Here is a 57,671-nt window from a genome sequence, read left to right on the forward strand (position 1 = left end):
GCGAGGCCGGCGACCGCCAACGCGCCTGCGCCCGTCGCGCGCACCACCGCGACGGCCGAGCCTGTGCGATCGATTCCCGCGCCCACTGAGCAGTCTCGCCCGACTGACGCCGCACCCGGCTCTGGGCTGACGATCGACGACATCGTCCGTCAGGCGGGCGGGGCGTCGACGTCGCCCGGGCGCAACGACCCCCTGCCCTGAGCCATCGGCCCCATGCAACGGTTCGGCGCGGCGAGGTGGCTCGCGATCACGGGAGTGCTCGCGCTCGTCGTCGTGGTGGCGGTGCTCGCATGGGCGGCGTACCAGCACGCCAATCCTGACGCGGCACGCGGCGAGGCCCAGCCGGTGCCGACATTCTCGCTGGGAGTTCAGACCCAGACGCCGACACCGACGCCGACTGCGAGCGCCGTGGACCTCACGCAGGCTCGCATGCTCGCGATCGGCTCCGAGGTCTGGTGGCGCGCGACCACCGGCTCGTGCGGTGGCCCCGCACCCGTCGTCGAGCGCTCGTACGACCAGGGCGCGACGTGGACCGACGCGACGCCCGCCTACCTCGGCGTCGCTCAGGTGCAGACGCTCGAGGCCTTCTCGGGCCGCGACGCCGAGCTGGTCGGAGCCACGGCCGGCTGCGAGCCTCAGGCGCTGCGCACCTATACCCGCGGCGAGTTCTGGGACTCCTACCCCGACGTGCTCGCCGCCTCGCGCTACGTCGACCCTCGCGACGCCGGGTCAGTGCAACTGCCGTCGGGTCCCGTTGCCGCGCCGTGCCCGGCCGCGTTCGGGCTCCACGCGTTCGGCGACGTGGTCGCACTGGTGTGCGACGGGCGTGCGTGGTCATGGTCGGGCGAGCAGTGGGCTCTGCTTGCCCCCGAGCGGGCGCTGGCGGTGGCGGTCGACGGTTCCGACATCCTCGTGGCGCATCAGGCGGACGACTGCGCCGGCATCGCGATCATGCGCGTGGCTGCCGATATGTCCGGTGTCGCGTCGGCGGTGGGCTGTGCGGAGGGAACGGGTGCCGCAGGCCCCGTCGCGATCGCGGCCCGGGGCGATGGCGTCGTGGCGTGGATCGGCGATGCCCTCGTCGGCATCCCTTGACGTGACCACCCTCAGGGACGGACATATCCCCCGTCCGGCATAGCTCCGGCCGGGTCGCTGTGTCCGGTTGTCGAGCGGCATCGTCGGACCCGGTCGAACCTCAAGATCACCTCGGTTTCTCCTCAAGTCGCGTAATGGACTTGAACCGTTTCGAACGGCACCCCTAGGTTCGAGAACGTCGCGTTTTCGCCGCGACGCCGGGCACCCGAAGTTCACCGGCGGTCTCGCGAAGCACGACATTTCTGAGGGCAGAGCCCGTGCGCCGTGGGGGCGCATCGGGTTTGGGGCTGCCTTCTTTAGCGATGCCTCTGGGGGGCACCGATATGAACAACGACGCTTCATCGCGCCGCGAAATGCGCCAGCACGCCCGCAACCGCCGCCGTACGCGGCGCTCGGCCGCTGCGATCGCCGCCACCGTGCTGTCGACGGGCCTTGTGCTCGGCGGCCTCGCACCCGCGCTGGCCGTGCCGTCGGTGGCGCCGGCGACGTCCGTCGACACGGCCGCCGCGGCGAGCGCCGCACAGGCGATCACTCCGCTCGCGGCGCCCTCGATCCCATCCACCGGCGCAGCCGTCACGGTCAACCTCCGCGCCCTGCGCACTGCGTCGAGCGGACAGACGACGACGTCGGCCACCGCGGGCATCAAGCTCGAGCTGCGCAACGAGACCACGGTCGACAGCGGCGCGACGTACGGCAGCACGGTCGTCGCGACCTGCACGACCGACGCCGACGGGGACTGCAGCTTCGTGCTCACCAACGTGCCCACCTCGAACGGCTCGCGCTACTGGGTGGTACCCACGGCGGCCGCTGGCCCCGACGCCTTCCTCAGCCAGTACCTGGTCACCGGCGACAACACCGACGCGACGAACGACAGCAACCGCTTCGCCGCGACGCCGTACGCGTTCCGCACACCGGTGATCACCCGGTCGCAGACGCCGTACCAGGTGCCCACCTCCGGCACCGGTGACATGCCGAGCAGCTCGCGCGTCGGCAACCCCGGCCTGCCGCTGTCGCGCACCGTGTCGACATCCAACCGCTGGAACCACTACGGCACCGACATGGTCGCCACGGTCGACAACCCGCGCTTCGCGCCGACCTGCACACCCGGCCTCAAAGTCGCGCTGATCGTCGACACGTCCACCTCGATGACCTACAACAGCAACGAGGGCCTGAACGGCGCTCGTACCGCCTCCAAGGCCTTCGCGACGGCGTTCGCGAACAAGGGCGTGTCGCTGGGCATCTACCAGTTCGGCAACGACGCGGCGACGGTGATGGCACCGACCGTCGTGACGAGCGCCAACCTCTCGAGCATCACGTCCAAGATCAACGGCATCTCGGTGTCGGGCACGCAGTACACCAACTGGGATCGCGGCATCGAGCAGGTCGCCGGCGCCGACTACGACATCGCCGTGATGCTGACCGACGGCAACCCGACCCGCTACCGCAGCAACTCGGGCAACGGCTCGTGGACCGACCTACGCGGCATCGAAGAGGCCATCCTCTCGGCCAACCTCGTTAAGGCGCAGGGCACGCAGATGATCACGTTCGGCGTCGGCGACTACCTCAACCCGAACACGCCGTACAACCTCGCGTCGGTCACCGGCCCCGTGCAGTGGGCCGCGAACGGCGGCATCCCGATCGGCCAGGCCGACTTCGCGATCCCGACCAGCTGGGACGTCGTCGCGACCCAGCTCGGCAACCTGGCCTCGTCGCTGACGTGCGAGGCGACGGTGCAGGTGCGCAAGCAGGAGCGCGCGGGCAACGGAACACTGACGGATGCCGCGAACTGGACGTTCACTCCCACGAAGACCGGTGCGGGCACGATGACGCCGGCGGGCGCGCAGACGACGGCGACGGGCGGCTACCTGCCGCAGCCGTGGCGCATCGCCTTCACGGGTGCGTCCCAGACCGCGAACGTCTCGATCACCGAGACGGCCAAGCCCGGCTGGTCGGTGGAGAGCGTGTCGTGCCTGAAGAACGGCGCCCCGATCTCGGGCATCCCGAACGCCGCCACGTTCTCGTTGGCCGGCCTCGCCGTCGGCGACGCCGTGGTCTGCACCGTCATCAACGGCCAGGCGGCCACCGTGCAGGCGAACAAGACCTGGGTCGTGAAGGACTCGGCGGGCACCACCGTCGGGACGTACTACCAGCGCGGCAATGCGGGCGACCCGGCGGTGCCGGTCGGCCTCGCCGCGACGCCGGGACTCGGCGCGACGCCGTCGCCGAAGTGGGGCACCGCGTACAGCGGGTTCTCGATCGGTCAGCAGCTCGCGCTGCGCGAGACCTCGACGATCGACGCCCAGCTGCTGCCGGGCTGTGTGCTGACGTCGCAGCAGCTGACGGCGGGCAACGGCCTGTCGACTGGACTGCCGTTGGATCTGGCGAAGGGCGACTACAGCGCGACCCTCGTGGGCGGCGCGAACGTCTTCGAGTTCACGAACACCGTCACCTGCACGCAGACGCTCGATCTCGTGAAGGTCGTCGCGGCGCCCGGCACCGCGAAGACGTCGGCGTGGACGCTCGAGGCGAAGGCTCCGTCCGGCGCGCTCACCGGGCCCAAGGGGACGTACAGCGCCTCGACGCCCGTGACCGCCAGCGTCTCGCCCGCTGCCGCCTACACCCTTTCGGAGTCGGGTGGACCCGACACGTACGTCCCGGCATCCGCCGGCTGGCAGTGCGTGCTCACCGGAACGACGACCGCCGTCGCGGTGACGAACGCCAAGGTCACCGTGCCGCTCGGCCAGAAGGTGACGTGCACGATCACGAACACCACTGCCACACTGACGCTGCTGAAGAAGACGGCCGACGGCTCGGGTCTGGTGCCCGCCGACTTCACACTGACCGGCACGCCGGCGTCGGGTTTCACTCTGGCCGTGCTGCAGACGCCCGGCGCGACCGCGGCGAACGCGGGCAACGCGTTCGAGGTGCGTCCCGCGCACACGTACACGCTGGCAGAGACCGACGACTCGGGCACGATCGCCTACCGCAACCTCGGGCTGCAGAAGCTGAAGCCGGGAACCGACCCCGCCGTCGACGCGAACTGGGAGACCGTCGCGTCCACCGAGGTGCAGGTCGCCGCCGGCGAGCAGGCGACCTACCGATTCGTCAACGACAAGGTGCCCGCGGTCGTGCTGCCGCTCACCGGCGGCACCGCGTCGGACGCCTTCCTGCTCCTGGGTGGGGCCATCGTCTCGGCGGTCGTCGCCGTGGCCGCGTGGCGAGCCGCCCGCCGAATGAAGCGAGGCACCGCCTGACCACAGCGTGACCCGACGACCCGAACCCATCCATCCATCCGAAGCACCATTTGACCAACTTCTGGGGAAGTAGATCAACATGAACACGTCCATTTCGAAGCGAGTGACCGCCGCCATCGGCGCACTCGCACTGGGGATCCTTGGGGCCGTCGCCGTGACGGCTCCCGCATCGGCGACCACGCCCAACGGCATCGGTGAGATCACCGGCCAGTCGGGCTCGCTGACCATTCACAAGTACGAGCGCACGGCCGACAGCCCGCTCGACCCCGGCACCGGCGAGAAGATCCCGGGCTTCACCGGCATCGGTCTCGACGGCGTCGAGTTCACCATCCAGAAGGTGAACACGCCGGCGCTCACCACGACGGCAGGCTGGGATGCCGTCGAGGCGATCGCCGACGCGGCCGACCCGGTCGCCGCCGCCACCACCGCCGGCCTCACGTCCGTCACCACCGTGACGACGGCGAACGGCGGCGTCGCCACGGCGAACCTGCCGTACGCGCTGTACCTCGTCACCGAGACGAAGTCGCCCTCGACCGTGACCGACGCGGCCGAGCCCTTCCTCGTGACGATCCCGTTCCCGACCGGTCCCGACGCCGAGAACCCGAACGAGTGGATCTACGACGTCCACGTCTATCCGAAGAACGCCGTGACCGACCTGCAGAAGACGGTCGTCGCACCCACCGCCGCTGAGCTCGCCTACGGCGACCTCGTGCGCTGGCAGATCGTCGCCGACGTGCCCGTGCTCGCCGACGGCGAGGAGCTCTCGGAGTTCGTCGTGCGCGACCAGGTCGACCCGGCGCAGCTCGCGTTCGTCACCGACGCGCAGGCCACGGCCTTCGGCGTCGCGCCCAGCGCGGTCACCGCGACCACCGCCGCCGACGCCCCGGTTGCGCTCGTCGCAGCCGACTACACGATCGCCCCGGCCGGCGCCAACGAGTACGCCGTCACCTTCACCGAGGCCGGCCTCACCAAGCTCGCCGGCGCGCAGGGCGGCACCGTCACGTTCACCGTGCTCACGCAGGTCAAGGCGATCCCCGCCAACGGCGTGATCGAGAACGACGCGATCAGCGTGGTCAACGACAGCGAGCTGACGACGTCGACCACGACGACCGCGGGCCAGCTGCGCGTGCTCAAGTACGCCAAGACCGACGCGAACCCCGAGGTGCTGCTCAAGGGCGCGAAGTTCAAGCTCTTCCTCGACGAGGCCGGCACCAAGCCGGTGACGGTCGCGGGTGCGAGCGAGTGGACCACTGCCGACGGCGGCCTTCTCACCATCCCGGCGCTGCGCCCGGGCACGTACTGGCTGGTCGAGACCGCGGCCCCCGCGGGCTACGTGCTCGATGGTACGGCGCGTCAGGTGCAGGTCGCGGCCGGGCAGGCCACCACGACGGTAAACATCGTCAAGGTCGAGAACGAGCAGGTTCCCGCGTGGGAGCTGCCGCTCACCGGTGGTGACGGCGCCCTGTGGTTCGGCGTCGGCGGCGCGGCTCTCGTGGCCATCACTGTCGGGGCGGCGGCGCTCATCGCCCGTCGCGCGAAGGCGAACGCCTGACCCGATTCACCGCCGTCCCCCGACGGCCGTGAACCGGACGGTGGCGGGCCCCCTCCCCTTTGCGCCCGCCACCGTCCACCTCACCCGAAAGAACCGAGTGACCCTCCTCACCGAGCACCCGACGCGACCGGAAGCGCCTCTGCGCGACCGGTCGCGTCGGCGTGCGAGCCGCCGCTTCCCGTGGTCGGCTGCCGCCCTCGCCCTCGGTTTTCTGCTCGGCATCGCCGTGCTCCTCTACCCGGCAACCGCGGCATGGTTCACGCAATACCAGCAGTCGCAGCGCATCGACGCCTACTCCGAGACGGTGCGAGATCTCACGGTCGAGTCGCGTCATGCCGCGATCCAGGATGCCGCCGCCTACAACGACGCGCTCGTCGACGGCACGTCTGTGGTCGCCGCCGGAGAGAACAAACCCCTCGCCGAGACGAGCGCCGACAATGGATACGAGCAGCTCCTCCACGCCGACGACACCGGCCTGATGGCCCGCATCAAGATCCCCTCGATCGACGTCGACCTGCCGATCTACCACGGCACCACCGACGACACCCTCGCGAAGGGCATCGGCCACCTCGAGGGCACCGCCCTCCCGATCGGCGGCCCGAGCACGCACTCGGTGCTGACCGGTCACCGCGGCCTCGCCGATGCCGAGCTCTTCACCAACCTCGACAAGGTCGCCGTCGGCGACACCTTCACGATCGAGGTCTTCGGCGAGGTGCTGACCTACCGGGTGACCGACACGAAGGTCGTCGAGCCCGAGCGGACCGAGACCCTCTACGCGCAGCGCGGCGCCGACCTCGTCACCCTCGTCACCTGCACGCCACTCGGCATCAACACCCACCGCATCCTCGTGACCGGCGAACGCATCCTCCCCACTCCCGTTCGGGACAGGGATGCCGTCGGCCAGCGCCCCGACCTCCCCGGGTTCCCCTGGTGGGCGTTGGGTCTTGGTGGAGCGATCCTGGTCGCGGGTGCGTACGTCGCGTTTTCAGCCCGTCGGCGCGCCGCCCGCTGACGCCGCCGGCCGCTTCCCCACGCCCCCGTCTTTCCGCCCTTCCCGCCCTCCCGGTCGTTGAGCGAGCGAGGAACGAGCGAGTCGAAACGCAGAGCCGAAACGCCGGCGATTCGTGTCTGGTCACAATCGCGGACGCGCAAATATCACACCGCGCTAACCAGTGCAAATCGACAAGCGGAGCATGCGCATTGTAGTCCAGCGACACCGACGGTCACCCTCCCGCCTTGAGCGAATCCTGAGCCAGAGCGCCACGCAGCGAAACATGGACATGAGCAGGATGAGAGCGCTCTAATAATGGAGTCGGCGTTTTCCCCTCCCCATGGACGCGAATGCCGATTCCAACTATTCGGCCGAAACAAACACCTGATACCCTGCCCGTGGTGGCCGGGTAATCCACCACAAAGCGAGAAGACATAGTGACGTCGAATCCCCACATCGACGCGCCAACGGAGACGCCGCCCAATCCCCAGGCACGGGCAGCCGTTTCTTCGGTGAGCCTCGACGCCGCTGTTCCCCCGGTCGCTGAGCGAGCGAGGAACGAGCGAGACGAAGCGCGCCCCGTCGCCAACCTTCCCGCGGTCGCTGAGCCTGTCGAAGCCCGCCGCACTCCGTGGCGCCGCGCCTACTCACGGCGGCTGTGGTTCAGCGACCTGTTCATCCTCGTCTGGGTGGCCTTCGGAACGCAGCTTCTCTGGTTCGGCTGGGGCAACGCCCAGGTCTCGATCCGTCAGGATTCTCGCTTCAACGAGTTCTCATACTGGGCCTTCTCCGCCTTGCTCGTCATCGTTTGGATGTGGGCTCTCGCGCTCATCGACTCGCGCGATCACCGCGTGATCGGCGCGGGCAACACCGAATACGTGCGCGTGGCCCGCGCAAGCTTCGTGCTCTTCGGTGCGATCGCGATCCTCGCCTTCCTCTTCCGCGTCGATGTCGCACGCGGCTATCTACTCATCGCGCTCCCGCTCGGCATCTTCACGCTCCTCTTCGAGCGCTGGCTCTGGCGCCAGTGGCTCATCGCTCACCGGTCGCTGGGTGAATACTCCGCCAAGGTCCTTCTTGTCGGCTCTGCCGAATCGGTCGCCGCGATCGCTCGAGAGCTCCACAGGTCACCCTCGGCCGGATATCGGGTCGTCGGCGCCTGCGTTCCGACCGGCAAGATCGCCGATGTCATTTCGGGCACTGACATCCCGATCATGGGCAACGTCGACAACGTGGAGCGCGCCATCGCTGCGACGGGGGCCGATACGGTCGCGGTGACGAGCACCGATGACTTGCCTCCAACGAAGGTGAAGCAGATCTCCTGGGCCCTCGAGGCGGGGCATCAGCACCTCGTGCTGGCACCGAGCATCGTCGACATCGCCGGCCCACGTATCCACACTCGGCCGGTTGCGGGTCTGCCGTTGATCCACGTCGAGACGCCGAAGTTCAGCCGAGGTCAGCGCATTGCGAAGCGAACGATGGATCTCGCGGTGACTCTTACCGGCCTGATCCTCATCAGTCCGCTGCTCCTCGGGCTTGCGCTTGCCGTGCGGCGATCAGGGCCTGGGCCGGTTCTGTTCCGCCAGACGCGGATTGGCCTGCGCGGCGAAGAGTTCACGATGCTCAAGTTCCGCTCGATGGTCGAGAACGCCGAGGACCTGCTCGAACAGCTCGCCACGCAGGAGCGCGACTCAGGTAACGAGGTGATGTTCAAGATGAGGAACGACCCGCGCGTAACGCCCGTCGGCCGCCTCATGCGCAAGTTCAGCCTTGATGAGCTGCCGCAGTTGTTCAACGTCGTCGGCGGATCGATGTCGCTCGTCGGCCCACGACCGCCGCTACCCCTGGAAGTCGCACAGTACGCCGACCACGTGCACCGCCGTTTCCTCGTGAAGCCGGGCATCACAGGCCTCTGGCAGGTGAGCGGCCGCTCCAGCCTCTCTTGGGCAGACACCGTTCGACTCGACCTGTCGTACGTCGAGAACTGGTCCCTCGTTGGCGACTTCGCGATCCTCGCAAAGACGGCCAAGGCCGCACTGGCTCCGGGAGAAACAGCATCATGACGACGACTCAGCCGACGCCCACAAACGACGCTGCGTGGGCCGACGTGCCGGCGCTGGAGCTAGCAGTGACGCCGTTGACGTCCGAGGAGGTGCTGGCCAGAATCTCATCCGCTGTCGAGGATGAGCGGCGAATCCTTCTTGCAGGGCACAACCTCCACAGCGCCTACCTGTTTCATGCCGATCCAGAGTTCAGAGACTTCTATCAGAAGGCGGATATCGCCGTTCTCGACGGCTGGCCGGTATTGGCACTTCTGAATAGGGAACGCCGACGACGCGGCCAGACGCCGCTGCCATCGGACTATCGGATCGGATCGACCGACTGGATACCGGCAGCGATCGAGTTGCCTGAGGTGAGTCGCGTGTGCGTGGTGGGCGCAAGTGAAGCCGCGAACAGCAAGTTCATCGAACGCGCGCAACAGTTGGCACCGGCGACCGTGTTCCTGGGCATTCCTGGCAATCCGTGGGCGCCGGAGCATCTGGACGACGTCGCCACGAAGGTGGACGAGTTCTCGCCTCAACTCACCGTCATCGGCATGGGCATGCCTCTTCAGGAGTCGATCGCAGTCGAGCTGATGTCGCGCGGACTTGGGGGCGTCGTCGCCACCGTGGGTGGCGCAATCGACCAACTGGCTGGCGAGCAGTCGCACGCGCCTCGGTGGACGGGCCGCTTGCGTGTCGAGTGGCTCTGGCGCCTAGCGAGCAGCCCCAGGCGGCTTGGCCACCGTTACCTCGTTGAGCCGTTCAAGCTCATTCGGCTGCTCCGCGCGAAGCGAGGAGTCCTGTGAAAGTCTCTGCTGTCATTCCTACGATCGGTCGCCCCGAGCTCGTGCGCGCAGTCAAGTCCGTGCTGAGTCAGACGGTGCCTGTAGAGCCGATCGTGGTGTTGGATCGCCCGGAGAAGGCGGATGATGTTGCGCACCAGCTCGCTGGATTCCCTCACAAGCTCGTCCTAACTGAAGGCTCACGGGGTGGCGGTGCAGCACGGAACATCGGCGTGTCAAACGCCGACTCCGAGCTGATCGCATTCCTCGACGACGATGACGAGTGGGTTCCTTCGAAGACGGAGAAGCAGCTCGCGCTGTTGCGGGTGAGTCCTGCTGCCGTGATCACTAGCCGGGCGCTCCTCGTGGGAAGCTCGGAGCGCGTCGTACCCGAACGACCCTTCAGCCAGGCCGGGACTATGTCGAGCTATCTGCTGGACCGTTCGACGATCACCCTCCGACGCCACTTCATCCAGAGCTCGACCCTCCTTCTGAGCCGGACCATCGCCCACGACGTGCCCTGGAGTGAGTCCCTCGCTCGTCACCAAGATTGGGGACTCCTCATCGATCTCGACCGCCGGGGTACGCAGATCATTACTCACGAAGAGGCGCTCGTTCGCGTGTATCAGGGGTCGGTGGACTCGATCTCGCGCTCGAAGAACTGGCGAGCGAGTCGCGACTGGCTTGACGATTATGCAGCCGACGCAAGCACTCGATCCCGCGGCGACTTCATGTGTTCGATCGTGCTGCGCTCCGCGTTGGCAGCCGGTGACTGGAGCGAGTCGCTGAGCTTGCTGCGACGGGCGCTGGCCATGCGACCGCACCCCGCAGCACTTGTTGTTGGCCTGTCTGAGTTGGCGCGGGTTCCACAGTCAAAGGCTCGGTCGTGAGGACTCGGCGATGACCCGTGCTTCGGGCCCTCATCGCGTCAGAGTCTGGGCAAAGTCGATACACATCTCCACCGTTCTTCATGCATGGAGCCCATCCTGAGCCTCGCTAATGCCGCCGCCCGCGGCGGAGCGGTCACTCTCGCCGGTCAACTGGTGCGCTTTGTGATCCAGCTGACTTCCGTGGCCTTCCTCGCCCGGCTTATCGACCCAACCGACTACGGCCTCTACACGATGGTCTTCGCGATCGTCGGCGTCGCGACCGTGGTAGGTGACTTCGGCCTGTCCCTCGCAGCGATCCAATCGCAAACGATCACTCCGCAGCAGCGCACAAATCTCTTTTGGACGAACACGGTCATCGGCGTTGCGCTCGGGCTGATCGTGGTGTGTGGCGCACCCGCGCTCGCCGCTTTCTACGGCGAGCCCGCAGTCATGCCGATTGCACAAGTGATGGCAATCACGTTCGTCCTCAATGCACTCACTGCCCAGTTCCGCGCCGAAGTGTCGGTCAAGCTGCGCTTCGCGTGGCTGGCAGCAGTGGACGTCGCCGCGGTCGCGATCGCACTCGTTGTGGCAATCTGGATTGCGCTTCTTGGCTTTGGCTACTGGGCTCTCGTCGCGCAGCAACTGACGATCGCCGCTGTAACCCTCATCGGGCTGGTAGCGGCGGCTCGCTGGCTTCCCGGGCTGCCTCGTCGAGGTGCTCAGATGCGCGCTCTGTATGTATACGGCGCCAATACGCTTGGGGTGCAACTCTTCTCCTACCTGACGTCGAACATCGACAGCATCCTGATCGGTCGGGTGTGGGGGCCGGCCCCGCTCGGTGTCTACGACCGCGCGTACCAACTGTTCCGATTGCCGCTTCAGCAGATCGCCGCGCCCATGACAAAGGTGGCGATGCCGGTCCTCTCCAGGCTGCAGACGGACACGCGGTACGAGAAGTACGTTCAGAGGGCACAGCTGGTCCTCGGCTATACGTTCGGTGGGACCTTCTGGCTACTAGCTGCGTTGTCCGATCCGACAATCGACATCCTGCTCGGCCCGGGGTGGGACCAAGCGAAACCGATCTTCACCGTGCTGGCAGTCGGCGGCGTGTTTCAAGGGATCGGTTTCGTCTATTACTGGGTGTTCTTGTCGCGAGCGCTCACCGGCTTGCAGCTTCGATGGACCCTCATCGGTCGATCGGCGATGGTCGCTTGTATGGCCGTCGGAGTGATCTGGGGGCCGCTGGGCGTAGCCATCGGAGCGACGATCGGTCAAGTGATCAACTGGACGCTTCAAACGATCTTCCCGATGGGCAAGACCGGCCTCCGAAGAGGGCCTCTCATTGCTATCGCAATCCGCCCGATCGCTCTCTTCGCTCCGATCTCCGTCGTGTGCGTGCTCCTGTCGTACACCGTGATGACGATGTGGAATCCGTGGGCAGAGCTCGCGGTGCTGGTCCCGCTTCTCGGTGCCTATTTCGCGCTAGCGACGCTTGTCCCCCGTGTCCGCACCGACTACTCACAGCTCTTCGACGTGGCCCGCAGGCTCCGTCGCCGGTAAGGGGTTCTATGTCCGTCACCGTCGTCCATTTCAATCCGCGCGTGCGTCGCCCCGGCCTTCTCGGCCGAGTGACGCCCGGTCGCCCACTGAACAACTTCGGGGATCTCATCGGTCCCGTTCTCGTGGAACGAATCATGAGCGACGCCGGGCTGATGCAACCATTTCAACCTCGAAGACTCGTCGCGGTGGGATCGATCATGAAGCTCACACGGCCCGGCGATACGGTGTGGGGCGCGGGAGTGAACGGCAAGTCAATGGACGTCGGCGCCGCCCCGGATCTCGATGTGCGCGCTGTGCGCGGACCGGCAACGCGCGCCCTACTGGAGGCCGCAGGGATGTCCGTTCCCGAGATCTACGGCGATCCCGCCCTGCTCTGGCCGCTTTACTGGCCTCGTTCGTCTTACCTCGACGGTTCCGATGGTGTGAAATCGGAGGTCAGCATCGTTCCGAACTTCCACGATCGCGCACACCTCACCGGGGACAACGTTATTGACCCCATCGGCCGTCCCCATGACATCATCGGGCGAATCGCACGCAGCGCGTTCGTCTGCGGCTCCTCACTCCACGGGATCGTGCTTGCCGAGGCATTCGGAATCCCCGCGCGACTGATCCTCTCTCAGTCTGAGCCTGCATTCAAGTATGACGACTACTACGCCGGTACCGGGCGTCCCGACTACTCCGCCGCGTCGACCGTGGACGAAGCGTTGGCCATGGGTGGGGAACGGCCGCCCGTCTTCGATGCCGACAAGCTCCTTGCAGCGTTCCCCCGCGATCTCTACCGACAGAAGGCGAACGACGCATGAGTGCTTCCGCTGAGATGCAAAGTCATGGAAGCGCCGGGCGAGTGCCCTTGAGTTCCGCAACGGGTCGTGGTGCAGACATCGACCGGCTGTTGACCGTTCTGGAGTCCGTGGCGGCGCCGGGCCCGACGATCAAATTCATCGATCAGGTCGTAAGTGAGGCACCGTCGGACATCGAGTTCCGCTACTTCTCGTGGCGGATCGCGTTGTTCGGGAAGTACGACGTGTTCCATGTCCATTGGCCAGAGTTCCTCATCAGAGGGAGCCGCCGCTGGGTGTCACTCGCCCGCCGTACACTTTTCCGCGCTCTGCTGCTACGGCTCCGCGTTACCGGGACCCGAATCGTCCGTACGATGCACAATCTCGAACCGCACACGAAGGGCGACGCCACCGAAGCTCGCCTGCTCGACCGGCTGGACTCGATGACGTCGGCATGGGTCAGGATCAACGTTGTCACCGCTTTTCCGCCGGGAGGCGACCACTACACGGTCTTACATGGGAGCTACCGGCATCAGTTCGCGACTCTGGAAAAGCCTCCTCAGATCAACGGTCGCTTGCTCTATATCGGGAGAATCGAGCCCTACAAGGGAGTTGAAGACCTGGCGCGGGCCTTTGCGGCGGATCCGGAGATGGCCGCGCATCTGCGCATCGTAGGCAAGGCGAGCGAAGGTCTACGAGACTCGATTGGAGCGGTTGCGGCCGAGGACCCGCGGATCGAGTGCGACTTCGAGTTCGTTAGTGACGAGCGGCTTGTGGCTGAGATCTGCGAGGCGGAGCTGGTCGTGTTGCCGTACCGCGAAATGCACAACTCCGGTATCGCTCTGGTTGCGCTTTCACTCAACCGACCGGTTCTGGTTCCCGACTCGCCCTCGAACGAAGCGCTCGCCAAGGAGGTCGGCTCTGGATGGGTGCTCCGCTTCACAGGTGAGATCAGCAGCGACGTGATCCGGGGCGCTCTGACGGCTGCGAGAGAAGCACGGACCGCCGTTCCGGCGCTCGAGAAGCGCGACTGGGCGCAGGTCGCGCACGGTTACGCTGCCGCATTCCGAGGTGAGCTGGAGGGAACCGAATGAGAGTCTTCGTCAACCCGAGCGGGCAACGGGAGAACCTCGGCGACTCCGTGTTGCGGCGAGCGTACCTGAACGAGCTGCGTGCCTGTGGAGAGCTTCATGTGCTGGCGGGTGAGCACCCTTCGTACGTCTCGGGGTTGGGGCTGAGGCCCGAGGACCGCATCTACGAGTCGAAACGCGAATGGCTGATTGAAGCGCTCCGACACTCGCGCCGTGAGAAGTCCGTCTTCGCGGTCAACGCCGGCGAGGTCGTCACCGGCAGGAACTACGTCGCGACCTTCGCCTGGCAGATGGCGCTCGCACAGTCCGTTCGACAGGGCGATGGTGCGACCATAGCGATGGGTATCGCGAATCGCGAACACCCCGCGCTCACGCGCTCCCTCCTTCGGCAATTCGCCCGAAGCGCGGACCTTGTCACGTGGCGGGACGCAGAGGCCGCGAGTGCCTTCGGCGTCGGCGCCGTCCAGCCAGACTGGGCGACAGTGCTCGGCCGAAGCAACGTAGAACTGGCCGGAGATTCCGCCGCACGCCACAGGGTCGTGATCACGCTTCGCGGCGACCGGGAACAGCCCGACGCGACCTGGTTCGCGGCGGTCGAGCAGGCTGTACGAGACATGGGTTCCCCCGAAGTCGTCGCAGTCGTGCAGGTCATGCGTGACACCGAGCGAGCCCGGGAACTTGCGAAACGATTCGGTGGGACAACCCTCGAGTGGCCGCAAGAACGCAGCCACGCCGACCACGAGGAGGTGCTTCGCGACCTCTACCGCACGTCCCGCGCGGTAATCAGCGACCGAATCCACGCCCTGATCATCGGAATGACCGAAGGTGCAGCGCCGATCGGGTTCACCCCGCACAGTGCGCAGAAGGTATCCAAGACTTTCGGAGTTATTGCTGCGAGCACTCCTGCATGGTCGTCCAAGACAACGGACATGACTCCGTCCGACCACGCCGCACGGATCGTCGAGACCACCGAGCAGCATGACGTGCTGTTGGCAGAGATCAGTGGTGCGCGATCCCGCCTCGAGGCCGCGAGCGCTCGGCTCCGTCACGTCGTGGTGGGGACAGTGCACAGCACCGCGTGAACCGGCGTTCGTCACGCGGAGTCTGGCAAGTCGTGAAGTACGTTTCGTCTACGCCCTCGCCGCTCATCGTCACCACGATGCGAGTAGCGATGGGCGACGTTGCGCGCGTCGTGTGCATTGCGGCCGGGGTGTACCGCCTGTGCATCAACGGCCAGTTCTGCAGGACGGTCACCGATGCGCACCTTGCGAGCGACCCCAACGCAAGGCTAAGTGCTATCACTCCGACGTCGATGGATGAGCTGCAGGTGATCGCCTAAGGGCGCTCAGAGACAGCCCTGTCACGCCTTCCCTCATCGGGAACGCGTGGCGGGGCTGTTTCGCTGTGCTTGGGCTCGTCAGGATTCTCCCCGACCCGGCTGAGCCGCTTGCGCAGCTTCTCGGAGGGCTTCTCCACCCAGGCGCGTATGCCCCAGGACAGGAGTACCGCGGCGGCGATCGCGAGGAACGCGCCGAGCACCCAGAGGTCCTGCGGCAGCCAGTAAACGGCAGCCTCTAGCGTCCAACGGTGCATGAGGTATAGCGAGTACGAGATCACCCCGACCCACGCGACGGGCTTCCAGTTCAGGAAGCGGCCGATCCAGTTCTTCGGGGCGAGGATGACGGGGATGAAAATGCCGAACGCGGCGAGGCTCTGGATCGTGAACCCGATTACGAATTGACCGGGGAGGCGGCTGCTCAGGTAGAAGACGGCGGCCGACGCGAGGACGATCGCGGGGGCCGCCCACGCCTGCTTCGGCAGTTTAACTTCGCCGTAGATCGGGTTGAACCCGATGGCGAGGATGGAGCCCCACAGCAGCGCGTCCGCACGCGTGTCGGTGGCGTAGTAGAGGCGGAGGTTGTCCGCACCATTCACCCATAGGAACGCACGCCATCCAAGGATCAGGACGCAAAGAGCGACGAGCAGCGCAACCTGGTGCGCACGGCGGGGGAGCCACGTCCGCATGGCGATGTACATCAGCGGGAAGATCAGATAGAAGTGCTCTTCCACCGCGAGGGACCAGAAGATTCCGAGTCCAGCCGGCACGCCCTCGTGGCCCTCAAAGATGATCCAGTAGTTGGTGAAGAACAGCGCGGTCGACGCAGTTCCGCCCGGGCTCATCGTGTTCGGCAGGAACCCGATGAGGGAGAGGACGATGACGACTGCGATCACGATGTACATCGGTGGGAAGATCCGCAGCACGCGGCGGAGGTAGAACCCGCCGAGCGAGATCCGGTCGAACCGGTCCGCCTCCGCGCGGAGCAGCGTCGTGATGAGGTAGCCGCTGAGGAAGAAGAACAGCGACACGCCCATGCCGCCAGCGATCTGGCCGGGGAAGCCTGCGTGCGCCCAGATCACGACCGCGATCGCGATCGCGCGGAGCCCGTTCAGGGATGGGATGTGCCCGATCTTGGGCGTGGTGACTCCGGCTGAGGGCATAGCAAATACCGTACCGATCCGGTGTTTCTAACGCGTAACCGAGCTTGTCCCCCCTTCGGAGGACACGCAGAGATCAGCCAATGATGTCGCGCGGCGGGTTGTCGTCGATGACGACGCGCATTCGGTCGATGATCCCCAGATGCTGGTCAAGGACACTAGCGAGCGTCGCGGCGTGCTCGATCTGGATCAGGGTTTACGCGGGCGTCAGTTCCCAAGCCGCTTGCGCCTGCATGACAGTTTCGTGTGTGGCTCGGAGGTGAGCTTCTAGGGCGTCGAGGTCATCCCGGGTCGGTTCGAGCTTGAACGTGAGCAGGATCGCGTTACCATCGCTGCCGTCTGTCCCAGCGAGTCCATCGATCATCGCTTCCTGTAGCTCCCACGAGTCCGCCATGCGACGCATGCCATCGGTCTGGTGCCCACCATAAGAACGCAGTACCCCTGAACCTCGGCTCGTGTCTTCGGAAGCGGGCCGGGAGGCAACAACATCACCATCGGGGAGGCCCCTGCCGTCCTCGCGCACGTCCTCGACGGCATCGGCTGCTCGCTCGCGAGCGCCTACGATATCCAGACGATCGCGTCGTCCGGATCCACAGATTGGATGTGGTCCGATCTCGATGTCGGACCTGACCGGCGCCTTGCTGGTCGTCGGCAACAACGACCCCATCGACCACCGGTCATGCGACTTCGGAGCGGTCGGCGTTCCAATCCGATCCGTGTGTCTCTCCGGGCCGTTCGCGCCCCGGCCGATCCGGACTTTGACGATGTCGCCACGTCGGGCGCCGAACATCACCAGCGTCCTCGGGGCAGTATCCCGGACGTCGCATCATCATCCGGTTCGTCGCGGCAACCCCGGGCACCGTGACGCACTCGACGTCGCTACGACTGGACGGCAATGTGGACTGGACACCGCGCCAGCACGCGACACCCACCCTTACCAGGCATGGCACCAACTGGTACGAGAGGGGCGCAAGGCGGATGCTCTGAGCCCGCCTCTGATCAAGCCCTGGCCCTCGCCCGCACCGATCCTCTCGCACGGTGCGGGCGGGGCGTCTTCTCCTCCAGCACCGCCCCGGTCGTCATGATCGCCAGCAGGATCGGCAACGCCACGTACGGGTTGTTCAGTCCGCTCACCGAGAAGCTGTTCGTGATCGCGATGAGCAGCATGGACGCTGCGATGGCGAATTGCACCTTGGCCCGGCGCATCATCAGCCACGTCACGCCGAACGCGATCAGCAGACCGACGATCCCGGCGTCGTAGACCACACGCATTAGGAAGGCGTGGAGAATCACCGCGTAGCAGGAACCGTCACCCTCGCTTGAGAACAGCAACTGATAGTAGGAGAGCTGGAAGCACGCGCCACCGCTGAGCGGGGTTATGGGCACGGTCCCGAATAGCCATGTGAATGCATCCCAGTTCGCGGTCTCAGCGAAGAAGATGTCCGCAAATCGCTGACGGTCGACGCTGCGCCCGGTGACGGTGCGCTGCTCGAAGACCAAGACGGCCGCGAAGACCACCACTGGGAGTGCAAGTGCCATGAGGTACTTCAGGAACAGGTTGGCCCGCTTCGCCTGAGACACAGCGAACAGCGCCAGGACGACGAACGCGATCGCACCACTGCGGGAGCCGGCGAGCATCGCGATTGCCCCCATGAGAACCACCGCCCACAGCTTCCACCTCCCGAGGAACCGGTAGAGCACGACGACGAGGCCGCAGAACAGTGCGATCTCGAAGTTGTTCTCAAGGAGTAGGCCGGGCCGCTCGCCGGGGCCGTAGAGCGCGAACGTGAGCGCGGACTTGAAGAACGCTAGTCCGAGCAGCACCCACATAGTGTTCACGAGCCCGCGCACCGGCCCCCATTCGCGGCCGACCGCGATCGCAAACGCAACGAGGTAGAGAATCCACCGGTACGCCTGAAAGAAGTCCTCAAGCGGTGCGCCAATGTATAGCGCCGGGATAATCCGAGTCAGCAGGTAAGCGGCGAGGAACCCGAGCGTGAACGTCGTCTCGATCCGGCCCCGGGAGAAGCACGCCATGACGAACAGGATCACCCACACGTCGAGCAGGACGGTGGTCGGCAGTGGACCCAACCGGCCGACAAATGGGACGCTGAGAGCGGCGGCGGTGACGAGCATCAAGTAGAGCGCGTTCCGCAACAGTGGGGGAACGACCTGCCGACCCATCAACGCTTCCAGATCGCTGTGACAACCCCAGCCGGGAGCGAGAACGGCAGCAGCGCTGGGACCGTGAAGAGAGCCGCGACAGAGAGCATCGTGCGGACGAGCACCGCTACAAGACGTGCGGGTCCTTCCCGTGCGTCTGGAGTCGGCTCAATCATCGACGCTCAGGCTACCGCACCAGCCGGTTCCGAACGCCACGGCCTCTCCACCATCAGGCCACGATTGTGACTGGTGCTGCCAAGCTCTCCGAGAAGCTCGAGATCCAGCCTGTGTGGGTCACGGGCCACTCGTCGTAGGTGTCGACATCACCGATCGCTGCGGGCGGACGCCGGTAACAAGTGGGGGCTCAAGCGCCTGTTCATAGGCACACTACGAAAGTTCATCGACACCGCGCCGTCGACGTTCCAGGGCAACACGCAGAACAGGATCTACGCGAACAACACCGCCACGGTATCGGCGTGGGCCTCCTGAGAGTTCACGGAGACGTGAGTGGCACTAGGACCCGTGAGAGGCGTCCTGGCAACCACACGGCAACGGGCCGGCCGCCGAGTAATCCTCGATCAGCACAGGACACTCGGCGGCGCGGGGACGCATCCGAAGTACAGTGCGCAGTGTCGACGGGCGGCGCGGTGGAACCAGCGCGGGATGTTCGCATGCGGCGCATATGCGAACATCGGTGCTCGTCATTGGCACTGTGTTGAAAAACGCCGAAGGCAGTTCCGCCTCCGGCGACGGTGCACCGTCGATCATCTGTAGCTCCCCGAAGCCCCGGCCGCTACCGCGTCGATGCGGATGCAGACCAATGGAGAATCTACTCCACCTATCGAACGCAGACAGTTGCGCGATTGGCCGACGCGATCGGACACGACGTGCGCATCGCCCGCCGCTTCCTCGGTGCCGGCATCGGGCGGCGGCTGCCTCCCCAAAGACATCCGCGCCTTCTCCGTCCGCGCCGAAGAACTCCGCCACGGTGAATCCGTCGCGATCCTCCGCGAAGTCGACGCGATCAACCTCCGCCGCCGCGACCGCGCGGTCGGCCTCGTCCTCAATGCGTTCGGCGGCTCGGTCTTCAAGAAGAACGTCACCCTGCTCGGCGCCACCTTCAAGCTCTACAGCGACGACATCCGCCGGCACCCCCAGCTCCAACTATGTCGCCCACGGCGACGAAGCCCTCCGCGAAGCCGACGCAATCGTGCTCTTGGAATCTTCGGGACCGCTCGACTGTCGTCCGCACCGGCAACCGTTGTGTGCGTTGGCACCGCCCATTCCTTCTCACAACAGGGTGCGGCCAAGCCAACAGATTCGGCGAGTGAGTTCGGCGATCAGTTCCGCCGAACCAGGCCAGATCTGATCGGACCCCATACGCGGCACACCCCTCACGGCACCGCGGAACCATAGGCAAGAAGCCTAAGCTTGATGGGCACCCCACCTCGCCCATTCGTCCCGGAGCCTCGCCCCCACCGTGATCCGAGTCATCGTCACCATCACCCTCGCGCTCGTCGCGCTCGCCGCCACCGCGGCCGTCACGCTCTACGCGCTTCTCGTCATCGACTCGCGGGAATCCGTGCGCCACTACTACGGCGACACCGCGGCACCCCAAACTCCTGAACACGGGGCTTAACCGAGACGAAACGCGACAGTAACCCCCCGCCGGGCGGATCGCCGTAGCGTGGCACCTAGATGGGGCACTGCCGCCCGGAGCCGGAAGGGAACGGCCCCGGGCGTTCTCTTTGGGCTTGGGGAGCACAATGTACAGAGGCAGACGAGTCACAATCATGGCGGCCGCGATCACCCTCGGCCTCGGCGGAGGTGCACTCGCCGCCGTCGCGGCATCGGCCGAGAGCAACGCCGTCCTGGGCGAGGCGCGTGTCGTCATCGAATTCACCTCGCCCGACGTGGCCGACATCTCGGTGTACACGCGCAACCTGTCGTCCGTCCCCGCGTGGGGCAGCGCACGCGTCATCGGTCCCGACGGCAACCTGTACACGTGGGGGCCGAGCCGCTACGAGCCGGGCGAGGTGCGCACCTACGACGCGACCGTCACCGGACACACCTGCGCCGACTTCCACGATGCGTCCGCCATCGCCTACGGCTACGCCAGCCCTGACGACGCCGAGCCGTCGTGGACCACCGGACTCGTCACTTACCCGAGCCCGCTGATCACCGTCATCGGCTGCGCCGTCACGCCCACGCCGACCCCGACCCCGACCCCGACCCCCACTCCGACGCCCACGCCCACCCAGACGGCGACGCCGACACCCACCCCGACGGCAACGGCGACGCCGACTCCCACACCGACCCAGACGGCGACGCCTGTGCCGTCGGCAGCCACGACCCCTGCGTCAGCCGCTGCCGACGACGCCCTTGCAGCCACCGGGGCTGCCGTCGGCTGGACCCTCGCCGCCACCATCGCCGCCGCCGCGGCGATCCTCGTCGGAATCACGCTCCGCCGGCGCAGGAGAACCTGAGCGCGTCGAACCTGATGGCAGCGGTCGAGAAGTCGCGCATCGAATGGATGGACGTCCTCCGCGGGACGTCGATCATCCTCGTGGTGTTCAACCACGCCGTGCTCTTCGCGAGCTCCTCCCCTCTCGGCGCACCCGAGGTCGCGTGGGTGCTGAACACGGCATTCTCCCCCGTGCGCATGCCGCTGATGGTGTTCCTCTCGGGACTGCTCGTCAGCGCCTCGCTCGCCCGCGGCCCGCGTGCCTACGTCACCGGCAAGGTGCGCCGCGTGCTGTACCCGTACCTCGTGTGGTCGGTCATCGCGCTCGCGCTGCTGTACACGTTCGGCCTCCGTGAAGGGATCGTCGGCGGCGTCACCGCGCACGTCGTCACCGCCTGGGACCTGCTGCTGCCGCTGTACGACCCGGTCGAGCACCTGTGGTTCCTGTACGACCTGTTCCTCTTCTATATGGTCGCGCTCGTCACACCCCGCGTGCCGCCGCTGTGGATCGCTGCCGGCGCGCTGGTGGCCGCCGCCCTCGTGCCCGACTTCAGCGCCCGGCGCTTCTTCCTCCTGCTGGTGTTCTTCATGATCGGCGTGTGGTTCTCGCAGCACGTCGGCGCCCTCGAGCGCACCCTCGCGCGCCGCTGGGTCGTCTGGGCCTGCGCGGTACTCGCCCTCGCCACCGTCGCCGCCGCGGCCGTGGGCGTCGGTCTGCGGTACACCGCCCTGTCGGCGCCGTTCGCCGCCGGCGGCATCGGCATCGCGATCGTGATCGCGCGCCGCATCGGATCGGCACGGATGCTGCGACCCCTGCGCGCCGTCGGGCGCGACTCGCTGGTGTATTACATCGTGCACTGGTGGCCGACGAGCGCCGGCGTCGCCCTCGGCGCCCTCACCGGCAACGCCTGGCTCGCCCTCGCCGTCGGCTTCGCATTCGGGCTCGGCGCGGGCGTCGTCATGGTGCGACTGCTGCGCGTGCTGCCCGCCCTCGACCTGCTGTTCGCGTGGCCCGCCCGCCGGGTGAGCACCGCTTCGTCCTCCGGATCGCTGTCCACCTCCGACGGAAGGCCCTCACGATGAACACCGACCCGATCAGCCGCCGGTCCTTCGTCCGGCTGCTCGCCGTCGCCGCACCCGCGGCGGCCACCGCCATGTGCGCACCCGCCCAGACCGCGGCGTCGCCGTCGGCGACGGCATCCGTCCCCTCCGCATCTTCCGTTCCGACCGCTGCACCCGCGGCCATCGTGGGCACTGCCCGCCCCGCGGTGATTCGCTCGTTCGGACCCAACGGCACCCACTGGCCCGCCCACACGCCCTGGATCGGCGACGCCGTGACGACGGTCGAGGTCGACTGCACCTGGGCGGCCATCCGCACGGCGCTGCTGGCGGTCACCGCATCGAAGGCTGCCGCGGGTGTGCACATCAAGGTGCGTCCGGGCACCCTTCCCGGCTTGGGCGCGTCGTCGGGATCGAAGGCGGTGCTGCAGGGCCTGGGCAGCGCCCAGTGGAGCAAGAACGTGCTCGTCTCGCCGCGCGACGGCTGGGGCTCGGTCGTCATCACCGAGCCGGCACGCCTGCGCGAGGTCTACGGCGTCACCTTCGCCCGCATCAACGGCGTCGACGTGCTGCTGACCAACTGCACGCGCAGCGCCTGGGCGCAGTCGACCATGTCGGACGGCCTCAGCATGGCCTCGTCGTACGGGGCGACCACACGCGAGTGCGGCGCCTACGAGATCGTCATGAGCAACGCGAAGTCCGACATCTCGGACCCGCTCGGCTACGCCGCCGGCGCCGACTGCGTGCTCATCGACAGCGTGTGGGACGGATGCTACTCGGCACCGGTGTTCCGCCCCACGGGCGCCACCGACCACGTCGACACGATCCAGATGTACGGGTCGGGCTGGTACCGCGGGCTCACCGTGCGCGACACGACCTTCTTCGGCTCGCTCAACTGCGCCCTGCAGATCGGTGGCATGCGCAGCGACGACCCGAACAAGGGCACGCCGTTCCTCGTACTGGACCACAGCATCATCACGTCGCAGGCCACCGCGATCAAGGCCCGCTACCCCACGCCCGCCGATGCCGACACTCCGCAGCTCGCGCAGGCCATCAACGGGATCGGCGAGGACTTCCAGCTGTACGCCAAGGACTCGTACATCTTCGGATCGATGTACCGCAGCAAGTGGGGCGGGGTCTCGAACACGAAGGTCTCGTACGCGGAGGCGACCACCCGCAACCCTGTCGCGTCGGGCCGCTGGACCTACGACAGCTCGATGAACTCGTGGGGTGCCAGCCAGTTCGACGCCCTGGTGCCCACCCCCACCGACGCGTACCTGAAGTCGATCTGGAAATGACCGACCTCGCTCACCGCGCGTCGCGCGGCATCGTCGTGACCATGGGCGGGATGTGGGGCAAGACCCTCATCCAGATGGCCGCGATCGCGCTGCTCGGCCGCCTGTTGAGCCCCGGGGACTTCGGTCTGGTCGCGATGGTCACAGCGATCTCGGGAATCATCGACCTCGTCCGCGACTTCGGCCTCACCGGTGCGATCATCCAGGCGCGCGAGATCTCGGAGCGCGCCTGGCGGAGCCTCTTCTGGCTCGCACTGGGCCTGGGCGTGGTGCTGGGCGGCATCCTCGCGGCGTGCGCGCCACTCATCGCGAACCTCTACGGCGAGCCCCAGCTCGTGCTCATCACGCTGGTGATCGCGCCGAGCCTCATCGTCAACGGGCTCACCATGCCGCTGCAGGCCCGCGCGACCCGCGAGCTGAAGTTCGCGCTGCTGGCCCGCATCGACGTGGTCTCGATGGTGGGCGGCGTCGCGGCAGCGATCACCGCGGGCCTGCTCGGGTGGGGATACTGGGCGCTCATCGTCATGGTCGGCACCGGGCTGGTCGTTCGGCTCGTGATGCTGTGGCTCGCGATGCACCCCCGGCCCGGCTGGCCGCGCATCCACCGCGACGTGCTGCCCCTCGTCACGCGCGGCGGGAGCATCTTCGGCGCCGAGCTGCTCAACTACGTCGAGCGCAACGCCGACACCGTGATCATCGGCCAGCAGCTCGGGCCCGCCGTGCTCGGCCAGTACTCGCGCGCGTATGCGCTCTTCCTCATGCCCCTGCAGCAGCTGAACGGGCCGATCGGGCGGGTCGCCCTGCCCGTGCTCAGCAAGCTGCAGGATGACGGCGACCGTTACCGCCGCTACATCCGCGGCGCGCTCCTCGTGATCGGCTATCTCACGCTGCCCACCTACGCGATCCTCGCGACGGTGTCGGAGCCCCTCTTCGCCATCCTGCTCGGCCCTGGCTGGGAGCAGGCCGCCGTGCTGTTCAGCATCCTCGCCATCGCGGGCATCGCGCAGGGCATCGGCAAGGTGCGCGGCTGGCTGTTCATCACCATGGGCCGCTCGCACCAGCAGCTGCTCTACGACCTCGTCGCGCGGCCGCTCGTGGTCGTCGGATTCTTCGTCGGGATCTGGTGGGGCGGGATCTACGGGCTCGCCCTGACCTACGGCATCCTGTCGGCACTGCTCCTGATCCCCGGCTTCGCGTTCGCCATCCGCGGCACCTTCGTGCGCGGCAGCGACATCGTCTACCCCGTGCTGCGGCCACTGCTGTTCGCGCTGCTCGCCTTCGGCTCGGCGTTCGCCGCGACGCGGGCCGTCGACCTCATCCCGATCTTCGAGATCATCGTCGGGGGCGCCGCGGGCGCGCTCGTGCTGGCGCCCCTGCTGCTGGTCCCCGCCTACCGGCGCGACGTGGCCCAGATCCTGGGCTTCGTGAAGCAGATGCGCAAGCCGAAGGACCGTCCCGAAGCGCCGGAAGCCTCGGCCGAGGCGTACGAGGATGTGCTGCTGGAAGACGCCGCGACTCCCGGCGATGTGCTCGACGCCGAGATCGCGAAGAAGCAGCTCGAGCAGAATCGCTGACGCCGGCCCGGCGTTGCCGCTTCCTCCGGTCTGCGGTCGTTGAGCGAGCGAGGAATGGGCGAGTGGAGACGCGCCTCACGCTTCCGCAGACCGAGGGCGCGTTTCGACTGCGGGCGCCAGAGCGCCCTCCGCTCAACGACCGGGGGCAAGGCGTTTCGACTGCGGGCGCTAGAGCGCCCTCCGCTCAACGACCGGGGAGCAAGGCGTTTCGACTGCGGGCGCCAGAGCGCCCCTCCGCTCAACGACCGGTCACCTTCGCCCGGTCGTTGAGGGAGCGAGGAACGAGCGAGTCGAAACGCGCCTCACCCTCCCGCACGCTCGGCGCGTTTCGACTGCGGGCGCTAGAGCGCCCTCCGCTCAACGACCGGGGGGCGGGGGCGGGGCGTTTCGACTGCGGGCGCCAGAGCGCCCTCCGCTCAACGACCGGGGGGCGGCGGCGAGCCGCGCTTGCTCCAGCCGGTCACAGCGTCGATGCCTCCGGCCATGAACGCCTCGCGCTTTGCGTGGCTCCACCCCTGAATTCGCTTCTCCCAGGCGAAGGCGTCGGCGATGCGCGCGTACTCCCCCGACCACGCGAGCTCCACCGGGAGCCGCCGTCGCGTGTACGCCGACCCCATGCCGGCGTTGTGCGTCTCGAGGCGCCGGGTCAGGTCGACGGTGCTGCCGACGTAGAACGTGCCGTCGGCGCACCGCAGGATGTAGACGTAAGCCATGAGGTCATCCTGCTCGCGGCGCGCGCGCCGTGCGTCGGGGCGGGGTGCTGCGTGGAGAGTGCGCCCGCCGGAGTCCATGTGGAGGAGTCGAGCAGGCCCCGACATCCCGCACGCCCAACGCGTTTCGACTGCGGGCGCCAGAGCGCCCTCCGCTCAACGACCGGTCACCTCCACCCGGTCGTTGAGCGAGCGAGGAACGAGCGAGTCGAAACGCGCCTCACCCCTCCGAACACCGGGAGCGCGTTTCGACTGCGGGCGCCAGAGCGCCCTCCGCTCAACGACCGGGGGGGCGAGGCCCCGGTCGTTGAGCGAGCGAGGAACGAGCGAGTCGAAACGCGCCTCACCTACGAGCGACGCGGACGCGTTTCGACTGCGGGCGCCAGAGCGCCCTCCGCTCAACGACCGGGGGGCGAGGCCCCGGTCGTTGAGCGAGCGAGGAACGAGCGAGTCGAAACGCGCCTCACCTACGAGCGACGCGGACGCGTTTCGACTGCGGGCGCTAGAGCGCCCTCCGCTCAACGACCGGTGTCTTAGTTGAGCAGGGTCAGCGAGATCGTCGGGCTGTACCCGGTGTTACCCGCGGCATCCACCGCCCGCGCATGCACGGGATAGGTCCCGTTCGGGTAGCTGCGCGACGACAGCGAGCCGCTCCACGAGCCGTCGGACTGCTTCGTCAACGTGCCGAGCTTGGTCGCACCCGACCACAGCGTCACCCCGGTGACCGCCACATTGTCGGTGGCGACCACCCGCACCGTGACGGTGCCCGAGACGGTCGACCCTGCCGCGGGCGCGGTGATCGTCGCGTTGGGCGCCTGCGTGTCCGGCGTGGGCGTTGGCGTCGGGGTCGGCGTGGGCGTCGGGGTCGGTGTCGGTGTCGGTGTCGGTGTGGGCGTCGGGGTCGGGGTCGGCGTCGGCGTTGGCGTCGGGGTCGGCGTCGGCGTCGTGCCCGTGGGCACCGTCGACGCCAGCCAGCCGGAGTACCGCCCGGAGATCGGGCTGAGCGGGTCGCCGGCGAAGCGCTTGTCGCGCGTGGTCGCGGCCGCCTGCGCCTGCGCCTCGAGGATCTGGAACACCTCCCGCGGCGTGCGGCCGTCGCACGAGCCCTCGGCGAAGCACGCCAGCACGACGCCCGACATCACCGCCGCCGACATGCTCGTGCCCGACGCGATGTAACCGTACCGGTTGCCCTTCTTCGTCGTGTACGGGCACGTGCCGGGAGCCGCGATCGTGTGCGCGCGATCGGCCGCACTCACCGCCCAGTTGCTCTTCGGGTTGATCGTGTCGTCGACCGGAGCCGACGACTCGGTGCACAGCTTCGCGCCGCGCGAGCCCGGCTTGCCGTCGTAGTCGGCGACGTTCGTGACGGTGATCACCTCGTCGAAGTTGCCCGGCGAGTACTGCGCCAGGTCGCGCGTCGAGTTGCCCGCCGCCGCGACCACGACCACGCCGTCGTCGACAAGCGCGCAGATCGCCTGATGGATGACGTCGCCGTTGGTGTACCCGCAGTTGCCGTCGTCTGCCTGCCCGAACTGCATGCTCATGTTCATCACGGCGATGTCGTAGCGCTCGTGGTTGTCCATCACCCACTCGAGGCCGCACATGAGGGTCGCGAGCGTCCCCTGCATCTTGCTGTCGAGCACGCGCACCGACGTGATGGGCGCGCCCGGCGCGATGCCGACCAGCCCCACGCTGTTGTTGATCGCCGCCGCGGCACCGGCGACACCCGTGCCATGCCCGTTCGCGTCGGTGCCGTCGCCGCTGCCGAAGCAGTTGATCTGGCGGGCGACGTTGAGGTCCGAGTGCACGCTCACACCCGAGTCGATGATGGCGAGCCCGGGGCCGTCCCACGCGCCCGCCGACGTGACGCTCGTCGGCGGCAGATCGGCCTCCACCGTTCCCACCGCCGGCGTCACCGTCTGCGCGGCGCCGGTCACCACCTTGTTCGACGAGATCCCCCGCACCGTCGACGACACCCGCAGCAGCGCGACCTCCTCGGCGGTGAGATATCCCGTGAAGCCCTTCACGACGCTGTCGTAGACGGCGTCGGGCTCTGCCGCGATGCCCGAGAGCGCGGCATCCAGCCCGTCCATCGATCTGAAGCTGACGGTGTACACGCCCGCTGCCTCGCCGGCGGCGAACGATGCCGACGCCACGCCGCCGCCGATGAGCGACGCCACGACGGCGGTCCCCACCGCCAGCCCCGCGAACCGCATCGCCCGTGCCGAGTGCTTCCTCCCGCGCGCCGAAGACCTGGCGCTACTGCTGAGCTTCCCCACTGCTCGTCCCCACTTTCTGGCCGGATGGCCTCTCGCCGATGACGCGCGCCGGAACCCCTCCGACGATCGAGAACGCCGGAACGTCCTTCGTCACCACTGCCCCTGCGGCGACGACGGCGCCTTCGCCGATCGTCACACCCGCCAGCACCACGACGTTCGCGCCGAGCCACGAGCCCGCACCGATCACGACATCGCTCTCGATCTTCGGCTGATCCATGATCGGCACCGGGCCGCGCTCGACGCCGTAGTTCGACGCCGTCACCATCACGTGCGGGGCGAACAGGCACTTCTCGCCGATCTCGATGCGGCCGGTCTGGTTGCCCGCCCAGATCAGGCTGAACTCCCCGATGTGCGTACCGGCGCCGATCGAGATGCGCTCCCCGTTGCGGAACGAGACGTTCGGCGCCATCGACACCCCCGGCCCCATCCGGATCAGCGGCACCTGCCGCACGAACGAGTAGCCGTGGAAGTGCGCCAGGCGCAGGCCGTGCGCCAGCGTGCGCGGGTCGAACACCGACGCGAGCGCGCTCCGGAGCCGGCTCATCACGACACCCCCGCGGTGGGATCCATGCCGGCCGAAGCGCCGTTCGGGGCGCCGTTCGGCGCGCCGGCGGCGACCGGCGCCGGCGCCAGCAGCTCGCGGTAGACCGCCATCAGCGCGGGCAGGTCGACCGACGAGCGCGCGGTGACGCTGACCACGAGCTCGCGACGGTACGAGCACGCCAGGCACGCCACCTCGTCGCGCGGATCGCCCGCCGGCCAGCCGGTCACCGTCTCGACGGGGGCGGTGCCGAAGAACCGGTCGTCGCGCCCCCACGTCACAGAGGTGGCATAGCCCACCCAGTCCTCGGCACCCTCGACCGCCGAGCCGCCGGAATCCACCGCGGCCTGCACCTGAGCACGCACGCTGGGCACGATGTGCTCGAGTGGGGCGGATGCCGCCACCACCACCTTGACGACGCTGATGTCGTTGCGCACCACGCCGTCGCCCGCTCCGCGCCGCGAGATCGGCACGAGGATCGACAGAGTCTCGGCGTCGGGTCGCTGGCGCGCCATCGCGACGAGTGTCGCCGCCGTGACCAGGTCGTTCACCGTGCCGCCGAGCTTGTACGCGCGGCGGGTGGCCGCCGCGAGGTCGACCGCCTCGTAGGCGGAGCGGCGTCCTTCGCGCACGTCGGCGAGCAGCCCCGTCCGCGCGATGCGCGCGTTCTTGACCGGGCGCAGCAGGCGCCCGCCCCACCGGCGCAGCCGCATGCGGAACGACTTGCGCCAGTACGCCCGCCACGCCTGCCGCACACCGGGGTGCCGCGAGCGCCACTGCGCGAACGCGAGCGCGAGCACCTCGACGCCGTTGCGAGGCGGGATGCCGAGTTCGAGGTACTGCTGCTCCCCCGGCTCGGGCGGCTCGGCCATCGCCGCGGTGCCGGCGATCACATCACCGATCCGCAGACCGTACATCGCATCGCCGACCACATGGTGGTAGCGCATGACGATCGCCACGCGCCCGGAGTCCAGCTCGACGAACTCGAAGTCCCACAGCGGGCGCGACGGATCCATGGTCGGGCTCAGCCGCCCCGTGAACCGCTCCACGCGGGCCGGGTCGTCGGGCTCGACGCGGTCGGCGAACCGCACGTGATAGTCGAGGTCGAGACTCGTCACCGGCACCCACGCCGGCGTCGTGAGACGCAGCGGGGTCGGCACCAGGCGCTGCCGCATCGCCGGCGCGAACCAGCTCAGCCGCTCGGCCCGCCGGCGGATCGCGGCGCGGTCCAGTGCGCCGTCGGGTCCGCGCAGCGGAGCGCCGTCGACGATCATCGTGCCCGCCGCGTGCATCGCCGCGAACGTGACCGCATTCGACACGTACTTCTCGTCGAGCGAGCTGATCAGCTCGGCCCGGCGGGGGAGATCGGTGTGCGCGCTCATGAGTCGTCGCCTCCTCTGCGTGTCGCGACCCCGAGCGAGATCGGGGTCGGCGGGTCGCCGTCGACGAACACGCGCCCGTCGAGCGCGAAGCGCACGGCGATGAAGAAGCCCCCGAGGAATCCGCGGAACAGTGCGAGGTCGGCATCCCGTCGCCGGGGTTCACGCCGATTGCGCACCGCGCGCGACAGCGTGCGCTTGGTCGCCACGGCGAACAGCCGCACCCCGACGATCGCGCGCAGGCGCACCCACTTCGCCGTGAGCGCTCCGAGCCCCAGCCCGTACCCGTGGTGCAGCACGGTGTAGGCGTCGTCCGCGCGGGTGTGCACGTGGTGCACGACGCAGGAGGGGTCGTAGACGATGTGCGCGCCGTCATCGAGGATGCGGCAGAACATGTCGAGGTCCTCCGCGCCGGCGAGCCGGCGCCCCGCGCCCAGCACGGGATCGAAGCCACCCAGCGCGACGAGCCGCTCGCGCCGGAACGCCATGATCGCGCCGTGTCCGGCGTCGATGCCCTCGATCGTGCGGGTGAAGCGCCGGGGCGGCGGAGACGGCTGCGTGCCGACGAGCGTGTGGTCCAGCATCCGTCCCGTCACCGCTCCGACGACGGGTGCCTCGAAGCCCTCGAGGATCGGTGCCATCCAGCCGTCGACGGCGGCGCAGTCGTCGTCGGTGAACACGATGATCGGGCGCCGGCTCGTCGCGAGCGCCAGGTTGCGGGCGATCGACAGCCCCTTGATGTCGCTGCGCACGTAGTCGACGCCCGCCGCCTCCGCCACGCTCCAGGTCGCGGCCGTCGTCGACGCCGAATCGACGACGAGGATCTGCACTCCCGGCGGAGTGACCGCCGTGAACGAGGCGAGCGCCGCTGTCAGCATCTCGGGCCGTTCGCGCGTGCAGATCGCCAGGGTCACATCTTCAGGCCGCGGCATGCGACGACCTCCCCATCAGGCGCGCTGCCTCGCGGTACGCCGCGAGGGTCGCCTGGATCGCCGCCGCCCAGCTCAGCTCGTCCGCACACGCCATCGCGGCGCGCGACATCCGGGCGAGCATCTCGGGTCGCGCAGCCAGCAGGTCGAGCTGCTCCGTCAGAGTGTCGACGTCGCCGACGCGGTGCGTCAGCCCGGTCACGCCCTCGTCGATCACCGCGCCCGCGGCGGTCGAGACGAGTGGCACGCACCCGGCCACCTGCGCCTCGTAGGTGACGAGGGCGCTGCCCTCCTCCACTGTCGGGAGCAGCAGCACATCCGCCGCAGCCAGCACGCTCATCGGCTCGGGCGTGACGCCGCGCACCTCGACGCTCGGGTGTGCGAGCAGCGGCGCCAGGAACGCCGCGTAGTCATCGTCGAGGAGGCCGTACACGAGGAAGCGACCGCCGGCGGCCGCCCGCGACGCCGTCCACGCCTGCAGCGCGGTATGCAGGCCCTTGCGGGGAGACCCGCGGCCGAGGAACACCGCGGTGAACGGCCTGCCGCCGTCGCGGCGGGCAGGTGGCGCGGCCACCGTGCAGCCGTAGCGGTGCCGCAGCAGCCGGTCGTTCTGGAATCCGCGCTCAAGGAAGGAGCCCGCGACGGCCTCGCTCGGCACCAGCAGCCCGACCGCGGCCGCGTACTCGCTCTCTTCGATCGCCAGTCGTCTCGCGTCGCCGGTATGGCTGCCCCCGCGCGGGGGCTCGAGGCCGAGCGCCGCGTACTCGCGCGCCACGACCTCGTACGCGTGCGCCGTGTGGGTGTTGGGCACTTCGCGTACACCCGGGATGCCGCGCCGCCGCGCGGCTCGCAGCGTGCGGGCCGACGCGAGCGGCCATGCGTGCACGACGTCGTCCGCGCTCCCGTCGAGCAGCCGGCCGACGAGACCCGCGGTGACGGCGTCGTGGATGCGCATCGCGCGGTCGCGGCCGATCGCGCGATGCGGCACGCGCCGGCCGCGCACGGTGAGGGTCGTACGCACGGATGCCGCACCTTCGATCGGCTTCTCGACCGACGCGGCGACGATGTGGACGTCGACTCCGGCGCGCACCAGTTCGTTCGCCTGGTTCCAAGCGGTGAAGCCGATGCCCGGCGCGCCGAGCGCAAACGGGAAGCTGTACAGGACTGCCAGAACGCCACCTCCCCCAGGATGCGGCCGCCTCCATCGGAGCCGTGCCGGGCTCTCGCTGACCACTCTGTGGGAGCCGTCAAGACGGACACAACCCGGGCTGGCGAATGTCGCCCAGTCTTTACACCCGTGCAACAAACGCACAGGGCGCCGTTAACAATGCGGGGCGACTATGGCAGAGCAAGTCTTGTCGCGACACCACATCTGGGACCCGGTGCGCGACGTGGACGGCCCGATGGCGTGCTGGGGGTTCGGACGGTCTACGTCCGGAAGCACACGGAGAGAGGGTGTCTCATGGAGACTCCGAAGTATCTGCAAGTCCTCTGGAACTACAAGTGGGTGCTGGCTTTCGGTGCGCTCGTCGCCGCCGTGGCCGCGTTCTTCGCCGGTTTCGCGATCGTCGAAGGGCAGGTCGTCTCGCGCGCGCAGCAGACGTGGACGGCCGCCACCACGATGCTGCTCACCAGCGAATCCGACCGGCTCTACCAGTCGCAGGTGCCGGGTGTCCCCATCGAGCAGGGGACGTCCGACCCGCAGGTCATCGACATGGCCTCGACCGCGCTCGTGTACGCGTACATCCTGTCGAGCGACATGATCCAGGACACGGTCGAAGCCGAGATCGGTCCGCTCGACCCCGACACCGAGTCGATCACGGCGCTGCGACGCACGACGCAGCCCACCGGAGACGAACGGTTCCCCGGGCGCTACGACCTGCCCGTGCTGGAGGCCGTCGGCACCGCCGCGACCGACGCGCGCGCCGAGGAGATCTCTCGTGCTGCCGCGACCGCCTTCACGGCCTACGTCGTCGCCCAGCAGGACGCGCAGGAGATCGCACCCGAGCTGCGTGTGCTCATCGAGCCGCTCGGCGCGAGCGACGCCGTCGAGGGCGACTCCTCGAACCCGGCGATCCCCGTCGTCGTCACCTTCGTGGGCGTGTTCCTGGCCTTCGTGGTGCTGGTGTTCATCATCGCCGGACTGCGCTCGCGCTCCGCCCGGCGCAAGGCCGCACGCACGAAGGCGGCCGGCGACGCGGCAGAAGAGCCGGCGAGCCGAACGGATGCCGACCCCGGCGTCGCCGCATCCGACTCCACCGGCATCGCGCTCGATGCCGAGGTCGGCGAGCTCGTGGGCGCCGGCCCGCCCTCGCGCCGATCCGGGCGCGCCGTCAACGAGAACGAGACCGCGTAGGCGTCGGTCGCCCGGGTTCGGAGCCACGACATGTCGTCCGGAAGCGCACCGCCCGTCACACCCCCCGACAAGACCGACGCTCCACCTGTCCAGGGCGCGCCCGGCGACGGCGGACGCCCCCGCTGGGGCACCGTCGCCGGGATCGCGGTCCTGTTCGCCGCGATCGTGATCGCCGGGGTGATCCTGCTCCCGCCCATCGCGGTGGGCGCCGCCCTCCTCGGCATCGCGCTCATCGTGCTGCTGCGCCGCATCCTCTTCACGTGGCCGGCGCTGCTGTTCCTGCTCGCGGCGACCATCATGTTCATCCCGGCCCGCCGCTACGCGCTGCCGATCCCCCTGCCGTTCGCGCTCGAGGCCTACCGCCTCATGATCTTCGTCGCGATCGCCGCGCTCGGGCTCGCGTTCCTGTTCGACCGATCACGGCGCTGGCGCCCCGTCGCCTTCGGCTGGCCCATCGGCATCTTCCTCGCGACCCTGCTGGTGTCGTTCATCGCGAACGGCACGCGGCTGGTGAACGAGGGGCTGGCCACGACCGCGCTGTCGGGCTTCTTCCAGCTCGGCGTCCTGCTGTCGGTGTTCTTCTCGGTGCGCCAGCTGCTGACCAGCGAGCGCATGGTGATGGGCTTCCTCATGGTGCTCACGTGGATGGCCGTGATCGTGGCCTTCCTCGCAGTCTTCGAGCGCGTTGCCCGCACCAATGTCTTCCTGATGCTCGCGAACTTCCTGCCGCTGGTGGTGCTCCGTGACGACGGCGGCGACGCCACGCGGGCAGGGGTGAATCGCGCGTACGGTTCGGCGCAGCATCCGATCGCCCTGGCGGTCATGCTGTGCATGTTCCTGCCGATCCTCATCTACCTGGCCAAGTACGCCATCTGGCCGCGCAACGTGTGGAACCGGCGCATCGCCTACGGGATCGGCACCGTCCTCGTGTTCGGCGGCATCATCGCCGCCATCTCGCGCACCGCCGTCGTGGTGATGGGCGTGATGTTCCTGCTCACCCTGGTGCTGCGACCCAAGGTCGCGCTGCTGCTGGCGGCGTTCGCGGTGCCGGCGCTGCTGCTCGCGATGTTCCTCGTGCCGGCCCAGGTCGAGTCCATGCTGCTGTCGTTCCTCGACGTCGACACGCTCATCGCGTCGCAGTACACATCGGCGGGGATGACGGGCGCAGGGCGTCTCGCCGACCTGGAACCCGCCTTCGTCGAAGTGCGCCAGTACCCCTTCTTCGGGCAGGGCTTCGGCAGTCGCATCGTCGTCGGCGACGACGCGAACTCGTTCATCCTCGACAACCAGGTGCTCAGCGTCCTGATGGAAGGCGGCGCCCTCGGCGTGATCGGCTACGCGGTGTTCATGCTCGCGCCGGTCGTCATGCTCCTCGTCTACGCGCTGCGCTGGGCGGCCGAGCCGCGGCACGCGCTGCTCGCCTTCGCCCTCGCGGTCTCGATCGCCGGCTACAGCGCGGCGCTGTTCTTCTTCGACGCGTTCGGCTTCTTCCAGTCGTTCCTCGTGCACATGATGCTGCTCGCGGTCGCCGCGTGGGTCGTCACCGAGGGATCGCGCACGTCCGCGGCGCCGAAGCCGGCATGGACCCCGGAGGCCGGCCGATGACCGCGCGCCTGAGCATCGTCATCCCCGCGCACGACGAGGGCGCGGTGATCGACCGCATCCTCGGCGTGCTGTGCGCGTGGGAGCGGCGGGACGAGTTCGAGATCGTCGTCGCGGCGAACGGATGCACCGACGACACCGCCGCCCGTGCACGCGCTTACGACGGCGTCCAGGTCGTCGAAACGCCGGAGGCCTCGAAGATCGGGGCGCTGCAGGCCGGTGACGACGCCGCGTCCGTCTTCCCCCGCGCTTACGTCGACGCCGACGTGCGGATCGGCCCCGACGCCCTGCTGGCACTCGCCGACGCCCTCGACGCGCCCGGCATCGAGGTCGCATCTCCTCGCCTGCACGTCGACACCTCCGAAGCGTCGTGGCTCGTGCGTCAGCATTACCGCATCTGGGAACTCAGCGACTACCGTCGCAGCGACCACATCGGCTCGGGGGTGTACGCGCTGACACGAGCCGGCCGCGCCAGGTTCGACGCCTGGCCCGACGTCCTCGCCGACGACCGGTTCGTGCAGCAGCTCTTCGCCCCCGGCGAGCGGGCGATGCTGACGGACCACTCGTTCAGCGTGCGCTCGGCGGCCGACATGGGCGCGCACCTGCGCCGCTCCGTCCGCATCGCCCGTGGCAACCGCGAGCTGCCCGACCGGCTGCAGCACCAGGATGCCGCACGACCGTCAGCGGCATCCCGCGGCGGGCTTGCACGACGGGTCGCGGCACGGCCGGGCCTCTGGGTGCCCTTCGCCGTGTACTGCGTGAGCTGGACGCTGCCCAACGTGCTCGCCCGTCGCGACATCGCCCGCGCGCGCACAAGGACCTGGAACCGAGACGAGACGAGCCGGGTGATGGCATGAGAAGACCAGCCGCGACGACCGCCGCGATCGCACTCCTCCTGGCGGTGCTCACCGCCTGCGCGGGGGCACCCGCACCCGAGCCGGTCGACCTCGACGAGCTCGAGTCGAGTCCCACGCTCTCGCAGGTCGCCACGATCGGCGCGCTGGGAGACTCGATGACCCTGGGCGTGAACGCCTGCGCCGAGCCCGGACGCTGCACCGCCGCGAGCTGGGCCACCGGCGACGAACCCGCCGTCGGCTCCGTCGCCATGCGCATCGGCGCAGCCAACGGCAGCGTTCCCGACACCGTCAACGCCGCGAAGGACGGCGGCACCGTTGCGGACGCGGTCGCGCGCGTCGACGAGGTGATCGCGGCCGGGCCCGAACTCGTGCTGGTGCTGCTGGGCGGCAACGACGTCTGCGCCGCCGACGTCGACGGCATGACGAGCGTCGACGACTTCCGGGCGTCGTACACAGCCCTGCTCGCCGCACTGAGCGAGGGCCTGCCCGACGCGCGCGTGCTCGCGCTGTCGATACCCGACCTCCACCGGCTGTGGGAGGTCGGCCGCGACGACGAGGGGACCCGTCAGATCTGGGACAGCAGTCCGTCCTGCAGCAACCTGCTCGGCGACGCCGCCGCGACCGACGCGGCCGCCACCGAGCGGCGCGAGGCCGTCGCCGCGCGCACCGACGAGCTCAATGCCGTCATCGCCGAGGTGTGCGCTGCCGACAGCGCCTGCGTCTCGGACGGCGGCGCCGTGTTCGCCTATGAGTTCTCGCCCGCCGAGATCTCGGCGATCGACCACTTCCACCCCTCGGTGGCGGGCCAGCAGGTGATCGCCGAGATCGCGTGGAACACCCTCGTCGAGGCCGCATCATGACCACGCTTCTCGTTGCGATCTCAGGCGGCCACCTCACGCAGCTGACCATGCTCGCCCCCCGCGTCGCCGACGGTGACGACGTCGTCTGGCTCACCGACGACACCGCGCAGAGCCGGTCGCTGCTGGAGGGCCAGACGGTCTACCACGTGCCCACCCGGCCGCCGCGCGACTACGCCGGCGTCATGCGCGACACCGGGATCGCGCTGCAGGCGATGCGGGATCATCGCGTCGACCGTGTCATCAGCACAGGCGCCCAGATCGCGCTGTCGGCGCTCGTGCCCGCGTCGGCGCGGCGCGTGCCGTTCACCTACATCGAGAGTGCGACGCGCGTCACCGGGATCTCGGCGACGGGCAAGGTGATGGAGCGGGTGCCGTGGGTCGACCGCTACGTGCAGTACCCGCACGCGGTGAACGCCCGGTGGCGGTACGCGCTGTCGGTGTTCGACGGCTTCCACGTCGAACCGGTCGACGACCCCGCGCCGATCCGCCGTGCCGTGGTCACCGTCGGCGGCAACGGCGACTTCGGCTACCGACGGCTCGTGGACGGCGCCCGAGCCGCTCTCGGCGACCTGGACGGCGACGTCGAGACGCTGTGGCAGGTCGGCGCCACGGACGTGTCGGACCTTCCGATCACGGCGGTCTCGTCGCTGCCCTCGAGCGAGCTCGGCGCGGCGCTGCGGCAGGCCGACGTGATCATCGGGCACGCCGGCACCGGCACCGCGCTGGCCGCGCTCGCCGCCGGCAAGGTGCCGGTGCTCGCACCGCGCTCAGTCGAGCACGGCGAGCACGTCGACGCGCACCAGCAGGATCTCGCGCGGTTCCTGGGCGACCGCGGACTCGCCATCGTGTGCGAGCCCACCTCGCTGCGCGCGTCCACCCTCGACACCGCGCGGCGCTGGCGCGCCGTCAGCTCGCAAGACCTCGCCCCCGTGCCGCTCTGAGCACCGGCATCCGCCGCGACAGCCGTTTGGAGAACCGCCCGTGCAGACCCCGGCCCCCGACGTCACCGTCGTCATCGTGAACTACGAGACCCGAGCCGACACCGTCGCGTGCGTCGGCTCGGTGCTCTCGCACCTCGGCGGTGTCGACGCGCAGGTGGTCGTGGTCGACAACGGGTCGAGCGACGGCAGTGCGGCCGCGCTGCGGGCCGCGCACCCGGGCATCGACGTGGTCGAGGCCGGCGAGAACCTCGGGTTCGCCCGCGCGGTCAACCGCGGAGCCGCCCTCGCTCGCGGGGAGTTCGTGCTGCTGCTCAATCCCGACGCGCTCATGCTCGAGCACTCGCTCCCCCGCCTGATCGGCTTCGCGCGCGAGAATCCGCAGTACCGCATCGTCGGCGGGCGCACGCTGCGCGCCGACCTCACGCTCGAGCCCTCCTCGTGCTGGGGCGCCCCCACGCTCTGGTCGCTCAGCATGTACGCGACGATGCTGTCGACCGTCTTCCGGCGCTCCCGCCTGTTCGACCCCGAGTCGCTGGGCACGTGGCCGCGCGACACGATCCGCGAGGTCCCGATCATCACCGGGTGCCTGCTGCTCATCCGCCGCGACGACTTCGTCGCGCTGGGCGGCATGGACGAGGACTTCTTCCTCTACGGCGAGGACGCCGAGTTCAGCATGCGGGCCGCTGCGCGGGGCATGGCGCGGGTCGTCTATCCGCCGGCGGCGATCATCCACACCGTGGGTGGGTCGTCGGCAGGCAGCTCGAAGGGCTCGATGGTGCTCGCCGGCAAGGTCACGTACCTCGAGAAGACCTGGCCGCCGCGACGCGCGGCCGTCGGTGTGCTGCTGCTCAAGACCGGTGTCGCGGTGCGCGCCGCGCTCGAGACCGTGACACGCCGGGCGAACCGGCCGTGGACGACCGTCTGGCGGCGGCGCGCCGACTGGGCACCGGGCTACCCCCACGCCGAGGCGGCGCTGTTCGGCCGGCCGCTCCCCGAGCCCGCCGCCGCCTGAACCGACCCGGCGCGCTAAGCCGACGCCCGCATCGCGGCGGATCGCTCGGAGGCCGACGCGGCCTCCGGCTCCGAGGCTGCGGCATCCGTCGCACCCTCGCCCAGCACCCACGTCCGCACCTCGGCGACGAAGCGCGAGATGTCGAACTCCGCGGCGCGTTCCCGCGCGGCGGCCGGGTCGATGCGGTCCAGGCCCGCGACCGCCGCGGCGAGCTCGACGGGGTCGTCGGGGTCCACCGTGAAGCCGGTGACGCCGTCGATCACCGACTCGGCGGCGCCGCCCACGCGATTCACGATGACGGGGCATCCTGCCGCCATCGCCTCGACGGGGATGATGCCGAAGTCCTCGACCGGCGGGAACACGAAGGCGAGCGCGCGCTGGAACAGCGCCCGCATGAGCGCGTCCGACACGAACCCCAGCATGTGCACGGGCACCGACGCCGACGCGGCGAGCGCCTTCAGGTGGTCGCGTGCGGGCCCGGTGCCCGCCACGACCACCGGCACACCCAGCCGATCGCCCATCCGGATCACCGCGTCGTGGCGCTTGTACGGCACCAGTCGCGACGCCGCCATGAGGTAACCGCGCTCGGGGAGCGCCTCGAGCACCGCCTGCTCCTCGCCGGTGAGCGCCTCGGCCCAGTCGCCGCCCTCGATGATCTCGCGTGCCTTCACCGGCGGGTGGATCACCCGCGCGTCGCGCTCCCACGCGCGGAGGATCCGTCGGCGCACGAACTCGCTGTTCGCCGCCAGATCGCCGGCGTGCGCCGCCGCTGCGCGGTCCACGCGCTTGAGCACGCTGCGCGCGGCGGCGAGCGCCGCGGAGCTTCCGCGCCCGTCGAGTTCGGGCTCCCACAGATAGCGCGCGGGCGAGTGCACGTACGAGAACTTGGGCACACCGTCACGCCGCGTGCCGAAGTCGCAGTGGTGGGCGAAGACGTAACTGCTCGTGAGCACCCAGTCCGGCAGCGAGCCCACCGTCGCCGCCCGCCACGTCGCCGGCATGAGGGGCAGCCCCATCGCCTTGTGGCGGCGCAGCGGCGTGCGCGCCATCCACGACTCGTGGACCGTGCTGCGGGGGAACCGCTCGCCGTCATCACTCCACAGCGCGAACATCCGTGAGTCGGGCAGCGCCAGCCGGAAGGCGTCCAGCACCTGTTCGGCGCCGCCCGAGCGTTCTATCCACTCCTGGACGATGAGACCTGACATGATTCCTACGACCTCTCGGGTGGTTCAGTAGGCGCCGTCGCGGTGAAGGACGGCTTTGGCGGTCTTCGCGAGGACGACGATGTCGCCGGTGATCGACCAGTTCTCGACGTAGTACAGATCCAGCCGCACGCTGTCCTCCCACGAGAGGTTCGAGCGGCCGTTGACCTGCCAGAGTCCGGTGATCCCCGGGCGGGTGAGAAGGCGGCGGCTCACGGGGCCCTCGTACTGCTCCACCTCACTCGGCAGCGGCGGACGCGGGCCGACCAGGCTCATGTCGCCGCGCAGGACGTTCCACAGCTGCGGCAGCTCGTCGAGCGAGTAGGCACGCAGGAATCGGCCGGCGCGGGTGACCCTCGGGTCGTCCTTCAGCTTGAACAGCACGCCGTTGCCCTCGTCGAGCGCGCGCAGCTGCGCCAGGCGCGCCTCAGCGTCTACCACCATCGAGCGGAACTTGAGCATCGTGAACCGCGCGCCGTGGGCGCCGACCCGCTCCTGCCGGAAGATCACCGGGCCCGGGCTGCCGAGGCGAACGGCCACGGCGATGGCGGCGAACACCGGCGAGAACAGCACGAGCGCGACCGTGACGACCGACACGTCGAACAGCCGTTTGACCGCGTGGCTGTATCCCGAGTACCGCGGCAGGTCGACATGCACCATGGGAAGGCCGTTGATGGGCCGCATATGGATGCGTGGGCCGGCGACGTCGGTGAGCCGCGACATGAGGATCAGCTCGACCTGCGAGTTCTCGAGCTCCCATCCGAGCCGCCGGATCGCGTCGTTGCCGCCGGGCAGGCTCCCCGCCACGATGACCGCACGCGCCCGTCGGCTCTTCGAGACCCGTGCGACCTCGTCGAGCGGCACGAACGGCAGCACCTCCGTCGCTTCCTCGACCGGGCCCGCGTGCGGCGAGCCCGGCGTGCTCACGGCGATCGCGCGATAGCCGATGCGGTAGTGGCTGCGCAGCTGCGACACGACGCGCAGCACGTCGTCCTGCTCGCCGACGACGATGGCGCCCGTCATGCACCGTCCCGCGCGCCGCAGCGCGTGCAGATACGTGCGCCACACGCCGCGCCCCACGATCAGCAGCACGAGCCCCAAGGGCAGCGCGATCGCCAGGTAGCCGCGCGCCGGCTGCAGCTGGAACAGGTAGGCGACGACCGCGAAGGCGCCGAAGGTGAGCAGCGTCGACTGCAGCACGCGCTGGTACTCCACCATGCCGGTGCCCGTGTTGCGCAGCAGCCTGCTGCGTGTCGCGGCGAGCGCGACCAGCCAGACCACGATGAGCGCGATGCTGATGAGCCCGTACGCGACGTCCGCCGTCGAGACGGCACCGGCGCGAACCGGGTCGCCGAACCTCAGGAGCTGCGCGGTGAACACGGCGATCGCGATGGCCGCGGCATCCGTCGCGATCATCCCCCAGGCGAGACGGCGACGCCAGCCCAGCCTGCGCGGCTGCGGAGCGATCTCGGCGACCGTCGAGAACAGCTCGACGGGAGACGCCGGTCGAGCCGTCGAACGAAGATCGAGAAAAGCAGATGACACGGGCGCACCCCCAAAGAACGCAACCGACACGCATAACGAGGCCATCGGCCCCAGTGCCCGTCGATGCGATCCCCGCTCGCGAAGGCCACGCTAGCGGCGCCGCCACGGCGATACCAGCGAGGTCACCACCTGTTTACACAGGCTTCGGGCGCGCGTGACACGCGCGAAACACCGCGGCGTCAGCAGCCGCGGGCGAGGGCGATGATCCGCTCGTGGCGCGCGGTCCACGAGTTCGCCTCGACGAAGGCGACCCGTGCCGCCTCGTCTGCCGGTCCCGCCCCCAGGGCGTCGTCCACCACGTCGACGAAGTCCGAGACCGCAGGCGTCAGCCACACGCGGTCGCTGATGTCGCGCACCGGCGGCAGATCGATCGACAGCACGGGCAGGCCCGCGGCAAGGTACTCATACAGCTTCAGTGGGCTCATCGCCTCGGTCAGCGGCGTCCGCCGGTGCGCGACAAGGGCCAGATCGCAGTTGCGCAGCGTCGCGATCAGCTCCGCGCGGCCGACGCTGCCGTGCACATGCACGTTGGCCAGCGCCCGCAGCGGCGCGATGTACGCCGCGTCGGGCAGCGGACCGAGCAGGACGGTGTGCACGTCAGGCCGGGCACGCGCGAAATCGGCGATCCCCTCCACGTCGAGCCGACTGTCGAGCGTGCCGACGTACACGGCCCGGGATCGCGGCACGCGGGCGAGCCAGTCGGGCTCCGGCGGCGGCACCTGCAGCCATTCCGCGGGCTCGACGCCGTTGGGGACCACCTCGTGGGGCCCGGTCGGCTCGATGCGCTCGAGGATCTGTGCCGAGACGGCGACCACGCCGCGACCCGACGCCGAGATGCGACGGTACGCCTCCCGGAAGGCCGGCCAGTACTCGCTGCGACCCGGCGAGCTCAGCCAGTCGTCGCGCGCGAAGAACGTGGTCTGACGAGTCCACTCGAAGGGCGAGAAGCCGGCGACGAGCGGATTGCAGGTCAGCGCGACCGGTTCGCTGAGCCCGCGCCGCTCCGCCTCGCGACGCAGCGACGCGTCATACTCCGCGTACTCGGCGGCGACCTCCGTCGGATCGAGACGGTCGGCGCGGCGCCGGCGGGCGGGTGAGTGGAGCCAGATCCGATCGGATGCCGGAAACCGGGCGTCCCGGTCGAGCACCCGCGACATCGTCACCCGGGGCAGCCAGCGGAACGGGTTCGCCACCACCATGCGGCCGACGTTCGGGCTGCGCATGAGGCTGGAGACGATGCGATCCGGCGGTCGCATCATGCCGCGACGCACGGCGTCGGCGTAGGTCTCGAAGGAGAAGGTGAAGACGAAGTCGTCGGTGCCTTCGGCTGTGCTTCGGGCGGCCGTGCGGTGGATGCGCGAGTCCGCTTCCGTCACCCGGGCACCAGCTCTCGCACCACGCGTGCCGGCGCGCCGACGGCGACCGTACGCGGCGGGATGTCGCGGGTGACGACCGCGTTCGCGCCGACGACCGCCCCCTCCCCGATCGTGACGCCGGGCATCACCACGACGTTCTGGCCGAGCCACGCGCCGCGGCAGATCCGCACCGGGCGCGCTTCGGTCAGGGGCTGGTCGCGGATCGGAACGTCGACGAGGTCGAAGCCGTGGCTGTGGTCGGAGATGTACACTCCCGCCGCGATGCCCACGGCCTCCTCGATGACGACGCTGAGCACCGCCGAGATCGATGCTCCCCGCATACGCACCCGGTCGTGGAGCTCGATCACGGGCCCGGGCTCGTCGCGCGAGGGGACCATCAGCCATGAGCCCGCGCCGATGAGCACGCCGGCGCCGACGGAGATCCGATCGGGGTTCGCGATGCGCGCGGGCAGCATGATGCGCGAGCCCGCACCGAACGACTGGAAGCCGCCTGCGACGAGCCGGCTGTACGCCGAGTCCCGCAGCCGCTGCGCCCCCAGCAGCACCCCATACCCATTGATCCGCCCCACGCCGCTCAGATTAGCCGCCGCGATCGGCACCACGAGGACGGTGCCGGAGAGTTAACGCGCGTGTAACAGCGGCGTCGCCTGCGTCGGTCAGTCTGTACCACGAGGGTGCCGCAGTGTCGCCGCTGGATCCGTCGGCTGGTACGGCTGTGGGGAGTGGACGGAACTCGCGGGGTGCGAAGGCGTCAGGACCGAGGGGAGTCCGCGATGACCGAGAGTGAAGTGCACGTGCCACGGGGCGTGGCGCCCGCGCGGGAGGGCGGCGCGGCAGAGATCGGGACCGAGTTCGTGCGCAGGCTGCGCCGGTCGTCGATGGATGCCGCGGGCCGCGGCATCCGCTTCTATCGCTCCCCCGTCGATGTCGCCGAGGTGTCATACGTCGACCTCGACGCCGATGCGCGGGCCCGCGCCGTCGAGCTCGCCCGAGCCGGACTCGTGCCCGGCGACGTCGTGATCCTCGCCTTCGAGCCGGGCCTTCCGTTCGTGCGTGCGCTGCTCGCATGCCTCTACGCAGGCGTCGCGGCAGCCCCGGTGCCGATCACCGCGATGCGGAATGCGGATGCCGTGCACCAGCGCCTGCTCGCGATCCTCGACGACGCCGGGGCGAAGGCCGTGCTCACCGAGACAGGGGCCCTGGACGGACTCGGCCTCGCCGGCGAGACGTCGATCGCCGACGCCGCCGTGATCGCCGTCGACGGACCTGCCGCAGCCTCTCCGGAGGACTGGAGCATGCCCGACATCGACGAGTCGGCGCTCGCGATCCTGCAGTACACGTCGGGATCGACCGGGCTGCCCAAGGGCGTCATGGTGTCGCACGCGAACCTCTACGCGAACCAGCAGGCGATCGGCGACATCGTCGGCCTGACGGCGGAATCCGTCACCGTCGGCTGGCTGCCGCACTACCACGACATGGGCCTCATCGGACAGATCCTGCAACCCATCTTCGCCGGCGGCACGCTGCACATGACGTCGCCGTCGCAGTTCCTGCGCCGGCCGGTGCTGTGGCTGCGGCTGATCAGCGAGCACAAGGCGACCCACACCGTCGGGCCGGACTTCGCCTTCGCCCTGTGCAGCCGTCTCGTGACGGACGATCAGCTCGCCGAACTCGATCTGTCATCGCTGCAGACCGTGATCACCGGCGCGGAGCCGGTCCGGATGGACACGCTCGACGCGTTCACCGCGCGGTTCGCCCCGGCGGGGTTCCGCGGCGAGGCGTTCGTGCCGGCATTCGGCATGGCCGAGACGACGCTGCTCATCACCGCGCATCGCGACACCGTGCCGCCGCGGGCGATCGTCGTCAGCGCCGATGCGCTCGAGCGCGACGAGATCGCGCCGGCGAGCCCCGGCGAGCGCACCGCCGAGCTGGTGCCGTGCGGCCGGCCCGGTGCGGGCATGGACATCGCGATCGTCGATCCGACGGCGGCGGTGGAGCTCCGCGACGGAAGGATCGGCGAGATCTGGGTGCGCGGCACGAGTGTGACGCAGGGCTACTGGCGCCGGCCAGACGAGACGGCGGCGGAATTCGGCGCGACCCTCGCCGGCGTCGCCGACGAGGTGTACCTGCGCACCGGCGACCTCGGCGCGATGGTCGACGGCGAGCTCGTCATCACCGGCCGCCTCAAAGACCTCATCATCGTGCGCGGGCGCAACATCTATCCCCAGGACCTCGAGCACAGCGCGGCGGAGCTGCTGGGCGCGGGATGCCTCAGCGCGGCGTTCGAACGCCCCGGCGCGGCGCCCGAGGTGGGCATCGTCGCGGAGGTGGATCCCTCGGCGACCGCCGAAGACCTCGACGCACTCGCTACGGCGCTGCGCGCCCGGGTCGCGACGGAGTTCACACTGCCGGCCCTGGGCGTGGCGTTGATCCGCAAGGGCACGCTGCCGCGCACCACCAGCGGCAAGGTGCAGCGCGCACTCACGCGCCGGCTTCTCCACCAGCAGCGACTGCAGCTCGTCCACCTCGACGGGTTCGAAACGGTTCCGGCATGACCGCGGTCGCGGTCGGCGCGGACGCCGGCACGCTCGCCCCCGTGCGCGCGTTCGACGCGTTCCTCGGGGACCCCGCCGATGACGAGGCAGTCGTCTCGACGAGACGATCGGTGCTGCTCGACGAGAGGTCGGCTTTTCCGGAGGACGAGATCGCGGCCGTCACCGCGTTCGGGCTGCAGCAGTGGTACGTGCCCGCGGCTCACGGCGGGATGCTCGGCGATGCGCTCGTTCCGCTGCTCATGATCCGCCATCTCGCCCGACGCGACTTCACCGTCGCCGCCGTGCACGGCAAGACGTTCCTCGGGGCGATCAGCGCGTGGGTCGCGGGCGGCGAGATCGCGACCCGCATGGCGGGCCTCGTCGACACCGGGCAGCCGGTCTCGTGGGGGCTCACCGAACGCGGCCGGGGCTCGGACCTGTCGCGATCGGTCACGTCCGTACGGATCGGCCCCGGAACCGTACGCGTCGACGGCGGGAAGTGGCCGATCAACAACGCTGTCCGCTGCCGGGCGATGACCGTGCTCGCCCGCTCCGACGAACGGCCCGGGCCGCGCTCGCTGTCGCTCGTGCTGGTCGACAAGGACGAGGCCGACCCTGCCACGATCGGGTACGAGGCCAAGGTCGCCTCGCACGGGCTGCGCGGCGCGAACCTCGCCGGCATCCGGTTCGAGGGGTCCGTGGTCCGTGCGGACGCCCTCGTCGGGCCCGCCGGGCACGGACTCGAGATCGTGCTGAAGAGCCTGCAGCTGACCCGCCCGTTCACGACGGGCCTGTCGATGGGAGCCGTCGACCGCGCGCTGCAGACGGCGCTGGACGCCGCCGCGCTGCCGGACGGCGCCCGCGGCCGCCTGCTCGACTCGCCCGCGTCCCGGCGTGCGCTGGGCATCGCCGTCGCCGACGCCCTCCTGGTCGAGTGCCTGATGCTGGTCGGCGTGCGTTCGGCGCACGCCGTCCCCGCAGAGATGGCGCTCGTGAGCGCGCTGGTGAAGTTCCTCGGCCCCGACACCGCCGACCTGCTCTTCCGCGACCTCACCCGTCTGCTGGGGCCGAGAGCCCTCGTCGTCGGCTCGGAGGGTTCGGACGGCCTGCATCCGTCCGCCTTCGGCGCATTCCAGAAGGCCGCGCGCGACAGCCGCGTCGTCGGGATCTTCGACGGCAACTCGGTGGTCAACCTCAACATGATCATCAACGAGCTGCCCAACCAGCTGCGTCCGGCAACACCGCCGCCGCTGGCGGAGGTGCTGGCGCCGCTCCGCACGGACGTGCCCCACGACGCGCTCGACACGGCGTCGCTGCGCCTGGTCACCCGGCACGGCTCACGTCTGCTGCGTTCGCTGCCGGCGCTCGTCGACGCGGTGGACGACGGTCGCAGCTCCCGTGCCGTGGTGGACGCGGCGCGCTGGATCCGCGACGAATACACCGCGCTGCTCGACGAGGCCCGCGACCTGCCCCGGCAGTCGTTGCCCGATCCGCTCGCCTTCCACCTCGCCGAACGATTCGCGCTCGTCTTCGGAGCCGCGTGCGCCTTGGCCGTCCATCTCGCACGGGCCGGCGCGATCCCGGGTCCGCTGGGGGAGAGCGACGCGTGGCTCGCGGCCGTGCTGCAGCGCGTGGCGTACCGGCTCGGGGCGGATCCCGTCGACCCCGCGGTCGCGGACGCCCTCCTCGACGCCGCGCTGCGCGCGCATGCCGGCGGAAGCGGCGCGGTCACGCTGCTGCCCGCGTGGACGGAGCGAACGTGAGCATCGCCGAGAGTGTGGAGCACGCGCGTCCCGCCTTCCAGCGCGACGTCTCGGCAGGACTCGACGCGCTCGAGCCGCTCATCGGACGCCTCGCCGGCGGGCCTCCCATCTCCGCCGGCGACCACGTGGTGACGAGCGCGCTCCGGAACTATCGGTTCGACGCGCCGCACGCCCCGGCATCCGACATCGTCCCGATGGATGGTGTCGCCCGAACCCTGGCCACCCGGGCCGCGGTGCCCGCTGCTGCGCTCGGGGCGCTCGACGCCGCACTGCGCGAGTCCGTGCAGTACGCCCGCAACCGTCATCTCTACGGCGGAACCGTGCTCGACATCCCGCATGCCCGCTCGCTGCTGGCGGCGGCGCTGGCGGACGCCCTCACAGCCGACGCGCTCAGCAGCGCCGCCGTGTGCCAGGCAGACGCGCACGTGCCCGTCGCCGCCGTCGCGGTCGCGTTGAGCGCGCACCTGTCGTGCCTGCTGCTGTCCGAGGCGGCACAGCAGGTGTCGGTGCTCGCCGGCTCGACGTTCTACGCGCGGATCGCGCCGTTCGAGCTCATCGAGCAGCATGTACGCGACCTCGCCGGGCTGTCCACCCTCGTACCCGAGCTCGCCGACGCGCTGCCGTCGGCATCCGCCGGAGTGGAGGCCTGGTGCGACGACACGGGTGCCACGGCGCCGCGCGCGCTCCTTCATCCGGATGTCGCCGCGGCGATCGCTTCCGACGCCCCCGGCGCCGCCGAGGTGCACGCCGCGCTGGCAGCCCTGGCGGTCGAGACGCTCACCCGGCCGGCAGCGGGCGGCCGCGAGGGGGCAGACCCGCACCAGACGCTCGAGCTCGCGCATCGAGTCGCGCTGCTCACCGCGGCCGCAGCCGTCATCGACGGTTGGCGGCGGGCGCGCGGCTCGGACGCGATCGCGGCCGACCCCCTCGCGATGGAGGCGTGTCTCCGACGCATCCGGGGACGTGTGGTGCGACGACAGCCTCCGCTTCCCACCGACCTCGTGGAGCGGCTCGTCGCCCACGCCGAAGCCCGCGCCGCACGCGGCGAGGAGATGGCGATCGGTCCCGCACGCGCGACCGTGACGCCCCTGTGACCAGTGAAAGGACGACACCATGCCCGCACAGCTGACCGCCACCGAGATCGAGCAGTGGCTCGTGGGACGCGTCGTCGCCTATGGCAAGATGCAGCCCGACGACTTCACCGTCGACACGCCGCTCGCCGAACTCGGGCTCGACTCGGTCTACGCCCTCACGCTCTGCGGAGACATCGAGGATGAATTCGAGCTCGAGGTCGACCCGACGATCGTCTGGGATCACCCCACCATCCGCGAACTCGCCGAGGGAATCCGCCAGCGTGTCGACGAGTGACCCCGCGAGCGGTGCACGCCGAAGTCTCGTCTCGGCGCGGGGGGTGCACGTCGTGGTGGGCCGCGTCGCCTCGCGCGACGACCTCGAGCACGACCCCGAGGACGCCGCCCACCTCCTCGGGGCGGATGCCGCAACCCTCGGTTCGCTCGACGAGTCACGAGTCGCCTCCTACCTGACCGCGAGGAGGTGGGTGCGCGACATCGTCACCGGGCGCCTGGGGCGCGCCTGGCGCGGGTTCGAGGCGACTCCGCGCGGCGTCAAGCCACGACTCGAGGGCTCGACGCTGGACGTCAGCATCGCCCACGCCGGTGACCGGCTCGTGGTCGGCGTCGTCGAGCACGGCCGCATCGGCGTGGACGTCGAGCTCGTCGCACCGGTATTCGACCAGCCGGCGCTGGTGCGTCGCCTCTGCACGCCGGCGGAACGACGGCACGCCGACGGCCTGGAGTCCGCAGGGCGGAGGGCCTGGCTCACCCAGCTGTGGGCGGTGAAGGAGTCCTACGCCAAGGCGGTCGGCGCGGGTCTCGCACTGGATTTCCGGGAGCTCGCGGTCGCCGATCTGCGTCACAACCACGCCGTTCGCGGTGTGCTGACTCCCGCATCGGGCGTCACTCATGCGAGGATCGCTGTCAGCTGGGTCACCGCCGCCCCTTCCCGTTTCCCGTCGTCCGTCCGGACGACGGCCTAGTCCCATCCCTGGAAGGGCACTCCCATGCGTCTGTCTGTCATCGGTTGCGGGTACCTCGGCGCTGTCCACGCGGCGGCAATGGCCTCGATCGGCCACGATGTCGTCGGAATCGACGTCGACCGGCGGAAGGTCGACGCCCTCTCGCGCGGCGAAGCACCCTTCTTCGAGCCAGACCTGCAGGAACTGCTCACCGCCGGAGTCCAGTCGGGCCGCCTGAAGTTCACGACCGACATGGCCGAGGCAGCCGGCGCGAAAGTGCACTTCATCGGCGTCGGCACGCCGCAGCAGAAGGACGGCTACGCCGCCGACCTCACCTACGTGAACGCGGCCGTCGACGGCCTGCTCCCCTACCTGTCGCCCGGCGACGTCGTCGCGGGCAAGTCGACGGTGCCCGTCGGCACGGCCGCAGACCTCGCGCCGCGCATCGAAGCCACCGGGGCGACGCTGGTCTGGAACCCCGAGTTCCTGCGCGAGGGCTACGCCGTCAAGGACACCATCGATCCGGACCGCCTGGTGGTGGGCGTCGACGCCGGCGACGACGGCGAGCAGGCCGCCGACATCCTGCGCGAGGTCTACCACCCGGCCGTCGCCAAACAGACGCCCTTCATCGTCACCGACCGCGCCACCGCCGAGCTCGTCAAGGTCGCCGCCAACGCGTTCCTCGCCACGAAGATCTCGTTCATCAACGCGATGGCCGAGATCGCCGAGGTCACCGGCGCCGACGTCACCCAGCTCGCCGACGCCATCGGACACGACGTGCGCATCGGCCGCCGCTTCCTGGGCGCCGGCATCGGCTTCGGCGGCGGCTGCCTCCCCAAGGACATCCGCGCGTTCTCCGCCCGCGCCGAAGAACTCGGCCGCGGCGAATCCGTCGCCTTCCTCCGCGAAGTCGACGCCATCAACCTCCGCCGCCGCGACCGCGCCGTCGACCTCGTCATCAACGCGTTCGGCGGCTCGGTGTTCAAGAAGAACGTCACCCTGCTCGGCGCCGCCTTCAAGCCCTACAGCGACGACATCCGCGACTCCCCCGCCCTCGACGTCGCCACCCGCCTGCACGGCCTCGGCGCCTGGGTCACCATCACCGACCCCGCCGCCATCCCCAACGCGCAGCGCCTGCACCCGCAGCTGAACTACGTCGAAGACCGCGACGAAGCACTCCGCGAAGCCGACGCCATCGTGCTCGTCACCGAATGGGACGAATACCGCCGCGACCTCACCCCCGAACACGCCTCCACCCTCACCAACGGCCGCGTCGTCATCGACGGACGCAACGGATGGGACGCCGCCGCCTGGCGCAACGCCGGCTGGACCTACTACGGCATGGGACGCCCGTAGCACCCAGACTCCGTCGCGACCGCCGCCGAAGCCGGTACACGGCGGCGGTCGACGCCGAGAGCGCCTGACGAGAGGCCTATTCTCGCCGCGTGGTCTGCGGTATCGTCGCACTGTTCTCGACGGTGGGACAGCTCCCGACAGGTTCACCGAGCCTGGCTGCCGGCGTCGCGGATTCCGTGACTTGCGCGGAGACTGCCGTATGGCCTCCGCGAGTCGCTGGGGGACGGAGTACGACGTGAAGCGTGCACTCATCACCGGTATCACCGGTCAGGACGGCTCATACCTCGCCGAGCTGCTGCTCGGAAAGGGCTACGAGGTCCACGGTCTCATACGCCGTGCATCGACCTTCAATACGCACCGCATCGACCATCTCTACGTCGATCCACACGACCCGAGCGCCAGGCTGTTCCTTCACTATGGGGATCTCAGCGACGGGGCCGGCCTGGTGACTCTGCTCATGAAGATCCATCCGCACGAGGTCTACAACCTCGCCGCTCAGTCACATGTCAGGGTGTCGTTCGATGAGCCCGTGCATACGGCCGACACGACGGGCATCGGCACGATCCGTCTGCTCGAGGCAGTACGCCTTTCGGGGATCGACACGAAGTTCTACCAGGCCTCCACGTCTGAGCTCTACGGAGCCACTCCTCCACCCCAGAACGAGCAGTCGCCCTTCTATCCGCGCTCGCCCTACGCCGCGGCCAAGCTCTACAGCTTCTGGATCACGAAGAACTATCGGGAGGCGTACGACCTCTTCGCGGTGAACGGCATCCTCTTCAATCACGAGTCTCCGCGCCGTGGCGAGACCTTCGTCACGCGCAAAATCACCCGCGCGGTCGCCCGGATCAAGGCGGGTGAGCAGAAGGACCTCTATCTCGGCAACCTGGACTCCATCAGGGACTGGGGGTATGCGGCGGAGTACGTCGAAGGGATGTGGCGGATGCTGCAGGTCGACGAGCCGGATGACTTCGTGCTCGCCACCGGCATCGGCTACACGATCCGCGACTTCCTCGGGGCGGCTTTCGGGCACGTCGGCCTGGACTGGCAGGAGTTCGTCAAGTTCGACGAGCGGTACCTGCGACCGACCGAGGTGGACGCGCTCATCGGAGACCCCACGAAGGCCCACGAGAAGCTCGGCTGGAAGACCACACTCGACGGGATGGCGGTCGCCGAGCTGATGGTCGACGCCGACGTGGAGGCGCTGGACAAGCGTCCGGAGTGGATCGACGCCGTCAACCTGGTCTCGTGGACGGCCGAGCCCTCACTGGTCGCCAGGTGACGACCGCGACCGACGCTGCGCAGCACGTCCCGGCGCAGCTCGACCGGGACGCCACCTTCTACGTGGCGGGCCATCGCGGGCTCGTGGGATCGGCCATCGTCCGAAAGCTGAAAGGCGAGGGCTTCACCGACGTCGTCGGCAAGACGTCGGTCGAACTCGACCTGAAGAACCGGGACGCGGTCTTCGCCTACATGTCCGACATCAAGCCGCGATACCTCGTGCTCGCCGCGGCGAAGGTCGGCGGCATCCTCGCGAACAGCACCTACCCGGTCGACTTCCTCAGCGACAACCTCCGCATCCAGTCGAACGTGCTCGATGCCGCACTCGCGAACGACGTCGAACGAGTCGCCTTCCTCGGGTCGTCGTGCATCTACCCCAAGTTCGCCGAGCAGCCCATCCGTGAGGACTCGTTGCTCACCGGCCACCTCGAGCCGACCAACGACGCCTACGCGATCGCGAAGATCGCCGGCATCCTGAACATCCAGGCCGTGCGTCGCCAGTACGGGCTCCCCTGGATCTCTGCGATGCCGACGAACCTGTACGGGCCGAACGACAACTTCTCCCCGAACGGCTCGCACGTGCTGCCCGCGCTGATCCGCCGCTACGACGAGGCCGCGAAGTCAGGTGCCGCCTCGGTGACGAACTGGGGCACCGGAACGCCCAGGCGCGAGTTCCTGCATTCGGACGACATGGCGGATGCCGTGCTGCACCTCCTCGAGCACTACGACGGGCCGGAGCAGGTCAACGTCGGCACCGGCTCGGACGTCACCATCCGCGAGATCGCCGAGACCATCGCCGGCGTGGTCGGGTTCGAAGGCGAGACGAAGTGGGACATGACCAAGCCCGACGGAACCCCGCAGAAGCTGCTCGACGTCTCCAAGCTCGCCGACGCCGGCTGGACAGCGAAGATCTCGCTGGCAGACGGCATTGACCGTACCGTCGCCTGGTACCGCGACCACATCGACACCATTCGCGAATAGCCGGTGGCCCGCCGCCACGTCGTCTTGACCCCATCCACGGCAGGACCGTCGCTCCAGGGGTTGAGGCAACCGCGGCACTCCCCGATGTCGGAGGCCCTCGGCATCATAGAAGTAGCGAAGAGATCGGGTTCCGGCCTCTTCTAAAAACTCAGCCGCGATGTGCCCCGGCTCGGGTCGTTGGCATCCCGTTCGGGAACGGTCGCGCATGGCGCGGCGGAAGGGCACATCGTGGACGACGCGGAACGCGACGAGGTCGAGGCGCAGCGCGCCGGACACCTCGCTGCGCAGTTGCGCCGCCTCCACGCCGAAGAGGCCGCTCTCCACGCCCGCAGGCTGCGTCTCCTGGCCGACGCGTTCGCCCTCGCTGAGACGCAGCAGGCGCGCATCCCGTCGACGCGCTCGAAGGAGCGCGACATGCCGCTGCGCGCGCTGGCCGCGAACTCGGACTCGCAGTGAAGGTCAACGACCGCACGATGCAGTCGCACATGTGGGACGCACATCGGCTCATCACGTCGTTCGGGGCCACCGTGACAGCCCTCGAAGACGGACGGATCTCTCGGGCTCACGTGAGTGCCATCCTCGATACCGGGGGCACGATCGAAGAGCCCGCCGCACGGGCCGAGTTCGAACGCGCGGTTCTCGAGCACGCCGAGACGACGACGCCCGCGCGCACCCGTGCATACGCCCGGCAGCAGGCAGACATCCGCAACCCGCTCACTCTTCAAGAACGCCACGATCTCGCGGTGCAGGGCCGCCGCATCTGGGTGACCGACCTCGACGACGGCATGTCGCTCCTGAACCACTTGCTCCCGACCGCGCTGGCTCACGGCATCCTCGACCGCACGACGCGGCAGGCCAAGCTCATCAAGCGGGTCGACACCGCCCGCCGGCACGAGGTGCGAACGGCACACGAGGGGACGAATGCCGCAGCCCTCGGCACGCCCGACAGCGGTTGCGGGAACGAGCCCGAAGAAGAAGAGTTGTGGTTCGACGAGCGGACGATCGACCAGATTCGCGCCGACCTCGTCGCCGACATGCTCCTCACCGGCGCTCCGGTGATCGACCCGAGCCTGGACGCCGCGCCCGGCGGACTCGGGGCGATCCGCGCCACCGTGCAGATCACGATGCCCGTCACGACCCTGACCGGCGTCACGAGCGGCGGCGCCGAACTCGACGGCGTCGCACCCGTCGACCCCGCCACCGCGCGTCGCCTCGCCGGCGAGGCGCCGGGTTGGGACCGCGTGATGACCGATCCGGTGACCGGATGGTCCTCGCGGTCGACCGCTACCAGCCCTCGGCGGCACAGCAGCGGTACCTCAAGGCGCGGGATCCACACTGCCGCTTCCCCGGATGCCGAAGGCCGGCGCGACTGTGCGATGACGACCACACGCACGATCACGCCCGAGGCGGTCCGACCGACATCCGCAACCTCGCCTGCCTCTGCAAGCGACATCACACGCTGAAACACGCGACCGACTGGACGGTGCGCCAGCTCGCCGGCGGCACCCTCGAGTGGACGAGTCCGGCCGGCCGACCGTATCTCGACCATCCTCCGCAGCGCGTCGTCTTCGTGCCGGCCGACGACACCGCCGCACCATTCTGACCGCGGGCCCGAGCGCGAGCGCGAACCCGAGCCCGAGCCGGAGCGGGAGCGGGAGCGGGAGCGACTCAGCGTGAAACGCGTGCACGACGGCAGACGACCGCTACGTTGGAGCCGTCCGCAGAATTCTGTCTCGCCACGGAGGACTCACCCATGACTCAGCGCCCGCTCGGCGTCACACTCGTCGCCATCATCGCCTGGATCTCCGGCTTCCTGCAGATCGTGGGATCGATCTTCGTGATCATCGCCGGTCTCTTCATCACCTGGCCGGCGATCCTCGGCTGGATCAGCCTCATCATCGGCGCCATCACTCTCGCCGTCGGTGTCGGCCTCTGGCGCGGCAACCCCACCGCCCGCACCATCGCTCTGGTGGTATTCGCCATCACCATCGTGCTGCAGGTGCTCGGCCTCTTCTCCGGCGCCAGCCTGTGGTCCGTGATCGGCGGGTCGCTGCTGTCGCTGATCGGCCTGATCCTGCTGAGCACCCGCGACGCCCGCAGCTACTTCGGCCGCTGACGCCAGGCGGTAACGCGGTCTACTCGGTGAGATGCCCGAGCAGCCGCTTCACGAGGACGACCATCGATTCTTCCTCGGCCTTCTTCTCAGGGGCCGGGTCCGCCTTCGTCGCGGTCATGCCCGCGGGTACCAAAACGGTGCCGCGCACCACCGTCATCTCCGGGTCGACGGGGAACCACTCGCGCAGGCCTTCGCTCAGCGCGGCGACAGGCAGCAGTTCGTTGATCGACTTGGCAAGCGGATCGACTTTCACCTGGGCTCGCAGCAGCGCGTCGAAGTCCCCGAGCGCGGCCAGGATCCCGTTGTAGGCAGTCGCGACCTCACGGAGCTTCTCGTCCGTGAGCGCGAAGCCGGCGACCGCGGTCGGAAGCTCGGCCGCGGCATCCCGCACGGCGGCAGCGGTCGAGGTCAGTGTCGGATCCGGAGGGGGCGTCTGATTCGTACCGGTGGGGGCTGTCATGGAGTCCTCCCTTGCATTCGGTCCTTCCACAGCTGCGCGCGGTAGCAGGCGACGGAGTATGCGACTCCGGGGTCGTGTGAGTAGTCGCCGCTCGCACTGAGCGCGGCGTCCTCGCATTCGACGAGGACGTCCTCGACTGATGCGCCACTTCCGCTGCGCCTCGCGACTGCGCGCCACGCTCGCAGCTCGCCCCGGAACGCCGGGTGCTGGAGCACCTCCGGGGGCTCGAGCGTCACGGGATGCGTCGGCTGATACCGGAACTCGTCGAGAAGCAGCAGCTGGCGTCGGCGGATCGCCGTCTTCGGCGGTTCACGCCACGACAGCGGGCCACCGAAGGTGTCGCGGCGCAGGCGCATGTACTCGCGATCGGATAGGTCCTGCGCAGTTCCGTCGGCGATATCGGCGCCCGCCGCCTTGGCGTTGACCCCGGCGACCACCCGCGTCTGCAGCAGACGAATCAGCAGGCCGTTGTTGCGCATGCGGGAGATCCGTACCCGGCGGCGTGCGAGCTCGAGCTTCGACAGATCGTCGTCACCGTGGCGTCGAATCGCTCGACCCTCGCTGATGCCTTCGTAGACGACGTCCCACCTGTTGCGGCAGCGCGCCAGCTCGTCGAGGATCGCCCTGTCGAGGAACTCGCGGTATTCGACGTGTGGACGATGGTTGTCGGGGCGGTGGATCGTCGGGTCGCGGTACGCGAAGTTCGCGAGTGTCGTCCACGCGGCGCGATTATGCGGATCGACCTCGACCGCACGCGCGAGGAGGGGGATGCCGCGGCTCCGCGCCTCGCGGCTGGCGGTGAGCGCGTTACTGGCGATGTAGTGGAGCGCGATCGACTCGCCGTCGGTCGCCCCCGACAGATTGGCATCGAACTCCGAACGGTACTTGGATCGCAACGTCGCGATCAGCTCGCCGGCGATGCGCGCCGCGAGCATCTCTGCAGACGTGAGCTCGTTGACGCCCGCGAGGTCGTCACCGACCTTGATCCGCTTGGCCTTCATCAGAGCGCCGTTCCGGGAGATCGTGACCGAGGCTGCCTTCTCCGTTTCGTTCTCCACGGTGACGCGCCACGGCGTCGATCCGAGGATGGCGCTCACACCGACCTGCAGCGTCGCGACGAACTTGTTGTCGGAGAGCTCGGTCACGGCGCTCGCCGCGGTGGTGAGATCGGTGCCGACCGGGAACTCGAGCCCGCGATTGGTACGCCCAGCCATCCCGTCCATCGCCGCCATCACGTGGGCGGTGTCGAGACTCTTGCCGTCGTCCTTGCCCTCGAGCTTGATCGTGACGCCCTGACGTGTGGCGAACGCGAACGTCAGGGTCGCCACCGTCAACACCAACAGCAGCAGCAACAGCCACCACGCGCCCGACCGCCACAGCACAGCGTGGAGGAACTGACCGTACGTGAATTCGGCGGCGTCGACGTCCCTCCGCCCCGCTGGTCCGCCCTGCGCCATCACCCACATGCCACGCAGCGCTATGAGCGCGGGGGCGATGACAGCCAGCGAGAGCCCCACGATCCACGCGAAGATCCGCCAGCCACGCGATGATCGCGGGTTCCGCAGACCCGGTACGAGTGCCAGCAGGCGCCCCAGCGCCAGCAGCACCAGCGCGAACACCCCGACGAAGGCGGCGATCGGCAGCAGCACCTCGACGTTCTCAGTGAACGCCTTCCACAGGTCTCCGAGACTGATCTCGGTGTACTCCGGCGATGGCGACTTCGCCGGTGCCAGACACGTCGCGATCTGGGCAGCGCTCCACCCCTGGTTCTCGAGCAGTTCAGCGGCAACGCGCAGCGCGTCGTCGCCGCCCCCTTTCGCGAGGGCGACAGCGGCGTCACAGGTGCGGTCGACCGCGAACGCTGCCGTCGCCGGGGCGAGCACCACCGAAGCGGCGCCGCCGCCCACGGCGCCCGCAGCCGTCGCAACACGTCGCCGACCAGGCATCACGGCCCCCCACCGATCCCCGGAAAAACCCCCGATTAGCGCATATCGTGGCCCGGCCGGACGGGCGCGTCAAGGCCCCTCGTCAACAGCGGTCCCGCGGCATCCGTCATTGCGGGGTCTTGCGCCGCTCGATCAGAATCACGATCGCGAGACCGATGGCCGCGCCGAGCACGTTCGCGACGATGTCACGCAGACTCGGCGTACGGTCGGCGAGGAACAGCGCCTGCCCCGACTCGATCACGAGGGTCGTGGCGAGTGCCAACGGCACCACCAGTCCCCGCTGGAGGGGAAGAGCGAGCGCCAGCAGGACTCCGAAGGGCACGAACAGCAGGACGTTCGCGCCCGTCTCGATCACGTCGTAAGTCAGCCAGGGCACCACGGAAGAGATCGAACGCAGGAAACCTGACGCACCCTGGTCGACGGGTACGGGCCAGAACGCGATCAACGCCAGCACCACGGCATAAACGACCAGCAGACGGATGCCGCGCCTCTGCCCCCGTCTGACGTGCACCGCCGCGACGGTCGCGGTCGTCGGGGCCGCAGG

General features: G+C 69.2%; 50 protein-coding genes and 1 pseudogene (1 of these 51 running past the window's edge). 36 read left to right on the top strand and 15 right to left on the bottom strand.

The annotated features are described in order from the left end of the window. The 13 genes and pseudogenes from VIP82_RS04360 to VIP82_RS04420 all read left to right on the top strand — a co-directional run. Nucleotides 1-201 (top strand): annotated as a pseudogene (locus VIP82_RS04360) (hypothetical protein); the annotation flags it as partial. Nucleotides 202-213: 12 nt separating this feature from the next. Beyond that, entirely contained in the window at nucleotides 214-1,095 is an 882-nt protein-coding gene (locus VIP82_RS04365; protein WP_331906058.1) for a hypothetical protein, read from the top strand. A 353-nt stretch (nucleotides 1,096-1,448) separates the two neighbouring features. Beyond that, nucleotides 1,449-4,349 carry a prealbumin-like fold domain-containing protein gene (locus VIP82_RS04370; RefSeq protein ID WP_331906059.1) on the top strand — a complete coding sequence of 967 codons (2,901 nt, stop codon included), beginning with the start codon at nucleotides 1,449-1,451 and terminating at the stop codon, nucleotides 4,347-4,349. Between the two features lie 79 nt (nucleotides 4,350-4,428). After that, entirely contained in the window at nucleotides 4,429-5,901 is a 1,473-nt protein-coding gene (locus VIP82_RS04375; protein ID WP_331906060.1) for a SpaH/EbpB family LPXTG-anchored major pilin, read from the top strand. Between the two features lie 97 nt (nucleotides 5,902-5,998). Beyond that, complete coding sequence (locus VIP82_RS04380) at nucleotides 5,999-6,913, top strand: class C sortase (RefSeq protein WP_331906061.1); 915 nt, start codon at nucleotides 5,999-6,001, stop codon at nucleotides 6,911-6,913. Between the two features lie 491 nt (nucleotides 6,914-7,404). Beyond that, a complete protein-coding gene (locus tag VIP82_RS04385; protein WP_331906062.1) occupies nucleotides 7,405-8,955 on the top strand; it encodes a sugar transferase in 1,551 nt (516 codons plus the stop codon). Continuing rightward, nucleotides 8,952-9,740: a WecB/TagA/CpsF family glycosyltransferase gene (locus VIP82_RS04390; protein ID WP_331906063.1), complete on the top strand. Its 789-nt coding sequence runs from the start codon at nucleotides 8,952-8,954 to the stop codon at nucleotides 9,738-9,740. The genes VIP82_RS04385 and VIP82_RS04390 overlap by 4 nt, the downstream gene beginning before the upstream one ends. Then, on the top strand, nucleotides 9,737-10,606 hold the full coding sequence (locus tag VIP82_RS04395) for a glycosyltransferase family 2 protein (protein WP_331906064.1): 870 nt from the start codon (nucleotides 9,737-9,739) through the stop codon (nucleotides 10,604-10,606). The genes VIP82_RS04390 and VIP82_RS04395 overlap by 4 nt, the downstream gene beginning before the upstream one ends. Before the next feature lie 84 nt (nucleotides 10,607-10,690). After that, nucleotides 10,691-12,148, top strand: coding sequence for a lipopolysaccharide biosynthesis protein (locus tag VIP82_RS04400; protein ID WP_331906065.1), 1,458 nt, complete (start codon nucleotides 10,691-10,693; stop codon nucleotides 12,146-12,148). A gap of 8 nt (nucleotides 12,149-12,156) precedes the next feature. Further along, nucleotides 12,157-12,951, top strand: a complete 795-nt coding sequence (locus VIP82_RS04405; RefSeq protein WP_331906066.1) for a polysaccharide pyruvyl transferase family protein — start codon at nucleotides 12,157-12,159, stop codon at nucleotides 12,949-12,951. Then, on the top strand, nucleotides 12,948-14,021 hold the full coding sequence (locus VIP82_RS04410) for a glycosyltransferase (protein WP_331906067.1): 1,074 nt from the start codon (nucleotides 12,948-12,950) through the stop codon (nucleotides 14,019-14,021). Before VIP82_RS04405 ends, VIP82_RS04410 begins: the two co-directional genes overlap by 4 nt. Continuing rightward, on the top strand, nucleotides 14,018-15,100 hold the full coding sequence (locus tag VIP82_RS04415) for a polysaccharide pyruvyl transferase family protein (protein ID WP_331906068.1): 1,083 nt from the start codon (nucleotides 14,018-14,020) through the stop codon (nucleotides 15,098-15,100). The genes VIP82_RS04410 and VIP82_RS04415 overlap by 4 nt, the downstream gene beginning before the upstream one ends. 32 nt (nucleotides 15,101-15,132) lie before the next feature. Next, entirely contained in the window at nucleotides 15,133-15,357 is a 225-nt protein-coding gene (locus VIP82_RS04420; RefSeq protein ID WP_331906069.1) for a hypothetical protein, read from the top strand. Here the strand turns inward: VIP82_RS04420 and VIP82_RS04425 are convergent. Both VIP82_RS04425 and VIP82_RS04430 read right to left on the bottom strand, forming a co-directional pair. After that, the gene (locus VIP82_RS04425; protein ID WP_331906070.1) at nucleotides 15,354-16,517 is read right to left on the bottom strand and encodes an acyltransferase family protein; all 1,164 of its coding nucleotides are present in this window, start codon (nucleotides 16,515-16,517) and stop codon (nucleotides 15,354-15,356) included. The genes VIP82_RS04420 and VIP82_RS04425 overlap by 4 nt on opposite strands. Nucleotides 16,518-17,513: 996 nt before the next feature. Next, nucleotides 17,514-18,698, bottom strand: coding sequence for a hypothetical protein (locus tag VIP82_RS04430; protein ID WP_331906071.1), 1,185 nt, complete (start codon nucleotides 18,696-18,698; stop codon nucleotides 17,514-17,516). An 891-nt stretch (nucleotides 18,699-19,589) separates the two neighbouring features. Here VIP82_RS04430 and VIP82_RS23010 point away from each other — a divergent pair. From VIP82_RS23010 to VIP82_RS04460, 6 genes are all read left to right on the top strand, one after another. Further along, nucleotides 19,590-20,093 (top strand): hypothetical protein, encoded by a 504-nt coding sequence (locus VIP82_RS23010; RefSeq protein WP_414684610.1) that lies wholly within the window; start codon nucleotides 19,590-19,592, stop codon nucleotides 20,091-20,093. 64 nt (nucleotides 20,094-20,157) lie between these two features. Then, nucleotides 20,158-20,316: a hypothetical protein gene (locus tag VIP82_RS04440; protein WP_331906072.1), complete on the top strand. Its 159-nt coding sequence runs from the start codon at nucleotides 20,158-20,160 to the stop codon at nucleotides 20,314-20,316. Nucleotides 20,317-20,470: 154 nt separating this feature from the next. After that, nucleotides 20,471-21,163 (top strand): hypothetical protein, encoded by a 693-nt coding sequence (locus VIP82_RS04445; RefSeq protein WP_331906073.1) that lies wholly within the window; start codon nucleotides 20,471-20,473, stop codon nucleotides 21,161-21,163. 14 nt (nucleotides 21,164-21,177) lie between these two features. Beyond that, a complete protein-coding gene (locus VIP82_RS04450; protein ID WP_331906074.1) occupies nucleotides 21,178-22,224 on the top strand; it encodes an acyltransferase family protein in 1,047 nt (348 codons plus the stop codon). Further along, a complete protein-coding gene (locus VIP82_RS04455; protein WP_331906075.1) occupies nucleotides 22,221-23,498 on the top strand; it encodes a hypothetical protein in 1,278 nt (425 codons plus the stop codon). Before VIP82_RS04450 ends, VIP82_RS04455 begins: the two co-directional genes overlap by 4 nt. Beyond that, nucleotides 23,495-25,069: a lipopolysaccharide biosynthesis protein gene (locus VIP82_RS04460; RefSeq protein WP_331906076.1), complete on the top strand. Its 1,575-nt coding sequence runs from the start codon at nucleotides 23,495-23,497 to the stop codon at nucleotides 25,067-25,069. Before VIP82_RS04455 ends, VIP82_RS04460 begins: the two co-directional genes overlap by 4 nt. Nucleotides 25,070-25,485: 416 nt before the next feature. Here VIP82_RS04460 and VIP82_RS04465 read toward each other — a convergent pair whose 3' ends face one another. From VIP82_RS04465 to VIP82_RS04490, 6 genes are all read right to left on the bottom strand, one after another. Next, complete coding sequence (locus tag VIP82_RS04465; protein ID WP_331906077.1) at nucleotides 25,486-25,782, bottom strand: GIY-YIG nuclease family protein; 297 nt, start codon at nucleotides 25,780-25,782, stop codon at nucleotides 25,486-25,488. Between the two features lie 530 nt (nucleotides 25,783-26,312). Continuing rightward, nucleotides 26,313-27,995 (bottom strand): S8 family serine peptidase, encoded by a 1,683-nt coding sequence (locus tag VIP82_RS04470; protein ID WP_331906078.1) that lies wholly within the window; start codon nucleotides 27,993-27,995, stop codon nucleotides 26,313-26,315. Nucleotides 27,996-28,038: 43 nt separating this feature from the next. Further along, nucleotides 28,039-28,602 (bottom strand): acyltransferase, encoded by a 564-nt coding sequence (locus VIP82_RS04475; RefSeq protein ID WP_331906079.1) that lies wholly within the window; start codon nucleotides 28,600-28,602, stop codon nucleotides 28,039-28,041. Then, entirely contained in the window at nucleotides 28,602-29,981 is a 1,380-nt protein-coding gene (locus VIP82_RS04480) for a wax ester/triacylglycerol synthase domain-containing protein (protein WP_331906080.1), read from the bottom strand. The genes VIP82_RS04475 and VIP82_RS04480 overlap by 1 nt, the downstream gene beginning before the upstream one ends. Beyond that, on the bottom strand, nucleotides 29,978-30,910 hold the full coding sequence (locus VIP82_RS04485) for a glycosyltransferase family 2 protein (protein ID WP_331906081.1): 933 nt from the start codon (nucleotides 30,908-30,910) through the stop codon (nucleotides 29,978-29,980). The genes VIP82_RS04480 and VIP82_RS04485 overlap by 4 nt, the downstream gene beginning before the upstream one ends. Then, a complete protein-coding gene (locus tag VIP82_RS04490; protein ID WP_331906082.1) occupies nucleotides 30,897-32,219 on the bottom strand; it encodes a glycosyltransferase family 4 protein in 1,323 nt (440 codons plus the stop codon). Before VIP82_RS04490 ends, VIP82_RS04485 begins: the two co-directional genes overlap by 14 nt. A gap of 150 nt (nucleotides 32,220-32,369) precedes the next feature. Here VIP82_RS04490 and VIP82_RS04495 point away from each other — a divergent pair, with 150 nt between their 5' ends. Genes VIP82_RS04495 through VIP82_RS04520 form a run of 6 tightly spaced genes read left to right on the top strand, consistent with a single transcriptional unit; the run spans nucleotide 32,370 to nucleotide 38,535 of the window. After that, nucleotides 32,370-33,263 (top strand): hypothetical protein, encoded by an 894-nt coding sequence (locus tag VIP82_RS04495; RefSeq protein WP_331906083.1) that lies wholly within the window; start codon nucleotides 32,370-32,372, stop codon nucleotides 33,261-33,263. 30 nt (nucleotides 33,264-33,293) lie between these two features. Beyond that, on the top strand, nucleotides 33,294-34,868 hold the full coding sequence (locus VIP82_RS04500; protein ID WP_331906084.1) for an O-antigen ligase family protein: 1,575 nt from the start codon (nucleotides 33,294-33,296) through the stop codon (nucleotides 34,866-34,868). Then, nucleotides 34,865-35,722, top strand: a complete 858-nt coding sequence (locus VIP82_RS04505; protein WP_331906085.1) for a glycosyltransferase family 2 protein — start codon at nucleotides 34,865-34,867, stop codon at nucleotides 35,720-35,722. Before VIP82_RS04500 ends, VIP82_RS04505 begins: the two co-directional genes overlap by 4 nt. Beyond that, nucleotides 35,719-36,582, top strand: coding sequence for an SGNH/GDSL hydrolase family protein (locus VIP82_RS04510; RefSeq protein WP_331906086.1), 864 nt, complete (start codon nucleotides 35,719-35,721; stop codon nucleotides 36,580-36,582). Before VIP82_RS04505 ends, VIP82_RS04510 begins: the two co-directional genes overlap by 4 nt. Beyond that, a complete protein-coding gene (locus tag VIP82_RS04515) occupies nucleotides 36,579-37,523 on the top strand; it encodes a glycosyltransferase (protein WP_331906087.1) in 945 nt (314 codons plus the stop codon). The genes VIP82_RS04510 and VIP82_RS04515 overlap by 4 nt, the downstream gene beginning before the upstream one ends. Nucleotides 37,524-37,563: 40 nt before the next feature. Next, a complete protein-coding gene (locus tag VIP82_RS04520; protein WP_331906088.1) occupies nucleotides 37,564-38,535 on the top strand; it encodes a glycosyltransferase family 2 protein in 972 nt (323 codons plus the stop codon). 14 nt (nucleotides 38,536-38,549) lie between these two features. Here VIP82_RS04520 and VIP82_RS04525 read toward each other — a convergent pair whose 3' ends face one another. The 4 genes from VIP82_RS04525 to VIP82_RS04540 all read right to left on the bottom strand — a co-directional run bounded on the left by VIP82_RS04525 (nucleotide 38,550) and on the right by VIP82_RS04540 (nucleotide 43,227). Further along, nucleotides 38,550-39,740 (bottom strand): glycosyltransferase, encoded by a 1,191-nt coding sequence (locus tag VIP82_RS04525; protein ID WP_331906089.1) that lies wholly within the window; start codon nucleotides 39,738-39,740, stop codon nucleotides 38,550-38,552. 24 nt (nucleotides 39,741-39,764) lie between these two features. After that, the gene (locus VIP82_RS04530; protein WP_331906090.1) at nucleotides 39,765-41,282 is read right to left on the bottom strand and encodes a sugar transferase; all 1,518 of its coding nucleotides are present in this window, start codon (nucleotides 41,280-41,282) and stop codon (nucleotides 39,765-39,767) included. A 179-nt stretch (nucleotides 41,283-41,461) separates the two neighbouring features. Continuing rightward, nucleotides 41,462-42,658, bottom strand: coding sequence for a glycosyltransferase (locus VIP82_RS04535; RefSeq protein ID WP_331906091.1), 1,197 nt, complete (start codon nucleotides 42,656-42,658; stop codon nucleotides 41,462-41,464). Next, nucleotides 42,655-43,227: an acyltransferase gene (locus VIP82_RS04540; RefSeq protein WP_331906092.1), complete on the bottom strand. Its 573-nt coding sequence runs from the start codon at nucleotides 43,225-43,227 to the stop codon at nucleotides 42,655-42,657. The genes VIP82_RS04535 and VIP82_RS04540 overlap by 4 nt, the downstream gene beginning before the upstream one ends. A 204-nt stretch (nucleotides 43,228-43,431) precedes the next feature. Here VIP82_RS04540 and VIP82_RS04545 point away from each other — a divergent pair, with 204 nt between their 5' ends. From VIP82_RS04545 to VIP82_RS04595, 11 genes are all read left to right on the top strand, one after another. Next, nucleotides 43,432-45,213, top strand: coding sequence for a fatty acyl-AMP ligase (locus VIP82_RS04545; RefSeq protein WP_331906094.1), 1,782 nt, complete (start codon nucleotides 43,432-43,434; stop codon nucleotides 45,211-45,213). Continuing rightward, entirely contained in the window at nucleotides 45,210-46,955 is a 1,746-nt protein-coding gene (locus VIP82_RS04550) for an acyl-CoA dehydrogenase family protein (RefSeq protein ID WP_331906096.1), read from the top strand. Before VIP82_RS04545 ends, VIP82_RS04550 begins: the two co-directional genes overlap by 4 nt. Next, entirely contained in the window at nucleotides 46,952-48,049 is a 1,098-nt protein-coding gene (locus VIP82_RS04555) for an acyl-CoA dehydrogenase family protein (RefSeq protein ID WP_331906098.1), read from the top strand. Before VIP82_RS04550 ends, VIP82_RS04555 begins: the two co-directional genes overlap by 4 nt. Nucleotides 48,050-48,068: 19 nt before the next feature. Further along, nucleotides 48,069-48,323 carry an acyl carrier protein gene (locus VIP82_RS04560; RefSeq protein ID WP_331906100.1) on the top strand — a complete coding sequence of 85 codons (255 nt, stop codon included), beginning with the start codon at nucleotides 48,069-48,071 and terminating at the stop codon, nucleotides 48,321-48,323. After that, on the top strand, nucleotides 48,310-49,011 hold the full coding sequence (locus tag VIP82_RS04565; protein ID WP_331906102.1) for a 4'-phosphopantetheinyl transferase family protein: 702 nt from the start codon (nucleotides 48,310-48,312) through the stop codon (nucleotides 49,009-49,011). The genes VIP82_RS04560 and VIP82_RS04565 overlap by 14 nt, the downstream gene beginning before the upstream one ends. Before the next feature lie 24 nt (nucleotides 49,012-49,035). After that, nucleotides 49,036-50,346 (top strand): UDP-glucose dehydrogenase family protein, encoded by a 1,311-nt coding sequence (locus tag VIP82_RS04570; protein WP_331906104.1) that lies wholly within the window; start codon nucleotides 49,036-49,038, stop codon nucleotides 50,344-50,346. A gap of 199 nt (nucleotides 50,347-50,545) precedes the next feature. Then, nucleotides 50,546-51,625, top strand: a complete 1,080-nt coding sequence (gene gmd, locus VIP82_RS04575) for a GDP-mannose 4,6-dehydratase (protein ID WP_414684611.1) — start codon at nucleotides 50,546-50,548, stop codon at nucleotides 51,623-51,625. Continuing rightward, complete coding sequence (locus VIP82_RS04580) at nucleotides 51,622-52,605, top strand: GDP-L-fucose synthase family protein (RefSeq protein WP_331906108.1); 984 nt, start codon at nucleotides 51,622-51,624, stop codon at nucleotides 52,603-52,605. Before gmd ends, VIP82_RS04580 begins: the two co-directional genes overlap by 4 nt. 228 nt (nucleotides 52,606-52,833) lie before the next feature. Next, nucleotides 52,834-53,061: a hypothetical protein gene (locus VIP82_RS04585; RefSeq protein WP_331906110.1), complete on the top strand. Its 228-nt coding sequence runs from the start codon at nucleotides 52,834-52,836 to the stop codon at nucleotides 53,059-53,061. Beyond that, nucleotides 53,058-54,068: a 13E12 repeat family protein gene (locus VIP82_RS04590; RefSeq protein ID WP_331906112.1), complete on the top strand. Its 1,011-nt coding sequence runs from the start codon at nucleotides 53,058-53,060 to the stop codon at nucleotides 54,066-54,068. Before VIP82_RS04585 ends, VIP82_RS04590 begins: the two co-directional genes overlap by 4 nt. Nucleotides 54,069-54,358: 290 nt before the next feature. Beyond that, the gene (locus VIP82_RS04595) at nucleotides 54,359-54,721 is read left to right on the top strand and encodes a DUF2127 domain-containing protein (RefSeq protein ID WP_331906114.1); all 363 of its coding nucleotides are present in this window, start codon (nucleotides 54,359-54,361) and stop codon (nucleotides 54,719-54,721) included. Between the two features lie 19 nt (nucleotides 54,722-54,740). Here the strand turns inward: VIP82_RS04595 and VIP82_RS04600 are convergent, their stop codons facing one another. The 3 genes from VIP82_RS04600 to VIP82_RS04610 form a co-directional block, all read right to left on the bottom strand. Continuing rightward, complete coding sequence (locus VIP82_RS04600; RefSeq protein WP_331906116.1) at nucleotides 54,741-55,112, bottom strand: hypothetical protein; 372 nt, start codon at nucleotides 55,110-55,112, stop codon at nucleotides 54,741-54,743. A 65-nt stretch (nucleotides 55,113-55,177) separates the two neighbouring features. Next, on the bottom strand, nucleotides 55,178-57,127 hold the full coding sequence (locus tag VIP82_RS04605; RefSeq protein ID WP_331906117.1) for a hypothetical protein: 1,950 nt from the start codon (nucleotides 57,125-57,127) through the stop codon (nucleotides 55,178-55,180). A 106-nt stretch (nucleotides 57,128-57,233) separates the two neighbouring features. Beyond that, nucleotides 57,234-57,671, bottom strand: partial view of a VanZ family protein gene (locus VIP82_RS04610; RefSeq protein WP_331906119.1) — the 3' portion only. It continues 24 nt past the right edge of the window; 438 of the gene's 462 nt are visible here — the last part of the coding sequence; its start codon lies beyond the right edge, outside the window; it ends in the stop codon at nucleotides 57,234-57,236.

This window comes from Microbacterium sp. (assembly GCF_036566905.1).
Taxonomy (GTDB): Bacteria; Actinomycetota; Actinomycetes; order Actinomycetales; family Microbacteriaceae; genus Microbacterium.

What these genes read in the sequence shown, in the direction of transcription:
- VIP82_RS04425 (WP_331906070.1), bottom strand. Translation starts at nt 16,517, where the DNA reads ATGCCCTCAGCCGGAGTCACCACGCCCAAGATCGGGCACATCCCATCC.
- VIP82_RS04390 (WP_331906063.1), top strand. Translation starts at nt 8,952, where the DNA reads ATGACGACGACTCAGCCGACGCCCACAAACGACGCTGCGTGGGCCGAC.
- VIP82_RS04465 (WP_331906077.1), bottom strand. Translation starts at nt 25,782, where the DNA reads ATGGCTTACGTCTACATCCTGCGGTGCGCCGACGGCACGTTCTACGTC.
- VIP82_RS04445 (WP_331906073.1), top strand. Translation starts at nt 20,471, where the DNA reads ATGGCGGCCGCGATCACCCTCGGCCTCGGCGGAGGTGCACTCGCCGCC.
- VIP82_RS04415 (WP_331906068.1), top strand. Translation starts at nt 14,018, where the DNA reads ATGAGAGTCTTCGTCAACCCGAGCGGGCAACGGGAGAACCTCGGCGAC.
- VIP82_RS04570 (WP_331906104.1), top strand. Translation starts at nt 49,036, where the DNA reads ATGCGTCTGTCTGTCATCGGTTGCGGGTACCTCGGCGCTGTCCACGCG.
- VIP82_RS04470 (WP_331906078.1), bottom strand. Translation starts at nt 27,995, where the DNA reads ATGCGGTTCGCGGGGCTGGCGGTGGGGACCGCCGTCGTGGCGTCGCTC.
- VIP82_RS04560 (WP_331906100.1), top strand. Translation starts at nt 48,069, where the DNA reads ATGCCCGCACAGCTGACCGCCACCGAGATCGAGCAGTGGCTCGTGGGA.
- VIP82_RS04485 (WP_331906081.1), bottom strand. Translation starts at nt 30,910, where the DNA reads ATGCCGCGGCCTGAAGATGTGACCCTGGCGATCTGCACGCGCGAACGG.
- VIP82_RS04480 (WP_331906080.1), bottom strand. Translation starts at nt 29,981, where the DNA reads ATGAGCGCGCACACCGATCTCCCCCGCCGGGCCGAGCTGATCAGCTCG.
- VIP82_RS04370 (WP_331906059.1), top strand. Translation starts at nt 1,449, where the DNA reads ATGCGCCAGCACGCCCGCAACCGCCGCCGTACGCGGCGCTCGGCCGCT.
- VIP82_RS04545 (WP_331906094.1), top strand. Translation starts at nt 43,432, where the DNA reads ATGACCGAGAGTGAAGTGCACGTGCCACGGGGCGTGGCGCCCGCGCGG.
- VIP82_RS04510 (WP_331906086.1), top strand. Translation starts at nt 35,719, where the DNA reads ATGAGAAGACCAGCCGCGACGACCGCCGCGATCGCACTCCTCCTGGCG.
- VIP82_RS04475 (WP_331906079.1), bottom strand. Translation starts at nt 28,602, where the DNA reads ATGAGCCGGCTCCGGAGCGCGCTCGCGTCGGTGTTCGACCCGCGCACG.
- VIP82_RS04460 (WP_331906076.1), top strand. Translation starts at nt 23,495, where the DNA reads ATGACCGACCTCGCTCACCGCGCGTCGCGCGGCATCGTCGTGACCATG.
- VIP82_RS04375 (WP_331906060.1), top strand. Translation starts at nt 4,429, where the DNA reads ATGAACACGTCCATTTCGAAGCGAGTGACCGCCGCCATCGGCGCACTC.
- VIP82_RS04525 (WP_331906089.1), bottom strand. Translation starts at nt 39,740, where the DNA reads ATGTCAGGTCTCATCGTCCAGGAGTGGATAGAACGCTCGGGCGGCGCC.
- VIP82_RS04455 (WP_331906075.1), top strand. Translation starts at nt 22,221, where the DNA reads ATGAACACCGACCCGATCAGCCGCCGGTCCTTCGTCCGGCTGCTCGCC.
- VIP82_RS04450 (WP_331906074.1), top strand. Translation starts at nt 21,178, where the DNA reads ATGGCAGCGGTCGAGAAGTCGCGCATCGAATGGATGGACGTCCTCCGC.
- VIP82_RS04605 (WP_331906117.1), bottom strand. Translation starts at nt 57,127, where the DNA reads ATGCCTGGTCGGCGACGTGTTGCGACGGCTGCGGGCGCCGTGGGCGGC.
- VIP82_RS04430 (WP_331906071.1), bottom strand. Translation starts at nt 18,698, where the DNA reads ATGGGTCGGCAGGTCGTTCCCCCACTGTTGCGGAACGCGCTCTACTTG.
- VIP82_RS04405 (WP_331906066.1), top strand. Translation starts at nt 12,157, where the DNA reads ATGTCCGTCACCGTCGTCCATTTCAATCCGCGCGTGCGTCGCCCCGGC.
- gmd (WP_414684611.1), top strand. Translation starts at nt 50,546, where the DNA reads ATGGCCTCCGCGAGTCGCTGGGGGACGGAGTACGACGTGAAGCGTGCA.
- VIP82_RS04550 (WP_331906096.1), top strand. Translation starts at nt 45,210, where the DNA reads ATGACCGCGGTCGCGGTCGGCGCGGACGCCGGCACGCTCGCCCCCGTG.
- VIP82_RS04410 (WP_331906067.1), top strand. Translation starts at nt 12,948, where the DNA reads ATGAGTGCTTCCGCTGAGATGCAAAGTCATGGAAGCGCCGGGCGAGTG.
- VIP82_RS04365 (WP_331906058.1), top strand. Translation starts at nt 214, where the DNA reads ATGCAACGGTTCGGCGCGGCGAGGTGGCTCGCGATCACGGGAGTGCTC.
- VIP82_RS04505 (WP_331906085.1), top strand. Translation starts at nt 34,865, where the DNA reads ATGACCGCGCGCCTGAGCATCGTCATCCCCGCGCACGACGAGGGCGCG.
- VIP82_RS04595 (WP_331906114.1), top strand. Translation starts at nt 54,359, where the DNA reads ATGACTCAGCGCCCGCTCGGCGTCACACTCGTCGCCATCATCGCCTGG.
- VIP82_RS04500 (WP_331906084.1), top strand. Translation starts at nt 33,294, where the DNA reads ATGTCGTCCGGAAGCGCACCGCCCGTCACACCCCCCGACAAGACCGAC.
- VIP82_RS04400 (WP_331906065.1), top strand. Translation starts at nt 10,691, where the DNA reads ATGGAGCCCATCCTGAGCCTCGCTAATGCCGCCGCCCGCGGCGGAGCG.
- VIP82_RS04495 (WP_331906083.1), top strand. Translation starts at nt 32,370, where the DNA reads ATGGAGACTCCGAAGTATCTGCAAGTCCTCTGGAACTACAAGTGGGTG.
- VIP82_RS04515 (WP_331906087.1), top strand. Translation starts at nt 36,579, where the DNA reads ATGACCACGCTTCTCGTTGCGATCTCAGGCGGCCACCTCACGCAGCTG.